The following is a 56,440-nucleotide window of genomic DNA, read 5'->3' on the forward strand; positions in this document are numbered from 1 at the left end:
CTCTACAACCAGTACCTGCCACAGAAGGCGCTTGGGCATGAGACGCCCGTGCAGGCGCTCAAACGATGGCGGATCTCACACCCGCACTTGTTCCTCAAAATGATCAGGAATCATCCGGGACCTGACACTTAGCCACCAATGCGGCAGGAGCCAACTTGGCCAGCAGCGCGTCCGCCCGAGTCAATGCATGTCGAGTTCCTTTGCCATCCGTGTAGTCCAGCACGGCGTGGACTTGGGGAGCCACTTGTGCAAGCAGTCGCCGTGCATCCTTCGGCGCGACTTCCACCAAAAAACCGATCGCGTCGAGGGTATTGTTCAACGTCGGGTCTTTGCGATGAGAGAAGCCCGTCGCCAACTCCCAAGCTTGCCGGCAGAGTTCACGCGCTGGTGTTTCCAAGCCATGAGCAACCGAAATCCCACATAACTGCAACGGCGTTTGCAGATGGACGCTGGTCTCTTGCCGCACCTCCGCATCGCACAGCTCGCGCTGGGAACGCACGAACATGGCAGCGGCCTCATCTGACATCCTCGTCAGCAGCCCCGCAACGTACTGCTCGCGAAACGATGTGGCATCGAACCACTTGAACGATGTGGCTGCGGCAAGCGTTACCTCTGTCAAGTCGGCTTCAACAGCATGGCCCAACAGGATGCTGCCGTGACGGATATCGCAGGCCACATGGTGCAGCGCAGCCCGAAAGTCCTCTGCCACCGACTGCCGGTCGTAGCTCTGTCGGAAATGCCTGAACTCCGCCGGTTCCAGCAGTGCAAAGAGATCGTGGAAGTCCACGAACTGGCCATGCCACCAGCGATTTGCCACCTCTGCTGCGATTCCCGAGAGTTCGTTGAGGAAATCCGTGACGTTCTCTCGGTCTGTATAGACCGGCGCGGGTACAAAGTTGAACGTAGCCTGCCCTTCAGCCAACATGCACAGGCTCAAATGCACGGTGCTGAAAAACCAGTGATGCACCAGCCTTGCAAGATCCCGCTTGCGCTCGCTGTAGTCGGCTCCCAGCCAGTCTATTGGGATCGGAGCATTTAAGGTCACCCCAGCCCGCGTGTAAGCCACCTGCACGGCGGCAACAAAGGGGGTTCTGGCAAGTGCATTGAAATCGGGACGCTCGACGACGCTCACATTGACCTGCGCCGCAGCCCGCAGGCAAGCATCGCTAACCGCATGCTTGCGTCGTCCGTCGCTCATCGAAGCCACGAGCGACATCAACTCGTCAAGTTGACCTTCTGCGGCCATCAGCCGTACCAACGGCAACCAAGCTTCAGAATGAGCCTCTGTCACGAGCCGTTTGAGCTCTTCAGGCGCAGCCCCCACCGTGCCCAAGCGTGCAAAAGCACTCACCAGAAACTTGAAGGCATCTAAACCGTTGCCTGTAGCGTACTCACCTGAGAACCGACTTGCCCCTCGAAAACGCCGCAGCGCCTCTTCACCGCATGACTCGGCCACGATATGGTCACCGCGCGCCCGCAAAGCCAGACCCAGTGCTGCCACGAGCTTGATATCCGTCTCGTGCCTGGAGGCCACTGCCTCCTGAATCACCCCATCGTCTGGCGCCAGCGTCCACGTATATGAGGCCAGCCGGGCCATGTCTTCGTCCGGCATCTGAACTTGACTGCCCTCGACCATGCGGGCTTTGAGATGCTGGAGGCGATAGGCCTGCGCGAAGTCAGCCCGGTCTAGCGCGGCAGCCACGGCATCGCTGATCAACGTATCAAATAACGCCTGCGGATATCCCTCCTCCAGGCGCAGCAGAACCCAGTCTCGGGTCAGACCCGCAATCAGATGGCTTGGATTGCCAAGCTGAGCTTGAACCGTCCACAGCCAGTTCACCCTCAAGGCATTGGGTGCCTGTGTCTCCAGCCACCGTGCAACCGCCGGCCTCAGCGTGGCAATGCGGTCAGCGTAGCCATCGGTAGAACGTACATAAACAGCCAAGCTCTCGTGAAAGACTTTCAACCCAGCGGCCGACGAATGAAGCAGATGCTCAATCTTCTCGATTTCGGGCACTGCCAGTTTCATCGCGGTCGCGATCTCGCCAAACGCTGTTCGGGGCCAGAAAAACGGGAAAGCACAAACCAGCCGCAACGCATCCTTTTGGCTGGGTGAAAGCTGCCCCCACAACGTCCCGTAATAAAACTTTGCGTCTTGGCTCAGATCGCCCGTCAGTTGCTCAACGTCCCACCGAGTGACCCTGCCACCAGCCAGCACCAGCGCGGAGGTCGCGTAGATGACGTGCAGTGGATGACCATTAGTTCTTGCGCGCAGGACCGATGCAGCCCTTTGCAACTCTCCCTCTGCGAAAGCCACGTGCGCGGCGCCCGGTTGCTCAGTTTCTGCGGGCTCGCGTCCAGTGCTTAGACGACCGGACTGCACCGTCTGACGTAAGTACGAGAGAACGGCGTCGCCAGACATGGCTGGAAGCGTTTTCCAAGTCGCCTTTGGTGCCGCGATCAACAAATCCGTCGGCAGTTGGGCGTCATCTACCGGCTGCGTGCCCACAAGCAGAACCATGTTTTCAGGGCACGGTACCAACTGTGCAAATACGTCCTCCAGCGGTTTCTTGTCTCCTGCGTTGATACGCCAGACGTGGTCGAGCCCATCCAAGATCAGCACGAAGGGCTTGTTGAGTTTCTTGTAGTGCGCAGCGGCAGCCTCCAACAACGCCCGCAGATTGCCGCCCGGATCTGAAACGTCAGGATGAAGTCGCCGGATCTGTGATCGGATCGACTCCTCAACGATGTAGCTATGCACACGATCCCGGCCACGCTCTGTTGTGGACAGAAAGTAGTGGTGGCGAGCCGTTGGGATGTCTTTGTCGGCGAGTGTGTCGCACAGCGCGCTGAGGTAGGTACTCTTGCCGCGACCAGGCGGGCCGGTCAGAACGATGGCCTTGCCGACGGAATGCAGTGTGTCCTCGACGAAGGTGTCGTGGAAGTCAACATCGGGCACCTCATAGCCCTTGGGGACGGCAAAGTCCTCCGGCAGCGGTGCAGGCGGCGTCGCTTGAAGAATCGCACGGAGGTCTGGCAACGTGATCCAGCCTGATGGTGGGGGCGAGTTCTTCTGTGTTGCCCAGTTCAGGGCGTTGTCCTGTAAGACGGCGATTCCCTCCGGCGTGCCATGAGCACGTAGCCGCGCGTTGACTTCGTCCTTAAGCGTCTCGTAGCCCTTGTCGCTGTGCATGACTTGCAGCCGCCCGAAGAAGTCTGAACAATTGTTCTCGCCACCGAGCTCGGCAATGAGCGCTGTGCGCATCGGGTCGGGAACCTTGGCGAAATCAATCTTGTCCCCGGTCAGGCAGGCTTCGATGTCGGCATCCGGTCGCCGGTTGGTCAGGAGAGAAAGCTGGCCGACGCGTGCTGGATCCAGCGATCTGTAGGCGTCAAACCACTTCTTCAGCATCGACCGAGATCGCGCCGTTTTGCCCGACCTCTCAAGCAGCCAATCCCAGGACAGCAGGTGTGCATCAGGGTTGGGCGTGAACTTGACCTGCTTGAGGTCTTGCAGGCCGTCCGTGCGCTCGACCACGATGTCGTCCAGACCTGTCGGCGCATCCGTCTCAACATCGCACTCGAACTTCACCTTCACGTAGCGGCTCGGTGCATCCAGCCAGTCACACAACACCCGCAGCCCTTGCCGGTTCTGGTAGATGTAGCCAGCAGCAGTGATCGCGGTGTGCTTGATGTTCTCAGTCATAGTGGGCCGCCCCTTCCGCTAAAGAACCTCTGAATCGCCCTGGCAATCACGGAAGTCAGACCGACGCCAGCAAGTCACCGCGAACGCGATCAGCCATCAGCCCGCCCCAACTGCCTGATGCTCCCGGCAATACTGAAACCCACCAAACCGGCCTTCTTGGTTCCAGCAGAACTTGCCTTCGCCAAAGCTGATCTTTTGCCCGCAGGTCACGCACACCAGCTTGCGTTTGAGTGATTCGTCGGGGGCTGCCGCCACAAGAGCCACGGCGGGCGCAGCGTGCGGTGCCGGGGCGGGCGCAACCGGCGCGGGTCGTGCGCCGGCCGGTTGGGGCGCGGCGGCACGGGCAGCGGCGGGTGTCGCGGCCGGCGTTGGTTTCGGCGTTGGAGTCAGTGCCGAAGCCTTGGGCTTCATCCACTCTGGCAGGTCCAGCGGGTTGGTGGGGCGATGCTGGCGCATCAGCTTTTCGGCCATGGCCCGCACGCTGTCCATGCTGTTCAGGTTGACCAGGGCATTCAGCAGGGTCATGCCGGTCATGTTCTTGTCGACATAGGCATTGCGCCAGGTGCCGATTTGGTCGGCTTTGATCACGTTGCGGGTGTCGAAGGCTTTGGCATCCGGGCGGTGGATCAGGGCCTTGGGGTGCAGCAGCACGGCGTGATGAAAGGTGGGCTTGAAGCCGGCGCGGCTGTTGATGGCCAGTTGCGCCAGCAGGCGGGAAAAGATCCGCTCGTGCCGGCGGCTTTTGTCGTTGGCAGCCTTCAGCAAGGGTGAGGCGATGGTGCTTGCCATGTGGGGCCCAGGGGTGACACCAGGGGCAGGAAACAGTTAGATGCTGAGTTTAGTGGTTTGGCTGGTGTGCCAGCCCATGGGGTCGGAGTGCGCGGGCTGGCAGGACAATGCGGTCCACGATGACGACCCCTTCAGACCAAGCTGGTGCACCCCAGCCCAGCCGATCCAAAGACCCCCTGCACGGCGTCACCCTGCAGCAGATCGTGGAGCACCTGTCAGCCCACTACGGCTGGGCCGAGTTGGGCCAGCGCATTCCCATCCGCTGTTTCACGCATGAGCCCAGCGTCAATTCCAGCCTGAAGTTCTTGCGGCGCACGCCCTGGGCGCGCGAGAAGGTGGAGATGCTGTACGTGGCCACGCTGCGCTGGCAGCGGCAGGCGGGTGAGCGCGGGGGCTGAGGCCTGGCGGTGGCGGGTGTGAGCTTTGTGGGCCCGCGGCGCTGCGTAGTCCGGTAAGCCCGGTCCACCCTCCTGCGCCCCTGCCTATACCCATGAACACGCCGAAACACCTGCTGGCCCTGTCGTTTGCCGTGGCCGTCCTGACCGCCTGTGGCGGTGGGGGCGGCGATTCCACACCCACGCCGCCGGCGACAGGGGCCGATGAGAACCCGGTGGCCGACTACGCGGGCACGCCGTTCTCGGTGCTCAGCCGGGTGGTTTTGGGCACCTCGTCCTACGGGCCGGAGACGCGGCTGGTGGCACTGACGCTGCGCGATGGCACCTGGTGGGGGGAGACGCGCTTCAAGGCGGGCAACATCTCCAACGGCTCCCACTGCTTCCAGGCCCTGGGCGCACCCCGCTTGTCCACCTGTGCCGGTTGGCAGGAGGGGGATGCCCCGGTGGCCGGCGCGGTCAACCGCTTTCTGCTGGACCCGCAGACCAATGGCGCGCTGTTCCACACGGTCACCACGCCGCCCACGCTGGGGGGCGCGGACACGCAGTACCGCATGACGCTCAAGCCGATGGTGGCGGGGTGGTCGTCGGCCAGCTATGCGGGCCTGCAAAAGCCGCGCATGGCGCTGGTGGCCAGCAAGTACTTTGTGGTGATGGACCTGCAGGCGGGCAGCCTGGGCAGCACGCCGTATGCCTCGGTGCTGGACTACGGGGCGCGCTATCTCAGCCCGGGCCTGAGCTTTCCCACCCCCCAGCCGATCTATGTGGAGTTGTTTGGCCTGACCCACCTGCACACGCCGAGCTACCCGTCGGTGATGGACTTTGACTTTGCGGTGCATGACGGGCGCCTGGGCCTGTACGCCTTTGCCTCGCGCCCGGACACCAAGAGTCCCTTGGCCGGTGGGGCGCCAGCCGGTCTGCTGCAGCTCTGGCAGCACGACGGCACGGCGCTCAGCCCCTTGGCCACCCTGGCTGTGCCGGCGGTGGCCAAGCCGGTGGTGGACGGCGGCAGCAGCTACTGGGCGGCCCACGGCGTGCGCCTGGTGCGCAACGCCGCCCAGCCCAACCGGCCCTGGCTGGTGGTGGCCAATGAGACCACCGGCGCGCTGGACGTGTACCGCCACGATGGCAGCGCCACCTTGCAGGGGGTGGCCACCGGCGTGGCCAAGCCGGCGGGCTTTGTCTTTGCCCAAGCCCCCCTGGTGGCGGTGGGGGATACGCTGTACCTGGCGGCCGGCCGCTCGGTCTACCGCCTGTCGGGCGATGGCTTGGCGGTGATGGCGGGCGACTGGTTCAACCAGGGCGACAACGCCAGCCGCTTCACCGAGGTGGATGTGTTGGCGTCCGATGGCAGTGCCCTCTACATCGGCATTGGGCGGTACTTCACCGACTACCTGCACACCGTGGCCGACGTGCTGCGCCTGGCACTGCCGTAACGCGCCCCAGGGTCTTTCAGGCTCGGCCCCCCAGGCATCCCCCAGCCCCACGCCCCCGGCGGGCTGGGTATCTTCCGTGGCGTGTTCACCTGATGGAGACAACGCCATGATCGGGCCGCGCAAGCTTTTGCTGGATCACCTCTACGCCCATGAAAAGGCGCAGGCCGGGCGGGTGTTCCTGACCCAGCCGCTGGCCGGCGGCACGGTGGTGAACCACACCTGGGGCCAGGTGATGGACCAGGCGCGGCGCATGGCCACGCACCTGCGGGGCGAGTTTGCCGCCCGCGGGTTGGCGCCCGGGGCGCGGGTGGCCATCCTGTCCAAGAACTGCGCGCAGTTCATCATGGCCGAGATCGCCATTTGGATGGCCGGTGGCACCACGGTGGCGATCTTTCCCACCGAGACGGCGGAGACGGTGAATTACGTGCTCACGCACAGCGAGGCCAGCCTGCTGTTTGTGGGCAAGCTGGACGGCTGGGCGCAGCAGCGCCCAGGGGTGCCGGCGGGGCTGCCCTGCGTGGCCTTTGACTTGGCGCCCGCCGGGCACGGCCTGCCCACCTGGTCGTCCATCACCCAGGGCACGGCGCCGCTGGCCGGGGAGCCGGCGCGGGCGCCGCAGGACCTGGCGGTGCTGATGTACACCTCGGGCTCCACCGGCACGCCCAAGGGGGTGATGCACAGCTTTGAGCGCTTCAGCGCCGCGGCCGAGGGCATCCAGGCCTATCTGCGCAGCCAGATTGGGCAGGACGCCGACTGCCGCGTGCTGTCCTACCTGCCGCTGTCGCACATCTTCGAGCGGGCGTGGATCGAGTCGGCCGCGCTGGTGGACGGCCGCACCCACATCTTCTTTGCCGAGGCGCTGGACACCTTCCTGGCCGATCTGCAGCGCGCCCGGCCCACGCTGTTCATCAGCGTGCCGCGGCTGTGGCTGAAGTTCCAGCAGGGTGTGTTTGCCAAGATGCCGGCGGCCAAGCTGGACCGGCTGCTGAAGATCCCGTTGTTGGGCAGGCTGGTGGCGCGCAAGGTGCGCGCGGGCCTGGGGCTGGACCAGGTGCTGATGGCGGGCAGTGGCTCGGCGCCCATCCCGCCTGACCTGATCGCCTGGTACCGGCGCATCGGCCTGCCGCTGTACGAGGGCTACGGCATGACGGAGGACTGCGCCTACTCCTTCACCTCCAAGGAAGGGCATAACGCGCCGGGTTATGTCGGCGTGGCGCTGGCCGGGGTGCAGGCCAAGCTGAGCCCGGAAGGCGAGATCCTCATCAAGAGCCCGGGCCAGCTGGTGGGCTACTACAAGCGCCCGGACCTGGACGCCGAGAGCTTCACCGCCGACGGCTTCTTCCGCACCGGCGACCTGGGCGCGTTCAACGCCCAGGGCCTGCTCCAGCTCACCGGCCGGGCCAAGGAGCTGTTCAAGACCGCCAAGGGCAAGTACGTGGCGCCGGCGCCCATTGAGAACCGGCTCAACGCCCACCCCATGGTGGAGCTGTCGCTGGTCAGCGGCGTGGGCCAGTCCATGGCCTTTGGCGTGGTGCTGCTGCATGAGACCCTGCGCCCGCGCCAGCACGAGCCGGCGCTGCGCGCCGAGGTGGGCGCCCAGCTGGCCCAGCTGCTGGACCGGGTCAACGCCAGCCTGGCCGAGCACGAGCGCTTGCAGATGCTGGTGGTGGCGCGCGAGCCCTGGAGCATTGAGAACGGCTGCCTCACGCCCACCATGAAGATCCGCCGCAACCGCATTGAGAAGCTGCTGCAGCCGGAGCTGGAGCGCTGGTATGCCGACCGGCAGAAGGTGCTGTGGCAGTAGGGCCGCGGGCGGCGGGGGCAGGGGGGAGGCCGCCTTGCACCCCGTGGCCGGTGTGGCCCCGGCCCTTGAGGTACGCTGCGGCCCCGCCGTCCGGCGGCCCCTGGGGCCGCCCGTTCCTGAGAAAGCCGCCGCCTTGACCCCAGCCTCCGACGCCGTCGCCCGGCGCTTCCTGTCCTACATCGCCCCGCAGAAGTGGGGGCTGCTGCTGGGGGTGGCCTGTTTCATGGCGGCGGCGGCCATGGAGCCGCTGGTGCCGGCCCTGCTTTCCCGCCTGCTTGACGACGGCTTCAAGGCCGACATGGGCTTCTCGGTGTGGTGGGTGCCGCCCATCCTCATCGGCATGTTCGCCGCGCGCGGCCTGCTGCTGTTCTGCGGGGCCTACCTGTTTGCCTGGTCCAACACCCGGGTGGTCCTGCAGCTGCGCGAGGAGATGGTGGCCGCGGTGATGCGCGCCGATGCCGCCCTCTACGGCCGGGTGGCCCCGGGGGTGCTGGCCTCACAGGTCATCACCGACCCGCAGAACGCGGTCAACAACATCTCCGGGGCGGTGGTCACCTTGCTGCGCGACGGCACCACCCTGCTGGCCCTGCTGGGCTATCTGTTCTACCTGAACTGGAAGCTCACCCTGATCTCGCTGATCACGCTGCCGCTGCTGGGGCTGGTGGTGCGTTTCGTCAAGCGCCGGGTGATGAGCGCCAGCCGCCGCACCCATGACTCGCACATGCGGCTGATCGGCATCACCGACGACATCGCCCGGGCCTGGCGGGTGGTGCGCACCTTTGATGCGGTGGGCTTTGAGTCCCGCCGCTTCTCGCAAGAGGCGCAGCAAATGCGCCGCATGGCCATCAAAAGTGCGGCGGCCGGCGCGTCCATGACGCCGCTGACGCAGACGGTGGCCAGCCTGGGCGTGGCCACCATCCTGACCATGGCCCTGGTGCAGGCCCAGCAGGGCAGCGCCACGGTGGGTGAGTTCGTGGGCTTCATCACCGCGCTGCTGATGACCATCTCGCCCATGCGGCACCTGACCGATGTGACCCAGCCCATCGCCAACGGCCTGATCGGGGCGGGCCGCTGCTTTGAGCTGCTGGACACCCCCAAGGAGCCTGACCGCGGCACGCGCGAGCTGGACCCGGCGCACTGCCAGGGCGAGATCCGTTTTGCCGGGGTGGGCCTGACCTATCCGGACAGCGAGCGCCCGGCCCTCCAGGGCCTGGACCTGCATGTGCCGGCCGGCACCACGGTGGCCCTGGTGGGCGCCTCGGGCGCGGGCAAGACCACCATCGTCAGCACGCTGCTGGGGTTTGCCGAGCCCACGCAGGGTGAGGTGACGCTGGATGGCGTGCCGCTGTCGGCGCTGCGCAAGGCCAACCTGCGCCGGCAGTTCGCGGTGGTGTCGCAGGACATCGTGCTGTTTGACGGCAGCATCGCCGACAACGTGACCTACGCCCTGCCGTTTGACGCGGCCAGGGTGGAGTCGTGCCTGCGCGCGGCCAACCTCTGGGACTTTGTGCAATCCCAGCCCGAGGGCCTGCGGGCGTCCATCGGCACCAACGGCAACCGGCTCTCGGGTGGGCAGCGCCAGCGGCTGGCCATTGCCCGGGCGTTGTACAAGGACGCGCGCATCTGGATTTTTGACGAGGCGACCTCGGCGCTGGACACCGAGTCCGAGCGCATCGTGCAGCAGTCCATCGAGCAGTGGCAGGGCCGCAAGACGCTGATCCTGATCGCCCACCGCCTGAGCACGGTGCGCAACGCCGACTGCATCCACGTGCTGGCCGACGGGCGGGTGGTGGAGGCAGGCCGGCATGCCGAGCTGATGGCCCGCCAGGGCCTGTACGCCGGCATGGTGGGCGCGCAGGCCCTGGGCTGAAGGCCGTGCTGGCCGCGTCGGCCAGGGCCTTCAGCGGCTGGCCACCAGCAGCGGCTCGCTGGGGTGCAGCGCGGTCTGGCAGGGGCTGTCCTGGGCGTCACGCGCCTGGGGCGGGATGCTGATGACGTGCGGGTAGTAGTGGGCCCCGGGCAGCAGGCGCAGGCGCAGGGTCTCGGTCACGGCCCGGTGCTCGCCCGGGTTGGGGCTCAGCTGGGCCAGGCGGGTGGCCCCGCCGGGCGGGATGCTGCAGCGCACGGTGATCTGGTGGTCGCCGGCTGGCAGGGCCAGGGTGCCGGCATCGGGGTCCACACGGCGGCCGTTGACTTCCACCACCGTGGCCATCCAGCGCAGCCGGGCGTTGGGGCCTTCACCGGCCCATTGGCGGGCCTGGCGCTCCAGCAGCACGGGCTCGCCGGCCGGCGCCGCCGTGGCCTGGGCCTCGCCCTGGTAGGTCTGCCACTGGGTGGCGCAGCCCACGGTGCCCAGCAGCAGGATCACGGACAGGCTGCCGGCCAGGCGCTGGCGGCGGATCTGCGAGACGGTGGGGGGACGGCTGGAGGTCATGGCGGGCTCCCGGGGACGATGGGGCAAGGGCGATGGCCTGAAGATCGGCCCCTTCGGTCCTGCGCTTGAGCCGGAACAACTCAGCCTTTGGCGCCCAGTTCCTCGGGCAGGCGGCCACCCCCGGCTGACGGGGGCGGCCCGGGCAGGGCGGCCGGGGCCACGGGGGGGCTCATGGGCGCTGGCGGCGGCGCGGGTGCGGGTTCGGCGCCCGCCACCCGGTTGCGGCCGGTGCGCTTGGCCCGGTACATGGCGGCATCGGCCACCGACAGCAGGTGCTGCAGCTCCAGCCCATGCTGCCCGGTGCTGGCCACGCCCAGGCTGGCCGTGAGGGCGAAGGCGCCGCCCAGCGGATCGGCCACCCGCAGCTGCGAGACGGCCTCGCGCAGGCGCTCGGCGCTCTTGAAGGCCTGGGCTGCGTCGCAGTGGCCCAGCAGCAGCACGAATTCCTCACCCCCATAGCGCGCGGCCAGGTCGCCGGTGCGGATCTGGGCGGCCAAGGTGCTGGCCACGGCACGCAGCGCCTCGTCGCCCACCCCGTGGCCGTAGCTGTCGTTGATGGCCTTGAAGTGGTCCACGTCCAGCAGCACCACCGACAGGTGGAAGCCATGGCGCTGGGCGGTGGCCAGTTCGCGCTCGGCCTGCTCGAAGAAGGCGCGGCGGTTGAGCAGGCCGGTCAGCCCGTCGGTGTTGGAGAGCTGGCTGAGCTGGGTGATGAGCTGGGCGCGCTCTTCCTCCATGGTCTGCTGCAGGATCTGCACCTTCTGCATGGCCCGCACCGCGCCCAGCACCGCGCCGATCTCGTCGTCGGCTCTGGCTTCGGGCACGGTCAGGTCGTGCCGGCCCTCGGCCAGGCCGTGGATGACCCGGGCGGTCTGCGACAGCGGCACCACCACCCGCCGGTGCACCAGCCACAGGCCCAGCGCCAGGGCGGACAGGGCCACCAGCGACAGGGTGGCCATGACCTGCAGGTCCAGCCGGGCCGCGTTGCGTCGGGCCAGGGCTTGGCGCTCGGCGTCGTCCAGCAGGGCGTTGCGCAGGTCGAAGGCGCGCGCCAGGTCGGGCACGATCAGCTCGCCAAAGCGCAGGGCATCCACCGGGTAGGGGCCACCGTGGTGGCCGGCCTCCACGATCTGGTCGATGAGCGCGGCGCCCCGGCCAAACAGGCCGTGCCGCAGTTGCTGGCGCGCCGAGGCCACGGCGTCGGTGCCGCGGTAGCCGTCCAGGTAGCTGTCGAGCAGTTCGCGCAGCTGGTCCAGGCGGCCCAGCTGCAGGTGGGTGGCGTCGTCCTCCTCTGGCGTGAAGGGCGTGCCTCGCACCACCGCCGGGCGCAGGCCGGCGGCCAGCAGGCCACCCACCTCGCGCAGGCGGGCCGCCAGCACGGCGCCCTGCAGCGGGGGGGTCAGGTCGGGGTAGGCGCGTTGGGCGCGGCCGGCCAGGTCGGCCACCGCGGGCTCCAGCAGGGCATGGGCCTCGCGCAGGCGGGCGATGTCGCGGGCCACGTGGGCGCTGCGGCTGCTGTCCTGGCGGGAGACTTCGCTATCCACCGACAGGCGCACCTCGTCCAGCAGCAGCCGGGCGCGGTCCACCGCGGTGACCACGCGGCGGTAACTGGGGTCTTCCTCTCCCAGGGCAGCCAGGTCGGCCGTGGCGGCGGCAAAGGCGCGGTCGGTGTCCAGCCGCGCGGCCATGAGCTCCTCGCGGGCACGCAGCGGCGACTCGTGGCCCACGTCGCGCAGCACGGCAAAGGAGGGGGCGCGCTCGCGCGACAGCATCTCACCGGCGCTGAGCACGCGGCGCAGGCGCTGCAGGGCTTGCAGGCCGTCCTCGGCCTGCTTCAGGACGTGCCGTTCGTGCAGGGCGGCGTGCACCACCAGGGCCAGCACCACCATGGCCAGGCCGGCGGCCAGCCAGCGGAAGAGCGCGTTCAGGCCCACGGCGCCTCCGCAGGGCAGGTGTCGCGCGGCAACGCGGTCAAGGGGAAACCCGGCACAGCTGGCTCCGGCCATGGACAAGACCGGCGGCGGCGCGGTGCGCGGACCCCGGAACGCAGGGGCCGGCGCGCGCAGGCGGGCCACCCCAGCGCTCATATCGACCGGCGCGGGCGAGACTGAAGGCGCGCCCGTGGGCGGCCGGGGTCAGCCGCTCAGGCGCGCTCGAACTTGAAGACCGCCACGCTGGCCAGCAGGTTGGGCCAGCGGCGCACCACCTGGCCGTCCTGCAGGCCGAAGCTGTCCAGGATGGCCAGGCCGTTCTTGCGCGCCAGGATCTCGAAGTCGGCGTAGGTGCCCACGCGGATGTTGGGCGTGTCGTACCACTCGTAGGGCAGGGCCTTGGTGACCGGCATGCGCCCGCGCAGCACGCTCAGGCGGTTGGCCCAGTGCGCGAAGTTGGGAAAGCTCACGATGCCCTGGCGGCCCACGCGCGCGGTCTCGCGCAGCATGTGCTCGGCGTTGCGCAGGTGCTGCAGGGTCTCCAGCTGCAGCACCACGTCAAAGGTCTGGTCGTCAAACAGCTGCAGGCCTTCCTCCAGGTTGAGCTGGATGACGTTGACGCCCTTGCGGGCGCACTGCAGCAGCTTGGCGTCGTCCAGCTCAATGCCGTAGCCGCTGCAGCCGCGGTGTTCGCGCAGATGGGCCAGCAGGGTGCCGTCGCCACAGCCCAGGTCGAGCACGCGCGCGCCCTCGGGCACCAGCGCGGCGATGGCCTGCAGATCCTGGTGGGGGGTGGTCATGCGCGGGCTCCCTGCGGGGTGATGTTCTGGTCAATACGCTCAAAGTAGGCGCGCATCACGCCGTGGTAGCGCGGGTCCTCCAGCAAGAAGGCGTCGTGGCCGTGGGGGGCGTCGATCTCGGCATAGCTCACCTCCACCTGGTTGTCCACCAGGGCCTTGACGATCTCGCGCGAGCGCGCCGGCGAGAAGCGCCAGTCGGTGGTGAAGCTCACCAGCAAAAACTTCTTGTCGCGCGCCACCTTGAAGGCGGCCGAGAGGTCGCCGCCATGCGCCCGTGCCGGGTCAAAGTAGTCCAGCGCCCGGGTGATGAGCAGGTAGGTGTTGGCGTCAAAGTACTCGCTGAACTTCTCGCCCTGGTGGCGCAGGTAGCTCTCGATCTGGAACTCGATCTCCTGCGTGGAGTAGCCCACCGCATCGCTGCGCCGCTCGCGGCCGAACTTGGCCTCCATCGAGTCGTCGCTCAGGTAGGTGATGTGGCCGATCATGCGCGCCACCCGCAGGCCGCGCGCCGGCACCACGCCGTGGGCGTAGAAGTGGCCGCCGTGGAAGTCGGGGTCGGTGACGATGGCGCGCCGCGCCACCTCGTTGAAGGCGATGTTTTGCGCGCTCAGGTTGGGCGCGGTGGCCACGGCCACGCAGTGGCGCAGGCGCTCGGGGTAACGCAGCGTCCAGGCCAGGGCCTGCATGCCGCCCAAGCTGCCGCCCAGCACGGCGGCCAGCTGGGTGATGCCCAGGCGCTCGACCAGGCGGGCTTGTGCGTCCACCCAGTCTTCCACCGTCACCACCGGGAAGTCGGCGCCGTAGGGCCGGCCGCCCTTGGCCGGATCGGGATGGGGGTGCATCGGCCCCGTCGAGCCAAAGCAACTGCCCGGGTTGTTGATGCCGATGACAAAGAAGCGGTTGGTGTCCAGCGGCTTGCCCGGGCCCACCAGGTTGTCCCACCAGCCATCGCTCTTGGGCTGGCCCGCGTAGTGGCCGGCGATGTGGTGCGAGGCGTTGAGCGCGTGGCACACCAGCACCGCGTTGCTCTTGTCGGCGTTCAGGGTGCCGTAGGTCTCGTAGACCAGCGTGTAGTCGGCCAGTTGCGCACCGCTCTGCAGCGGCAGCGGCTCGGCAAAGTGCATCTGCTGCGGGGTGACCGCGCCGACGGAGGCCATGTGCATGGACATTTCCGATCCAGAAATGAAAAAACCCGGTTCCGCGTTTCAGAGATGCGGACACCGGGCGTCGAGTCTGGCGTCCCTCTTTAGCTGTATTTGTAGGGCGCCCGCAATCCGGAACAAATCGGCGCCTGAGGGCGCGCAGTTTAGCAGGGGGGCGGCGCCGGCTGCCGCCTGCCACGCTCAGGGCGCGGGCCAGCTCAAGCGTACCCGGCAGCCCCGGGGGGCCAGGGCCTCCAGGCTGACCGTGCCGCCCTGGCGGTGCATCACCTGCGCCACAACCGCCAGGCCCAGGCCGCTGCCCGGGGTGTGGCGGCTGGCGTCGCCGCGGGCAAAGGCCTGCAACAGGTGCGCGGGGTCCTGGGGGCCCAGGCCGGGGCCGTGGTCGTCCACCTCCAGCCACAGGCCGCCGTCGGCCTGCGGGCGCAGGCGCACGCACACCGGCGGGGCGCCGTGGCGCAGGGCGTTATCCACCAGATTGCCCAGGGCGCGCTCCATCAGCAAGGCGTTGCAGTTCCGGCGCAGGCAGGGCGCCGGGCCTTGCAGCTGCAGACGTGCGACCTCGGCGCCGGGGTCGAGGGGCAGCGCTTCGCCCGGGGCCAGGCGGGCGGTCAGCACCTGGCGGGCCACTTCGTGCAGGTCTACGGTTTCGTCCAGCGGCAGGGTGCCGGCGCGGACTTGGTCCAGAAAGCTGCCGATCAGCCGGTCGGCCACCTCGACGTTGCGCACGATGGTCTCGCGCCGGGCGGTGAGGTCGGGCGCCTCGGGCAGCAGCTCGGCGGCCATGCGGATGCGTGCCAGCGGGCTGCGCAGGTCATGGGAGATGCCGGCCAGCATCAGCTCGCGTTCGCGCAGCTGCCGGGCGTGGTGGCTGTGCAGCTGGTGCCAGTCGGCGGCGATGGCCTGCACCTCGGCGGTGGCGCCGCGCAGCGTGGGGGCCGGGGCAGGCTGCCCCGGGGGGTGGGCATGCAGGTGCTGGCGCAGCGCCTCCAGGGGGCGGCTCAGGCGGCGGGCGGCCCAGGCCGAGAGGCCGGCGGTGACGGCCAGGCTCAGGCCCAGGGTGAGCAGCAGGCGCAGGGGCAGGCGGGTTTCGACCAGCGCGTCGTCCAGGCCCAGCCAGCGTGGCCCCTCCGGGGTGTCCAGGCGCAGCCAGAGCAGGGGGCGGCCGGCCTCCTGGGGGTGGGCGGTGAAGCGCAGGTCCTGCACCTGCAGGCCCGCCCCCAGCAGCGCGGCCCGCAGCGCTTGGGTGCGCGGTCCGCCCAGGTCGCCGGGCAGGCTGGGCCCGGGGCCCTCGGCCTGGAGGCGGGGGCGTGGCACGCCGGCGGGCCAGTCCTGTGCGGCCTGGGCGGCCGGCAGCTGGCTCAGGCGCAGCAAGGCCGGGGCCCAGCGCTCCCCCACCAACTGGCCGATGGTGCGGTTTCGCTCCACATAAAAGCCCAGGCCGAACACCAGCAGCAGCGCCAGCGCGCCCAGGGTCTGCACCAGCACCAGGCGGGTGAAGAGGGTGTTCCAGCGGGCCATGGGCGGGCGGAGGGCTCAGGCGCCGCGGGGCACGAAGACGTAGCCTTCGCCGCGCACCGTGTCCACCCATTCGGCGCCGGGGGCGGCCTCGCGCAGCTTGCGCCGCAGGCGACCCACCTGCACGTCCACGGTGCGGTCCTGGGGGCGGTATTGGCCGGGTTGCACCGCCTCGCTCAGGCGCTCGCGGCTCAGCGGCTGGCCCGGTTGCCGGGCCAGGGCCACCAGCAGCTTGAATTCCACCGTGGTCAGGGTCAGCGGCAGGCCCTGCGGGCCGGCGCGGACTTCGCGCCGCAGCAGGTCCACTTCCAGGCCGGCAAAGCGCAGCAGGGGTTGGACCTCGGCCCGTGCGGGGGCCGCGCGGCGCAGCAGGGCGCGCACCCGGGCCACCAGTTCCCGGGCCTCGAAGGGCTTGGGCAGGTAGTCGTCGGCGCCCAGCTCCAGGCCCAGCACCCGGTCCATGGGGTCGCCGCGGGCGGTCAGCATCAGCAGGGGCAGGGCGGGGTGGGCGGCGCGCCAGCGGCGGCAGGCGTCCAGGCCGTTGCCGTCGGGCAGCATCACGTCCAGCAGCACCAGGTCAGGCTGCAGGGTCTGCAGGGCCCGCTCGGCATCCCCCAGGGTCAGCACGGCATGGGTGTCCCAGGTTTCACGGTGCAGCAGCTCGCAGACCATGCCCGAGAGCTCGGCGTCGTCGTCCACGACCAGGATGAGTTGGCGCAGGCTCATGCGGAGGGCGGGTGGCGCGGTGATGGAAAGGGCCGAAGGGCGCGGGCCCGACGGGGCCGGGTCAGTGTAGGGGCCGCCGCGGGGCCGCGGTGCGACAAGGCTGTCATGCGGTGTCATGCGTTGCCGCCGCCGTGGCGGGCCCGGCGGCGTGCAATGGAGCTCCCGATGCTGGAGCTTTCACCATGGACCTGGACACCCTCAGACGCGCCCTGGACCCTACCTGGCTGCCCTGGCTGCTGGCCCTGGGGGTGTCCCTGCCGGCCCTGGCCGTGCTGGAGGGACTGGCCCTGCAGCACCTGGCCCGCCAGCCCTATGACTGGACCCACCTGGGCCTGTCCCTGGCCGATGCGCTGGGCCGGCGGGCGGTGGATGCCCTGGGCCTGTCGCTGGCCGCACCGGTGCTGGTCTGGGCCTACACCCACCGGCTGGGCACCTGGCGCCTGGACGGGCCCGGCCCGTGGCTGGCCGTCTTTCTGCTGCATGAGGCGTGTTACTACGCCTACCACCGCGCCGCGCACCGGGTGGGCTGGTTCTGGGCCACGCACAGCGTGCACCACTCGCCGCCGGCCCTGAACCTGGCCTGTGCGCTGCGTCTGGGCTGGACCGGCAAGCTCAGTGGCACGGCCCTGTTCTTCTCCCCCCTGGTGCTGCTGGGCGTGCCGCCGACGGTGGTGCTGGGCGCCACCGCCTTCAACCTGGTCTACCAGTTCTGGCTGCACACCACCTGGATCCCGCGGCTGGGGCCCTTGGAGTGGGTGTTCAACACCCCGTCGCACCACCGGGTGCACCACGGCAGCAACCCCGAATACCTGGACTGCAACTATGGCGGGGTGCTCATCGTGTACGACCGGCTGCTGGGCACCTGGGTGGGCGAGCGCGACGGCTTGCCTCCGCGCTACGGGCTGGTGCAGCCCCTGGACAGCCGCAACCCCTTGGTCATTGCGTTTCACGGATGGATCAGGCTGTTGCGGGATGTAAGGCAAGCGGGCACCATGCGAGGGGTGCTGGCGGTGCTGCTGGGGCCGCCTGGCGGTGCCCGCTCAAGTGCCCTGCCGGACAGCCGATCCTGCGAGCAGGCGGCCAACGCCCCGGCCCGCCGTCTGCCCGCCCCCGGGTCGTCACCAAGGAGATCCGCATGAACGCCCCCCAACGCCCAAGCGTCCCGGCTGCCACAGCGGCGCGGCCGGCCACGGCGGCCGATCCCGCCACGGTCGCCCCGGCCTCTCCCTTGGCGCCCACGGCACCCGGTGCGCCGCAACCGAAGTTCAACGAGACGGTGGTGACCACCGGGTTCTGGTCCAGCAGCGCCGCGCTGCAGCGCGGGGCGGATGTGCAGGAGGTGGACCCCGCGCGCCTGCCTGAGGATTGGCGCGAGCGCTTCTTCGGCATCAAGAAGTGAAGGCCGTGGCGCGCCGGGCTTGAAGACCCCGGGGGCCGCCCCCAGCGCGCACGCCCGCACGCCCGGCCTACCGCGTTCGGCATTGACAGGGGTGACATGGGGCTGCTCCCAGGCGCGCTAACCTGCTGGGCATGAGCACCTCCCTCTTTTCCCCCCTGCAGCTGGGCGACATCGCCCTGGACAACCGTGTCGTCATGGCGCCGCTGACGCGCAACCGCGCCAGCAACCCCGGCCGCGTGCCGGTGCCGTTGATGGCCGACTACTACCGCCAGCGCGCCAATCCCGCGACCGGCGCCGGCCTCCTCATCACCGAGGCCAGCCAGATCAGCCCCATGGCCCAGGGCTACCTGGACACCCCGGGCATCCACAGCCAGGAGCAGATCGCCGGCTGGCGGCAGGTGACCGAGGCGGTGCACGCCGAAGGCGGCAAGATCGTCATCCAGCTCTGGCATGTGGGCCGCATCTCGCACAGCAGCCTGCTGCCCGGGGGCGCGGCGCCGGTGTCGGCCAGTGCCAAGCCGGCCCAGAGCAAGACCTACATCAGCGGCGGCTTTGCCGACGTGTCGGCCCCGCGCGCCCTGGCCACGGAGGAGATCGCCGGCGTGGTGGCCGACTACGCCCAGGCCGCCCGTAACGCGGTGGCCGCCGGCTTTGACGGGGTGGAAATCCACGCCGCCAATGGCTACCTGATCGAGCAGTTCCTGCGCGACAGCGTCAACGACCGCACCGATGCCTACGGCGGCACCATCGCCAACCGGGTGCGCCTGCTGCACGAGGTGGTGCAGGCGGTGACCGGCGCCATTGGCGCCGGCCGCACCGGCATCCGCCTCTCGCCCATCAGCCCGGCCAACGACATCGGCCAGGACAGCGACGCCCAGGCGCTGTTCAACCACGTGGCCCAGGTGCTGGCGCCGTTCAAGCTGGCCTATGTGCATGTGGTGGAAGGCGCCACCGGCGGCCCGCGCGACCTGACGGCCCAAGGGGTGGCCCCGTTTGATTACGCCGCCATGCGTGCCGCCCTGGGCGGCACGCCCTGGATGCTGAACAACGGCTACGACCGGGCGCTGGCGCTGGAGACGGTGGCCTCGGGTGCGGCCGACGCCGTGGCCTTTGGCAAGCCCTTCATCGCCAACCCGGACCTGGGCCGCCGCCTGCGCGAAGGCGCCGCCTGGAACGCGCTGGACGTCAAGACCCTCTACGGCGGCGGCGCAGCGGGCTACACCGACTACCCCACGCTGGCGTGAGGCCGGGGGGACCGGTCGGCGCTGCGCATCCCTTGCAGCGCCTGAAGGCGGCCTTGGCCACCGCGCCCTGGCCGGGGCGGCTGGCCTTCACCCTGGTCATGGCCGCCCTGGCGGGCGAGGCCGCGGCCTTGGCCCATGTGCCGCTGCCCTGGATGATCGGGCCGCTGCTGGTCAGCGCGGCGCTGAGCCTGCGGCAGTGGCCGCTGCAGGCCTCGCCGCGGCTGCGCGATGTGGGCCAGTGGGCCATTGGCACCACGCTGGGCCTGTACTTCACCCCGGCGGTACTGGCGGCCATGCTGGGTTTTGCCTGGGCGATCGGTGTGGGCGTGGTCTGGGCCCTCGCCCTGGGCTATGCCTTCTACCGCTTCCTGGCCTGGCGCCATCGGGACGAGCCGGGGCTGCACCCGGGCGCCGCCTTCTTTGCGGCGGCCATTGGCGGGGCCTCGGAGATGGCGCTGCTGGCTGAGCGCCACGGTGCGCAGGTGGACCGCGTGGCGGCCGCGCACTCGCTGCGCGTGCTGATGGTGGTGAGCCTGATCCCGCTGGCCTTCCAGTTCTCCGGCCTGCATGGCCTGGACCCGTCACCGCCGGCGGTGCGCGAAGTGCATGGCGATGGCCTGGCGGTGCTGGTGGGCTTGACGGTGGCCGCAGGCCTGCTGATGCGCCGGCTGGACCTGCCCAGTCCCTTTGTGCTGGGGGCGCTGGCGGTGTCCATGGGGCTGACCGGCAGCGGCATCGTGCTCTCGGCCCTGCCGCTGCAGCTGGTCAACGCCGGGCAGTTGTTCATCGGTGTGGCGCTGGGCACGCGCTTCACGCCGGCGTTCTGGCACCGGGCGCCGCGCTGGCTGGCCAGCGTGGCCCTGGGCACGCTGGGCATGATCATGCTGTCCGCGGGCTTTGCCTGCGCACTGGCCTGGGCCACCGGCTTGCACCCGGCCACGCTGATCCTGGGCACCTCGCCCGGCGGCATCGCCGAGATGAGCATCACCGCCAAGGTGCTGCAACTGGGCGTGCCCACGGTGACGGCCTTCCATGTGCTGCGTTACCTGGCGGTGCTGCTGGCCACCGGCCGGCTGTGGCGCTGGGAGGCGCGGCGGCTGCAGGCCCGCGCGGGCTGAGCCGGACCGCGGCGGCCGGCTCAGGGCGAGAGGCTGGCGACCCCCACCCAGGCCCTGCGCCGGGTGCTGCCCAAGGGCCGGCAGCCCTCATCCGGTGTGGCCACGTGGCCGCGGCCGCAAGCCTTGCGTGCGGGCGCGCCGCGGCGGCACCTCTCCGCAGGCCATGAACACGCTGCCCTGCCACTTCGGCTCGACCTGCAGGCCGGGCAGGCAGCGGTCCAGCAGCCGCCAGGGCTGGTCCAGGCCGGCCATGCTGCCCACCGAGTACCAGGCGGCGCTCCACACCCACAGGTTCAGCGGCCAAGCCCACCACGGGGCCCATTGCAGGCCGGTGGCCACCACCCGGGCACCGGGCCGCAGGTGGCGGAACACCTGGGCCAGCGCGGTCGGGCTCAGCAGGATGTCGTGGGTGAAGTGGAAGAGCGCGGCATCGGCCAGGGGCAGCTCGGCCGCCTCGACCGGACAGGTCTGGAGCTGCACCTGCGACCAGGCGCGGTCCTGGCAGCGCTGGCGGGCGCGGCCCAGCATGTCGGGGCATTGCTCCACGCCCACCACCTGACCCTGCGGGCCCACGGCGGCCTGCAGGGCGTCCAGGCTCAGGCCGGTGCCACAGCCCAGGTCCAGCACCGTCTGGCCGGGCTGCAGGGCCAGGCTGGCGATGGCTTCCTGGCGCAGGGGCTCGAACGGGGCCAGCTCCCAGTCGTACTGCGGGGCGCGCTGGCGGTACAGGGCCCGGGCTGCCTGTCGCAGCGCCGCGGCGTCAGGCGACTCCGGGAGGGGGGCGGCGGGCGCCGGGGGACGGTCGGGCGTGGTCAGGGACGTCGTCATGGCCTGGTCTCCTCCTGTGGCGCTCCGAGGGTCGGCGGGTGGGCGCCCGCGCGCAGCATCCCGTGCCCGATGCGGCTTGTCCAGTCCTGCTTGCCCGCGGTCTGACCCAGGGCAAGCCCGGCCCCGCTGAACGGGGACAGCCGCTGGCCGTAGGGCCTCAGCCGGCGGCCGGCTGGCGCATGGCGCGCTGGCGCTGCTCCATCTCCGTGCGCAGCTGGCGGCGGATCTTGGCGTTCTCCCAACGCCGCCGCTCGTCGTCGGTGCCGGGCTGCAGCGGTGGCACCGGCGCGGGTTTGCCCTGGTCGTCCACCGCCACCATCGTGAAGAAGCAGGAGTTGGCATGGCGCACCACCTGGGTGCGGATGTTCTCGGCAATCACCTTGATGCCCACTTCCATGGACGAGGTGCCGGTGTGGTTGACCGAGGCCAGGAAGGTGACCAGCTCGCCCACATGGATGGGTTGGCGGAACATCACCTGGTCCACGCTGAGCGTGACCACGTAACGGCCGGCGTAGCGGCTGGCGCAGGCGTAGGCCACCTGGTCCAGGAACTTCAGCACGGTGCCGCCGTGGACGTTGCCGGAGAAGTTGGCCATGTCCGGCGTCATGAGCACGGTCATCGAAAGCTGGTGCGAAGGCAGGTCCATGGGGGCAGCAGAGGAGGGGGGCTAGGGGCCCCCAGCTTAGCGGGATGCGTGCCAGCCGGCGTTGTGGACGACCGCAGTCCCGGCGCGCCGCGCATCGGCTGCAAGGCCCCGGCCCGGCGCCGGTGGGGGGACGATCCCTAAAATCCGCGGCTTCGCCTCCCCGTCTCTGCCGCCGCCTGCCGGCCCGTCTGCCATGACCACCTACCGCATCGCCCCCAGCATCCTCTCCGCCGATTTCGCCCGCCTGGGTGACGAGGTGCGCAACGTGCTGGCCGCCGGCGCCGACTGGATCCACTTCGACGTGATGGACAACCATTACGTGCCCAACCTGACCTTCGGCCCGATGGTCTGCCAGGCCCTGAAGAAGCACGCGGTCAAGCCCGACGGCACCCCGGCCCCCATCGACGTGCACCTGATGGTGCAGCCGGTGGACGCGTTGGCGCTGGAGTTTGCCAAGGCCGGTGCGGACATCATCACCTTCCACCCCGACGCCTCCACCCACGTGGACCGCACGCTGCAGCTGATCCAGGGCGCGGGCTGCCAGGCCGGCCTGGTGTTCAACCCGGCCATGCCCATCGATGTGCTCGAGTGGACGATCGACAAGCTCGACGTGATCCTGCTGATGAGCGTGAACCCTGGCTTCGGCGGCCAGAGCTTCATCGACAGCACCCTGCGCAAGGCCGAGCAGGTGCGCAAGCTGATCGACCAGTCCGGCCGCGACATCCGCCTGGAGATCGACGGCGGCGTGAAGGCCGACAACATTCGGCGCATTGCCGACGCGGGGGCCGACACCTTTGTGGCAGGCAGCGCCATCTTTGGCAAGCCCGACTACCAGGCCGTGATCGACGCCATGCGCGCCGAACTGGCCCGATGAGCGCCGCCATGCACAACGCCGCCGTGACCTTGCCCGACTGGCTGCACCGCGGGCGCTTTGATGTCCTGATGGTGGATCTGGACGGCACCCTGGTCGACACCTTGGGTGACTTTGACGCCGCGCTCAACCGCATGCTGGCCGGCCTGGGCCTGCCCGGGGTGGACCGCGCCTTCATCGAGCGCACCGTGGGCAAGGGCTCCGAGCATCTGGTGCGCCGCACCCTGGCCGAGGTGGGTGCCCAAGAGTCGCGCTACGAGGCCGCCTGGACGCTCTACCAGGACAGCTATGCGGCCATCAACGGCGAATGCTCGAGCGTCTACCCCGGCGCCCGTGAGGCCTTGGCCGCCTGGCAGGCGGCCGGTTTCCGGCTGGCCTGCCTGACCAACAAGCCCGGTGAGGCCGCACGCACCCTGCTGCAGCGCAAGGGCCTGGACGTCTTTTTCGAGGTGACTTTTGGCGGTGACGCCTTTGCCCGCAAGAAGCCCGACCCGCTGCCCCTGCTGAGCACCTGTGCCCACCTGGGCGTGGACCCGTCGCGGGCCTTGATGGTGGGCGACTCGGAGAACGACGTGCTGGCCGCGCGCGCTGCCGGCTGCGCCGTGGCCGTGGTGCCCTACGGCTACAACCACGGGCAGCCGATTGCCAGCGCCGGCGCCGACTGGCTGATGCGGCAGCTGGACCGGCCCTGAGCCGGCACGCCTTCAGGCATCCAGGTCAAAGCTCAGCGTGAGCACCGCCGAGACGCTGCGCGCCGGCGGCAGGAAGCGCCACTCCATCACCCGGCCCAGCACATGGCGGCGCAGCCGCGCGTCACTGGCCTTGAGCACCAGGGCTTCGGTCACGCGCCCGCGCTCGTTCACGCTCAGCTGCACCTCCACCTGACCCTGGCGCAGCTGCTGCATGAGGGAAGGGGGAAAGCTCAGGTCGGCCTCCGGGTCCAGCGCCAGGCCGGTCGCCGGTGAGGGGGGCGCCTCGACCGGGGCGGCGGGTGCCGGCAGGTCGGCCGGGGCGGCGATCGTGGCTGCGGGCGCCTGCGGGGTCGAGGCCGGCACGGGGCTGGCGCTGGCCGAATCCTCCGTCTGCGGTGCCGAAAGGGGCGCTTGGGCCGTCTGGGCCGTCTGGGCGGCCTGCGGGTTGGGCGCAGGGGCGGCCAAGGCGGCGGCGGCCGGCAGGGGCATCGCCGGCACGGGCAGAGGGGTGGGCAGGGGCGCGGCGGAGGCCGGCCCGGCCAGCGGCGAGCGCCCTGCCGGGGCACCGGACGGTGCCGGCACGGTCACGGCGGTCTTGGCCGCCCCGGCGCGGCCCTCCGGCTTGGGATCGGCTTTGGGGTCGGGCCGCTGCTCGGCTTTCTGGGCCTGCAGGCGTATCCAGATCAGCGGCCGCTCCGCCTCCCGCTTGACGCGTTCGCTGATGGTGGTGGCGGTGTCCTGGGCCTGCGCGTGGGGCGCTGCCGTGCCCACCAAGGCCAGGGTGCTGGCCACCAGTGCGGCGCGTGTGAAGCGGCGCGGCCAGTGCCGCGGCACGGCGCAAAGAGGTGCGTTCATTGTCGGATCCCAACGGAGATGGTCTTGGGGAGGTCGCACGCGCGCTTGTGGCGCGCGGCGAGCCTTAGCAAGCGCCGCGCCCGATGCCTGTGACATCGGGTGGGCCGTTTGGGCGGCACTGCGGGCAGGGCCGCACCATGGCAAGAGCCGCCGCGCACCGACCCGGGCCCCCGTGCCCAGGGGCGGTGCGGTGTGTCAGTCCGGTGGCGGCCGGTCCGGATCAGCTTGGGGGGGCAGCCGGGCTTTCCTGCCCCAGCAAGGCCCGCTTGAGCGGGCCGTCGGCCGGATCCTTGCCCAGCCAGATGCCCAGCAGGGCCTGAAAGAACGCTGGCTCGGGGATGGGCTCGAGCTCGGGCTTGCCGTTGATCACCACCGTCGTGCCTTGGCCGGGCACCCAGTCCACGCTGAAGGCGTCGCCACTGGCCAGCTTCTTCTTGCGGGCGAAGAGTTCCGCCAGCTTCAAGGTGCCGGGGATGGACTTCATGAAGACGTCCTTGCTGGCGTTCTTCTCCATGCCCTGGGTGAAGAGCTTGCCCAGCTCGTTGGCGTCGATGTCGCGCAGCATGACGATGTGCACCCGCTTGGGGCCGGGGGCGGCCACCGCCGCCTCCAGGCTGGCGGCCCGGGCACTGAGGTAAAGACCTGCTGCATAGACCTTGAAGATGGCCTTGTAGCGGATGCCCGCGCCGTTGAGCAGCAGCGCGCCGCCCCCCACGCTGGCGCCCGGTTCAAACCGCACCCCGGCCAGGGTGACCGGGGCGGAGGCCTGTGGCCAGGCGGGGGCGCAGGCCAGGGCCAGCGGGGCAAGGATCAGTTTCCGGCGCAGTGGCATGCGGCCTTCCTTGTGGGGCGTTGAAAACTCGCTAGGGTATGGCTGCGCTTGTGACGCGGCTGTCGCACCAGTGTCCGGGCCGCGCAGGCGGGCGTCCATCGTGCTGACCCTGAATTCAGGGTTGCCCCCGAGCCGCCGCCGGGGGCGCGGGGCGGCGGGGCCGCTGCTACACTCCGTCGCATGTTCATCTCTCGCAAACGGATCGCGTCGTCCCAGCACGACCGGGGAGCCTGGCCCTGGCGGGCCTGAGCACTCTGCGCCCATCCGTTTGCCGTTGGCCTGCCGGGCCCTGGTGACCCACCAGACGAGTCTTCCCGCAGTGCTTCGGTGTGCGCGGCCCTACGCCGCCTTCCCTCTCCCTGATTTCCAGGCCTGACGTGGCCAGCCCCTTTCTTGCGCGGGCTGCGCTGCGTCCGGGCCCCTGAAGGACCCGAACCGTGATCACCGAACTCGAATTCAAGAGCCTGGCCGCTGAGGGCTACAACCGCATCCCGCTCATCTCCGAGGCCTTTGCCGACCTGGAGACGCCGCTGTCGCTCTACCTGAAGCTGGCCGGCGGGCAGAAGAACAGCTTCCTGCTGGAGTCCGTGGTGGGCGGCGAGCGCTTCGGCCGCTACAGCTTCATCGGCCTGCCGGCCCGCACCCTGGTGCGCGCCACTGGCGAGCGCAGCGAGGTCGTCACCGACGGCCGCGTGGTGGAGACCCACGAAGGCAACCCACTGGACTTCATCGCCGCCTACCAGGCGCGCTTCAAGCCGGCGCTGCGCCCGGGCCTGCCGCGCTTCTGTGGCGGGCTGGCCGGCTACTTCGGCTACGAGACGGTGCGCTTCATCGAGAAGAAGCTGGCCGGCGTGACCAAGCCCGGCGGCATCGGCACGCCTGACATCCAGCTGCTGCAGACCGAGGAGCTGGCGGTCATCGACAACCTGTCGGGCCGCCTCTACCTCATCGTCTGGGCCGACCCCAAGGTGCCCGAGGCCTACTTCAACGGCAAGAAGCGCCTGTCGGAGTTGGCCGACAAGCTGCGCTACAGCGTCACCGCGCCGCAGGTCAAGCGCGGCCCGAGCTATCCCGTGGAGCGCGAGTTCGCCCAGGCCGACTTCGAGGCCGCCGTGCTCAAGGCCAAGGAATACATCGCGGCCGGCGACTGCATGCAGATCGTCATCGGCCAGCGCCTGAAGAAGCGCTACACCGAGAACCCGCTGAGCCTGTACCGCGCGTTGCGCTCGCTCAACCCCAGCCCCTACATGTACTACTACGACATGGGGGACTTCCAGATCGTCGGCGCCAGCCCGGAGATCCTGGTGCGCCAGGAAAGCCGCCCCGAGGGCGAGGTGGTCACCATCCGCCCCATCGCCGGCACCCGCCCGCGTGGCGCCACCCCCGAGACCGACAAGGCGCTGGAGGTTGACCTGCTGGCCGACACCAAGGAGCGCGCCGAGCACGTGATGCTGATCGACCTGGCGCGCAACGACGTGGGCCGCATCGCCGAGACGGGCAGCGTCAAGGTGACCGAGGCCTTCGGCATCGAGCGCTACTCACACGTGATGCACATCGTCAGCAACGTCGAGGGCGTGCTCAAGCCGGGCTTGAGCAGCCTGGACGTGCTCAAGGCCAGCTTCCCGGCCGGCACCCTGAGCGGTGCGCCCAAGATCCACGCCATGGAGATCATCGACGAGCTGGAGATCAGCCAGCGTGGCATCTACGGCGGTGCCGTGGGCTACCTGAGCTTCGCCGGTGACATGGATGTGGCCATCGCCATCCGCACCGGCATCATCAAAGACAGCACCCTCTACGTGCAGGCCGGCGCCGGCGTGGTGGCCGACTCCGTGCCCGAGCTGGAGTGGAAGGAGACCGAACAGAAGGCGCGCGCCGTGATCCGCGCCGCCGAGCTGGTGGAGGAGGGGTTCTGAACCCCGCCCGCCCCACCCCGTTCTGATTCGAGGAGATTCCCATGCTGCTGATGATCGACAACTACGATTCCTTCACCTACAACCTGGTGCAGTACTTCGCCGAGCTGGGCGAGGACGTGAAGGTGGTGCGCAACGACGAGATCACCGTGGAGGAGATCGGGGCCCTGCGCCCTGACCGCCTGGTGTTCTCGCCCGGCCCCTGCTCGCCGGCCGAGGCCGGCGTGTGCGTGCCGGCCATCCAGGCCTATGTGGGCAAGCTGCCCATCCTGGGCGTGTGCCTGGGCCATCAGAGCATCGGCGCCGCGCTGGGCGGCCGCATCGTGCGGGCCAAGACCCAGATGCACGGCAAGACCAGCGTGCTGCGCACCGACCGCCAGGGCGTCTACGCCGACCTGCCCGAGCAGTTCACCGTGATCCGCTACCACTCGCTGGTCATCGAGGAAGCCACCCTGCCGGCGGAACTGGTCGTGACCTCCCGCTCCGAGGATGGCGAGATCATGGGCGTGCGTCACCGCGACCTGGCCGGCGGCCCGGCCCCGCTGGAAGGCGTGCAGTTCCACCCCGAGTCCATCCTGAGTGAGCACGGCCACGCCATGCTGCGCAACTTCCTGCAGATGGGCCGGGCCGCATGAGCACCGTCGCCTACGGCAGCGGCGCGGTGGCGCCCGGGCCCGACGCCCAGGGTTTGGTGGACCTGCGCAGCGACACCGTCACCCGGCCCACGCCGGCCATGGCCGCAGCCATGGCGGCCGCAGCGCTGGGCGACGACGTCTTTGGCGACGACCCCACCGTCAACCGTCTGCAGGCGCGGCTGGCCGAGGTGCTGGGCTTCGAGGACGCGCTGTTCATGCCCAGCGGCACGGCCAGCAACCTCTGTGCGCTGCTGACCCACTGCGGCCGGGGCGACGAGTACCTGGTGGGCCAGATGGCCCACACCTACCGCTACGAGGGCGGGGGTGCGGCCGTGCTGGGCGGTATCCAGCCGCAGCCCCTGCCGCAACAGGCCGATGGCTCGCTGGCGCTGGCCGACATCGCCGGCGCCATCAAGCCCGACGACATGCACTTCGCGCGCAGCCGCCTGCTGTGCCTGGAGAACACTTGGAACGGCAATGTGTTGCCGCTGGACTACCTGCGCGAGGCCACGGCGCTGGCGCGCAGCCGCGGCCTGGCCTGCCACCTGGACGGCGCGCGGCTGTTCAACGCCGCCGTGGCCACGGCCGGGCCGGGCGGCGACCCTTACGCCACCGCACGCGCCATCGCGGGCCACTTCGACAGCGTCTCGGTCTGCTTCAGCAAGGGCCTGGGCGCGCCGGTGGGCTCGGTGCTGTGCGGCTCGCGGGCCTTCATCGCGCAGGCGCGCCGCGCCCGCAAGATGACCGGCGGCGGCATGCGCCAGGTCGGTAGCTTGGCGGCAGCGGCGCTGCACGCGCTGGAGCACCATGTGCACCGTTTGGCCGATGACCACGCGCTGGCCCGGCGCCTGGCCGAGGGCCTGGCCGGCCTGGACGGTCTGGCCGTGACCGCGCCGCAGACCAACATCGTCTTCGCCCAGCTGCAGGGGGCGGCCGCCGGCCGGGGCGCCGAGCTGCTGGCCCACCTGCAGCGGCAGGGCGTGCTGGCCACCGGCCTCATCGGCCTGCGCTTCGTGACCCATCTGGATGTGGACACCGCCGGCATCGACCGCGCGGTGGCCGCCGTCCGCGAGTTCCTGGCGGCCTGAGCGCCGCCCACCCCATTCCTGGAGACCCGCATGAGCATCAGCAACACCGAGGCCCTGACCCGCGTCATCGAGCACCGCGAGATCTTCCACGACGAGATGCTCACGCTGATGCGCCGCATCATGAGCGGCGAAATGTCGCCGGTGATGATCGCCGCGCTGTCCATCGGCCTGCGCGTGAAGAAGGAGACCATCGGCGAGATCGCCGCGGCCGCGCAGGTGATGCGCGAGTTCGCCACCCCCGTGCCCGTGGCCGACCGCAGCGGCCTGGTGGACATCGTAGGCACGGGCGGCGACAACTCGCACACCTTCAACATCTCCACCGCTTCCACGTTTGTGGCGGCGGCGGCTGGCGCGCGGGTGGCCAAGCACGGCGGGCGCAGCGTGTCCTCCACCAGCGGCTCGGCCGACGTGATGGAGGCGCTGGGCGCCTACATCAACCTGCAGCCCGAGCAGGTGGCCGAATGCCTGGCCGAGTGCGGCATCGCCTTCATGTTCGCGCCCAACCACCACGCCTCCATGAAGCACGCCGCCCCGGTGCGCCGCGAGCTGGGCGTGCGCACGATCTTCAACATCCTCGGCCCGCTGACCAACCCGGCCGGCGCCCCCAACCAGCTGCTGGGCGTGTTCCACCCCGACCTGGTGGGCATCCAGGTGCGCGTGCTGCAGCGCCTGGGCTCCGAGCATGTGCTGGTGGTGCACGGCATGAACGGCATGGACGAGATCTCGCTGTCCGGCGAGACCGCCGTGGGCGAACTCAAGGACGGCGAGGTCACCGAGTACCGCGTGCACCCCAGCGACTTCGGTCTGCCGGTCTACGATACCCGCGTGCTGCGCGTGGCCAACCAGCAGGAGTCGGTGCAGTGCATCCAGCGTGCCCTGGCCAACGAGGACGGCCCCGTGCGCGACATCGTGCTGCTCAACGCCGGCGCCGCCCTCTATTGCGCCGGCGTGGCCGCCAGCATCACCGACGGCGTGCGCCGCGCCCGCGAGGCGGTGGCCTCTGGTGCCGCCATGGCCAAGCTGAGCCAGTTTGTGGCCATCACCAACCGCTTTCGGCCGGCCGCCTGAGCCCGCCGTCCGCCCCCGAACCTTGCCCGCCTGCGAGCGCCCCCATGAGCACCCAGACCCCTGACATCCTCCAGCGCATCGTCGCCGTCAAGCACGAGGAAATCGCCGCCGGCCGCCAGCAGCGGCCCATGGCCACCCTGTTGGCCCAGGCACAGGCCAACGCCCAGGGTGATCAGGCGCCGCGGGGCTTTGAGCGCGCCTTGCGCGCCAAGGTGGCGGCGGGACAGGCCGCGGTCATCGCCGAGGTCAAGAAGGCCAGCCCCAGCAAGGGCGTGCTGCGTGAGCACTTCGTGCCGGCCGAGATCGCGGCCAGCTATGAGCGCCATGGGGCCGCCTGCCTGAGCGTGCTGACCGATGAGCGCTTCTTCCAGGGGGCCGAGGCCTACCTGCGCCAGGCTCGCGCCGCCTGCGCCCTGCCGGTGCTGCGCAAGGACTTCATGGTCGACGACTACCAGGTGGTCGAGGCCCGGGCCATGGGCGCGGACTGCATCCTGCTGATCGCCGCCTGCCTGGACGACGCCCAGATGGCTGGGCTGGAGGCCTGTGCCCTGGACCTGGGCATGGACGTGCTGGTGGAGGTGCACGATAGCGCCGAACTGGACCGCGCCCTGCGCCTGAAGACCCCGCTGCTGGGCATCAACAACCGCGATCTGCGCAACTTCCACGTCACGCTGGACACCACGCTGGGCCTGCTGGACCGCGTGCCGGCCGACCGCCTGCTGGTGACCGAGAGCGGCATCCTCGGCCCGCAGGACGTGCGGCGCATGCGGCAGGCCCAGGTGCATGCCTTCCTCGTGGGCGAGGCGTTCATGCGGGCCGGGGAGCCGGGCGAGGCGCTGGCCACCCTGTTTGCCTGACGCCGGTCATGCCCACCCGACGTCAAGCGCCCCCCGCTGGGCAGGCCTCCCTCTTTGCCGCGCCGGACGAAGTGCCCGTCGACCCGTCCCCGGGGCTGTTGGTGGCCGCGCCGGCGCCCGGCACGCTGATGCGCCCGCTCGATGAACTGATCGAGGGCCTGCCGCCGGACTGGCGGCCGGAGGTGGCCACCTGGCGCCAATCACCCGCCGGGCAGTCGCTGGCCCGCTTTCTGGCCGCCCGGCAGGCCGCGGGCGCCACGATCTATCCCGCCGACCCGTTCCGAGCCCTGCGTCACACCCCCTTGGCTGCCGTGCGGGCCGTCATCCTCGGCCAGGACCCCTATCACGGCCCGGGACAGGCCGAAGGGCTGGCGTTCTCTGTGCCGCCGGGTTTGGCGCTTCCCCCCAGCTTGCGCAACCTCTACACCGAACTCGAACGCGACCTGCCGGGCACGCTGCCCGCGCCGCCGAGCCGGTGTCCGGGGCACCTGGGGGCCTGGGCGGCACGGGGCGTGCTGTTGCTCAACACCAGCCTGACGGTCGAGGCCGGGCAGCCTGCCAGCCACGCGCGCCAAGGGTGGGAGGCACTCACCGACGCGCTCATCCAGGCCGTTTCGTCGCAGCCGCAACGAATTGCCTTTCTTTTGTGGGGCGCACACGCCCAATCCAGGCGACAATACGTGTCTCACCCGGATCGCCATCTGGTGTTGGAGGCTAACCATCCTTCACCCCTCTCGGCGCGCCGGGGGCCAACGCCCTTCATGGGCTGCGGACACTTCGGACAAGTGCAGCGCGAGCTGGGCCTGTCCTGGCGGCTGCAGGAGCACTGAGTGCCCCAGGCCTTTCAAAGCCAAGTAAATTTCTCAAGAAATTGCTTGGAGCATCGAAAGGTCGCTGCTATAGTGAGAGGCTCTCCTGCGGAGGGGTGCCCGAGTGGCTAAAGGGGGCAGACTGTAAATCTGTTGGCTTACGCCTACGCTGGTTCGAATCCAGCCTCCTCCACCAGCAGGAACAACCGGTCAGAACAATTCCCGGGCGGGAGTAGTTCAATGGTAGAACCTTAGCCTTCCAAGCTAATGACGCGGGTTCGATTCCCGTCTCCCGCTCCAGCGAAGGTCGTCGGTTGCAAAAGATGAGTTTGTCGACACGGGCTTGATTTGCCTGTGGTGATTGCAGAAATCAATCCCGTGTCGATGCCCATGTGGCTCAGTGGTAGAGCACTCCCTTGGTAAGGGAGAGGTCGCGCGTTCGATCCGCGCCATGGGCACCACCCTCATCGTCTCAACGTCTCGTTTTGAAATCGCACGCTTCGGGAGCGCAAGATGGCAAAGGAAAAGTTCGAGCGGACCAAGCCGCACGTGAACGTGGGCACCATTGGTCACGTGGACCACGGCAAGACCACGCTGACGGCCGCGATCACCACGATCCTGGCGCAGAAGTTTGGCGGTGAAGCCAAGGCCTACGACCAGATCGACGCTGCGCCGGAAGAAAAGGCCCGCGGCATCACGATCAACACCGCGCACGTCGAGTACGAGACCGCCAACCGTCACTACGCGCACGTGGACTGCCCGGGTCACGCCGACTATGTGAAGAACATGATCACCGGCGCGGCCCAGATGGACGGCGCGATCCTGGTGTGCTCGGCCGCTGACGGCCCGATGCCCCAGACCCGCGAGCACATCCTGCTGGCCCGTCAGGTGGGCGTGCCCTACATCATCGTGTTCCTGAACAAGTGCGACATGGTGGATGACGCCGAGCTGCTGGAACTGGTCGAGATGGAAGTGCGCGAGCTGCTGTCCAAGTACGACTTCCCCGGCGACGACACCCCGATCGTCAAGGGCTCTGCCAAGCTGGCCATCGAAGGCGACAAGGGCGAGCTGGGCGAAGGCGCCATCATGGCCCTGGCCGACGCGCTGGACAGCTACATCCCGACGCCTGAGCGCGCCGTGGACGGCACCTTCCTGATGCCTGTGGAAGACGTGTTCTCGATCTCCGGTCGTGGCACCGTGGTGACCGGTCGCGTGGAGCGCGGCATCGTCAAGGTCGGCGAGGAAATCGAAATCGTGGGCATCAAGCCGACGGTCAAGACCACCTGCACCGGCGTGGAAATGTTCCGCAAGCTGCTGGACCAAGGTCAAGCCGGCGACAACGTGGGCATCCTGCTGCGCGGCACCAAGCGTGAAGAAGTTGAGCGCGGCCAAGTGCTGTGCAAGCCGGGCTCCATCAAGCCGCACACCCACTTCACGGCTGAGGTGTACGTGCTGAGCAAGGACGAAGGCGGCCGTCACACCCCGTTCTTCAACAACTACCGTCCGCAGTTCTACTTCCGCACCACCGACGTCACTGGCGCCATCGAGCTGCCCAAGGACAAGGAAATGGTGATGCCGGGCGACAACGTGTCGATCACCGTCAAGCTGATCGCCCCGATCGCCATGGAAGAGGGTCTGCGCTTCGCCATCCGTGAAGGTGGTCGTACCGTCGGCGCCGGCGTCGTGGCCAAGATCATCGAGTAAGCCAGTCGGCATCGACTGTCTGCAGGGGTATAGCTCAATTGGCAGAGCGTCGGTCTCCAAAACCGAAGGTTGGGGGTTCGATTCCCTCTGCCCCTGCCACCCGACAGTCCGCCGAAGTCAGCCGTTGATCTCCTCCTGCTGGCTTGCCAAGGTCGGCTGAATATCGCGGCTTCCAGTCAAGCCCGCAGGTGTCTGCACCGGCGGGCTTTGCTGCTGTTTGTCTCCAGCCCATTTGGGCTCCGGCGCCTCTCGGGTTTGCCGGTCGCATCTCAGATCCCATGTCCAACCAAGCTCCGATCGAGACAGTTTCCTCTGGCGCGGACAAGGCCAAGCTGGCCGGCGCCGCGGTGCTCCTGGTGGCGGCTGTGGTGGCCTACTACCTGCTGGGCCAGCAGTCGCTTTGGATCCGTGTGCTGGCCCTGTTGCTGGGCGTGGCGGCTGCGGTGTTCGTGTTCTTCCAGTCGGAAGCCGGGCGTCAGCTGGTGGCCTACGGGCATGAGTCTTGGCGCGAGGTGCGCAAGGTGGTCTGGCCGACTCGCAAGGAGTCGACCCAGATGACGGCCTATGTCTTCGCTTTCGTCGTGGTCATGGCCTTGTTCCTCTGGGTGACGGATAAGACCCTGGAATGGGTGCTGTACGACCTGATCCTGGGTTGGAAGCGCTGAGCGCTGCGGCAAGACTCAAGAAAGGTCCCGAAGATGAGCGAATCATCAACGACGTCCGCGCTGCCGATGCGCTGGTATGTGGTCCATGCCTATTCCGGCATGGAAAAGGCAGTCGAGCGCAACATCCGCGAACGCATTGAGCGCGCGGGCATGCAGGCCAAGTTTGGTCGCATCTTGGTGCCCACCGAAGAGGTGGTCGAGCTCAAGAACGGCAAGAAGTCGGTCACCGAGCGCCGGTTCTTCCCTGGCTACGTGCTGGTGGAAATGGCCATGGATGACGAGTCCTGGCACCTGGTGAAGCACACCAGCAAGGTGACGGGCTTCGTGGGTGGAGCCAAGAACCGCCCGGCGCCGATCTCGGAGGCCGAGGTCATGAAGATCGTCAACCAGATGCAGGAAGGCGTCGAGAAGCCGCGTCCCAAGGTGGAGTGGCAGGTCGGTGAGCTGGTCCGCGTCAAGGAAGGCCCCTTCACCGACTTCAACGGCGCTGTCGAAGAAGTCAACTACGAGAAATCCAAGGTGCGGGTGTCCGTCACCATCTTCGGTCGGGCAACGCCCGTGGAGCTGGACTTCTCGCAGGTTGAGAAGGTCTGAACCTGATTCGGCCGCAGGTGGGTCAAGCCCGGCGCCTGCGGCTTTGATGTTTCCGGGCTGAACACGAACGAGGAGCCTGTTCGCCCCTGGGGTGGGCAGGCGCTGGAACTCGACAGGAGCCATCATGGCAAAGAAGATCGTCGGCTTCATCAAGCTGCAAGTCCCGGCCGGCAAGGCCAATCCTTCTCCCCCCATCGGTCCGGCGCTGGGTCAGCGCGGTCTGAACATCATGGAGTTCTGCAAGGCGTTCAACGCGCAGACCCAGGGGATTGAGCCCGGCCTGAAGCTGCCGGTGGTGATCACTGCCTACGCGGACAAGTCTTTCACCTTTGTGCTGAAGTCGCCGCCGGCGACCGTGCTGATCAAGAAGGCAGTGGGTCTGACCAAGGGCTCTTCTAAGGCCAACGCTCAGAAGGTCGGCAAGATCACCCGCGCTCAGCTGGAAGAGATTGCCAAGACCAAGCAGAAGGACCTCACCGCAGCCAGCCTGGACGCTGCCGTGAAGACCATCGCGGGTTCGGCCCGTTCGATGGGCGTGATCGTGGAGGGCGTGTGACATGGCAAAGCTGACCAAGAAGCAGAAGGCGCTGCAAGGCAAGGTCGAGACGACCAAGCTGTATCCCATCGGTGAAGCTCTGTCCCTGATCAAGGGTCTGGCCACCGCCAAGTTTGACGAGTCCATCGATGTGGCTGTTCAACTGGGTGTGGATGCCAAGAAGTCGGACCAAGTGGTGCGTGGCGCCGTCGTGATGCCTAACGGCACCGGCAAGACCAAGCGCGTGGCCGTGTTCGCCCAGGGCGCCAAGGCTGAGGAAGCCAAGGCTGCTGGCGCCGACGTGGTCGGTCTGGACGACCTGGCCGCCGACATCAAGGCGGGCAAGATGGACTTCGACGTGGTGATCGCCTCGCCGGACACCATGCGCGTTGTCGGTACCCTGGGTCAGATCCTGGGCCCGCGCGGCCTGATGCCGAACCCGAAGGTTGGCACTGTGACCCCGGACGTCGCCACGGCTGTGAAGAACGCCAAGGCAGGTCAGGTGCAGTTCCGCGTCGACAAGGCCGGCATCATCCACGGCACGATCGGCCGTCGTTCCTTCGACGACGACAAGCTGGTGGGCAACCTGGCTGCGCTGCTGGATGCGCTGACCAAGGCCAAGCCGGCTTCGAGCAAGGGTGTTTACCTGCGCAAGCTGGCGGTGTCTTCCACCATGGGCGTTGGCGCCCGTGTGGACATCGCCTCCGTGGCTGCCAGCCAGGCCGCTCCGGCCGCCTGATAGGCGTCGCAAATCCGGTGTTGCGCTGGCCCGTGGGGTGAGCGCAGCACCAGATGGTGGGCTGTCCGGTCCTGTCCCCTTGCGGGGCATTGACCAGGCAGGCCATCCAAGACCGCTGGTGGATTTGGGCGCTTGGCGCCGGAGTCCTTAAAGCGGTGGCAGGGTGTGCGCACCCATGCCGCCTGCCAGCGCAGATGGCGTCCCCGCCGAACAGGATGAGGTTTCCATGATCCATGGTTCTGCCGATGGATGGATGGGAGAGTCGTTCGGTTTCGGCCAGGTCGCTGCAATCCGTGGTGTCCGGTGTCCCGCAAGGGGCCTGGACATGTTGATGTGAGGAGTAGACCTTGAGTCTCAACCGCAACGAGAAGGCGGCCGTGATCGAGGAAGTGGCAGCTCAGGTTGCCAAGTCCCAGACCCTGGCCCTGGCCGAGTACCGTGGCCTCACCGTTGAAGCCCTGAACAAGCTGCGCGTCGATGCGCGTGCCAAGGGTGTGTATCTTCATGTGCTGAAGAACACCCTGGCCCGCCGTGCCGTCGCCGGCTCGCAGTTCGAGGTGGCAGCGGAGTCCATGGCCGGTCCGCTGATCTACGGCTTCTCCGAAGATGCCGTGGCCGCTGCGAAGGTCATCGCTGACTTCGCCAAGACCAATGACAAGCTGGTCATCAAGGGTGGTGCTTACGCTGGCAAGGCGCTCGACGCCAATGCCGTGAAGGCCCTGGCTTCCGTGCCGAGCAAGGAAGTGCTGCTGTCGCAACTGGCTGGCTTGCTCAAGTCGCCGGTCCAGCGCGTGGCTGCTGTCCTGGCTGCCCTGTCCGAACAGCGTGGTGCTGGCGCCGAAGCGCCCGCCGCCTGATCGGTCACCGCTCTCATTCATTCACTGAATCCCTGATTTCGAGGAACACAAAATGGCATTCGACAAAGACGCCTTCCTGACCGCCCTGGACAGCATGTCCGTGATGGAACTCAACGACCTGGTCAAGGCCATCGAAGAGAAGTTCGGCGTGTCCGCCGCTTCCATGGCCGTGGCTGGCGGCGGTGCCGCCGGCGGCGCTGCCGCTCCGGCCGCTGAAGAGAAGACCGAGTTCAACGTCGTCCTGCTGGAAGCCGGCGCCAACAAGGTGTCCGTCATCAAGGCCGTGCGCGAACTGACTGGTCTGGGCCTGAAGGAAGCCAAGGACCTGGTCGACGGCGCTCCGAAGAACGTGAAGGAAGCCATCGCCAAGGCCGACGCCGAAGCCGCCGTGAAGAAGCTGGTGGAAGCCGGCGCCAAGGCCGAGCTGAAGTAATCCGCTTCGGTGGATGCAAGGCTGGGGGCTCGCGAGGGCTCCCGGCCTTTTGTCCTTGGAGCGTCGCCTTGAGCGAGGCTCCAAATCCATGCAGAGAACAGCTGGAAGTCTCTTGAGCGATACTCAAGGGTTTTCCAAGTGTTCCCTGATCCGACTGCAGGGAACGGGTTTGGTCGGACTCCGGTGCAACGCCGGGGTTGTCCGCCAGCGGTTGGTAGTGGCCAACCACCAAGCTGCCAGGTCTGGCACACCGCCCGTGTGTGCAGCCGTCGACCTGACAAAGCCAGTCGCCTTGCGAAGCGTGCGCCTGGGCCCGGCCACGCTGTCGCTACGGAGTGTTCCATGGCGCAAGCAACCCCTTACAGCTTCACCGAGCGCAAGCGCATCCGCAAGAGCTTCGGCAAGCGCGAGAGCGTTCTCAACGTCCCCTACCTGCTGACGATGCAGCGGGACTCCTACATTGCATTCCTTCAGAAGGAAATCCCGCCGCAGCAGCGCAAGGCGGAAGGTTTGCAGGCCGCTTTCGTCTCCACGTTCCCCATCGTGTCGCACAACGGGTTCGTGGAGATGAAGTTCATCGAGTACAACATCGCGCGCCCGACCTTTGACGTGCGCGAGTGCCAGCAGCGTGGCCTGACCTACGCTGCCGCGGTGCGTGCCAAGCTCCAGATGATCATCTATGACCGCGAGTCGCATCCCGCGCGCGTGGTCAAGGAGATCAAGGAGCAGGAGGTCTACATGGGCGAGGTGCCCCTGATGACCGACTACGGCTCGTTCATCGTCAACGGCACCGAGCGTGTCATCGTCTCGCAGCTGCATCGCTCACCGGGCGTGTTCTTCGAACACGACAAGGGCAAGACCCACAGCTCGGGCAAGCTGCTGTTCAGCGCCCGCATCATCCCTTACCGTGGTTCTTGGCTGGACTTCGAATTCGATCCGAAGGACGTCCTGTACTTCCGTGTGGACCGTCGCCGCAAGATGCCGGTCACGATCCTGCTCAAGGCCATCGGCCTGAACCCCGAGCAGATCCTGGCGCACTTCTTCAAGAACGACAGCTTCCGTCTGATGGATGCTGGCGCGCAGCTCGAGTTCGTGCCCGAGCGTCTGAAGGGTGAGGTCGCCCGCTTTGACATCGTCGACAAGTCCGGTGCGGTCATCGTCGAGAAGGACAAGCGCATCACCGCCAAGCACGTGCGCCAGCTCGAGCAGTCCGGCACCAACTTCATCTCGGTGCCCGAGGACTTCCTGGTGGGCCGTGTCATCGCCCGCAACATGGTCGACCCGGACACGGGCGAGATCATCGCCAAGGCCAACGATGAGCTGACCGAGACCCTGCTCAAGAAGCTGCGTGCCGCGGGTATCCGCGACATCCAGTGCATCTTCACCAACGAGCTGGATCAAGGGGCTTACATCAGCCAGACCTTGGGTCTGGACGAGACCGCCGATCAGCTGGCCGCCCGCGTCGCCATCTACCGCATGATGCGCCCTGGCGAGCCGCCGACCGAGGACGCCGTCGAGGCCCTGTTCAACCGCCTGTTCTACAGCGCCGAGACCTATGACCTCTCGCGCGTGGGCCGGATGAAGTTCAACGCCCGCGTGGGCCGCGACGTGCCGGAAGGCGCGATGACGCTGTCCAACGAGGACATCCTGGACGTCGTCAAGATCCTGGTCGAGCTGCGCAATGGTCGCGGCGAGGTCGATGACATCGACCACCTGGGCAACCGTCGCGTGCGCTGCGTGGGCGAACTGGCTGAGAACCAGTACCGCTCGGGCCTGGCCCGCATCGAGAAGGCCGTGAAGGAGCGTCTGGGCCAGGCCGAGACCGAAGCCCTGATGCCGCACGACCTGATCAACTCCAAGCCGATTTCCGCGGCCCTCAAGGAGTTCTTCGGTGCGTCGCAGCTGTCGCAGTTCATGGACCAGACCAACCCCCTGTCCGAGATCACGCACAAGCGTCGCGTCTCGGCCCTGGGCCCGGGCGGTCTGACCCGTGAGCGCGCTGGCTTCGAAGTCCGCGACGTGCACCCGACCCACTACGGCCGCGTCTGCCCGATTGAAACGCCTGAAGGCCCGAACATCGGTCTGATCAACTCGTTGGCCCTGTATGCCCGCCTGAACGAGTACGGTTTCCTGGAGACGCCGTACCGCCGTGTAGTGGATGGCATGACCACCGACCAGATCGACTACCTGTCGGCCATCGAGGAAGGCAAGTACGTCATCGCGCAGGCCAATGCCTCGCTGGATGCGAGCGGCAAGCTGACCGATGAGCTGGTTTCCGCCCGTGAGAATGGTGAGTCCGTGCTCACCTCGCCGGAGCGCATCCAGTACATGGACGTCGCGCCGACCCAGATCGTCTCGGTGGCCGCCTCCCTGGTGCCGTTCCTGGAGCACGACGACGCGAACCGCGCGCTGATGGGCGCCAACATGTCGCGTCAGGCTGTGCCTGTGCTGCGTCCGGAAAAGCCCATGGTGGGCACCGGCATCGAGCGCGTGGCGGCCGTGGACTCGGGCACCGTGGTGGTTGCCCGCCGTGGTGGCGTGGTGGACTACGTCGACACCAACCGCATCGTGATTCGCGTGAATGACGCGGAGACGGTTGCGGGCGAGGTGGGCGTGGACATCTACAACCTGATCAAGTACCAGCGTTCCAACCAGAACACCAACATCCACCAGCGTCCGATCGTGCGTCGTGGCGAACGGGTGGGTGCTGGTGATGTGGTGGCCGATGGTGCCTCGACGGACCTGGGTGAGATCGCGATCGGCCAGAACATGCTGATCGCCTTCATGCCCTGGAACGGCTACAACTTCGAAGATTCGATCCTGATCTCCGAACGCGTGGTGGCCGAAGACCGCTACACCTCGATCCACATCGAGGAGCTGGTGGTCATGGCCCGCGACACTAAGCTGGGTTCCGAGGAAATCACTCGCGACATCCCGAACCTGTCCGAGCAGCAACTGGCCCGCCTGGACGAGTCGGGCATCGTTTACATCGGTGCCGAGGTCAACCCCGGCGACGTGCTGGTGGGCAAGGTCACGCCCAAGGGCGAGACCACGCTGACGCCGGAAGAGAAGCTGCTGCGCGCCATCTTCGGTGAGAAGGCGTCCGACGTGAAGGACACCTCGCTGCGCGTGGACCAGGGCACGCAGGGCACCGTCATCGACGTGCAGGTCTTCACCCGTGAAGGCATTCCCCGCGACAAGCGCGCCCAGCAGATCATCGACGATGAACTCAAGCGCTTCCGCCTGGACCTGAACGACCAGCTGCGCATCGTGGAGGCCGACGCCTTCGACCGGATCGAGAAGCTGCTGGTGGGCCGCGTGGCCAACGGTGGCCCGCAGAAGCTGGCCAAGGGCACGACGCTGACCAAGGAATACCTGGCCGGCGTCGACAAGTACCACTGGTTCGATGTGCGTCCGTCGGAAGACGACGTGGCCAACCAGCTCGAGTCCATCAAGAACTCGCTGGAGCAGACCCGCCACGGCTTCGATCTGGCCTTCGAAGAGAAGCGCAAGAAACTCACCCAGGGCGACGAGCTGCCCGCGGGCGTGCTGAAGATGGTCAAGGTCTACCTGGCCGTCAAGCGGCGCCTGCAGCCTGGCGACAAGATGGCCGGCCGTCACGGCAACAAGGGCGTTGTGTCCAAGATCACCCCGATCGAAGACATGCCCTACATGGCTGACGGCACGCCGGTGGACATCGTGCTGAACCCGCTGGGCGTGCCCTCGCGGATGAACATCGGTCAGGTGCTGGAAGTGCACCTGGGCTGGGCCGGCAAGGGCATTGGTCAGCGCATCGGCGACATGCTGCAGCAACAGGCCGCCGTGGCCGAGCTGCGCAAGTTCTTCGACGAGCTCTACAACCAGTCCGGTGGCAAGCCCGAGCGCCTGGAGGAGTTCTCCGACGAGGAGATCCTGTCCATGGCCCAGGAGCTGACCAAGGGCGTGCCCTTTGCCTCTCCGGTGTTTGATGGTGCCAAGGAGGCTGAGATCAGCGCCATGCTGAAGCTGGCCTACCCGGACGACATCAAGGAGCGCAAGGGTCTGACTGAGTCGCGTACCCAGGCCTTCTTGTCGGATGGCCGCACGGGTGAGCGCTTCGAGCGTCCGACCACCATCGGCTACATGCACTACCTGAAGCTGCACCACCTGGTGGACGACAAGATGCACGCCCGCTCCACCGGCCCGTACTCGCTCGTCACCCAGCAGCCGCTGGGCGGCAAGGCGCAGTTCGGTGGCCAGCGCTTCGGTGAGATGGAAGTGTGGGCGCTGGAAGCCTACGGCGCCGCCTACGTGCTGCAGGAAATGCTGACCGTGAAGTCCGATGACGTGAACGGCCGTACCAAGGTGTACGAGAACATCGTCAAGGGCGAGCACGCCATCGACGCCGGCATGCCGGAGTCGTTCAACGTGCTGGTCAAGGAAATCCGCTCGCTGGGCATCGACATCGAGCTGGAACGCAACTGATGGCGCTGCGGCCGCCCTTCGTTGGGGTGGCCGCGCGTGATCGACGACGTTCCCTCCCGTTAAGCACCGAATAGATAGGAGAAGCTCATGAAAGGCTTGCTCGACCTCTTCAAGCAATTCACCCCCGATGAGCATTTCGATGCCATCAAGATCGGCCTGGCCTCCCCGGAAAAGATCCGGTCCTGGTCCTTCGGCGAGGTGAAGAAGCCTGAGACCATCAACTACCGCACGTTCAAGCCTGAGCGTGACGGCCTGTTCTGCGCCAAGATCTTCGGCCCGATCAAGGACTACGAGTGCCTGTGCGGCAAGTACAAGCGCCTGAAGCACCGTGGCGTGATCTGCGAGAAGTGCGGCGTTGAAGTCACCCAGACCAAGGTGCGCCGTGACCGCATGGGTCACATCGACCTGGCGGCGCCGTGCGCCCACATTTGGTTCCTGAAGTCGCTGCCGTCGCGTCTGGGCCTGGTGCTCGACATGACGCTGCGCGACATCGAGCGCGTGCTGTACTTCGAAGCGTATGTCGTGGTCGACTCCGGCATGACGCCTCTCAAGAAGTTCTCGATCATGAGCGAGGACGACTACGAGGCCAAGCGTGCGGAGTTCGGTGACGAGTTCATCGCCATGATGGGGGCTGAGGGCATCCAGAAGCTGCTGGCCGACATGGACCTCGATGTGGAGATCGACAAGCTCCGCAACGACATGACCGGCAGCGAGCTGAAGGTCAAGAAGAACTCCAAGCGCCTGAAGGTCATGGAGGCCTTCAAGAAGTCCGGCATCAAGCCGCACTGGATGATCATGGACGTGCTGCCGGTGCTGCCGCCGGACCTGCGTCCGCTGGTGCCGCTGGACGGCGGCCGCTTCGCGACCTCGGACCTGAACGACCTCTACCGTCGCGTCATCAACCGGAACAACCGTCTGGCCCGCCTGCTGGAGCTGAAGGCGCCGGAAATCATCGTGCGCAACGAAAAGCGCATGCTGCAGGAAGCCGTCGACTCGCTGCTGGACAACGGCCGCCGTGGCAAGGCCATGACGGGCGCGAACAAGCGCGCGCTGAAGTCCCTGGCCGACATGATCAAGGGCAAGAGCGGCCGCTTCCGCCAGAACCTGCTGGGCAAGCGCGTCGACTACTCCGGCCGTTCCGTCATCACCGTGGGCCCGACCCTCAAGCTGCACCAGTGCGGCCTGCCCAAGCTGATGGCCCTGGAGCTGTTCAAGCCCTTCATCTTCTCGCGCCTGGAGGCGATGGGCATCGCCACCACCATCAAGGCGGCGAAGAAGGAAGTGGAATCGGGCACGCCGGTGGTCTGGGACATCCTTGAAGAAGTCATCAAGGAACACCCGGTCATGCTGAACCGTGCGCCGACGCTGCACCGTCTGGGCATCCAGGCCTTCGAGCCGGTGCTGATCGAAGGCAAGGCCATCCAGCTGCACCCGCTGGTTTGCGCGGCGTTCAACGCCGACTTCGACGGTGACCAGATGGCCGTCCACGTGCCGCTGTCGATCGAAGCGCAGATGGAAGCCCGCGCGCTGATGCTGGCCTCCAACAACGTGCTCTTCCCGGCCTCGGGCGAGCCGTCGATCGTGCCGTCTCAGGACGTGGTGCTGGGCCTGTACTACGCCACCCGTGAGCGCACCAACGGCAAGGGCGAAGGCATGGTGTTCTCGGACACCGACGAACTGCTGCGTGCCCTGGACAACGGTGTGGTGGAGTTGACCGCCAAGGTCAGCGTGCGCCTGCCGGAGTGGAACAAGGATGAGTCTGGCCAGTTCCGGGCCACCATGAAGCTGGTGGACACGACCGTCGGCCGTGCCCTGCTGTCGGAGATCCTGCCCAAGGGCCTGCCCTTCGCGCACATCAACAAGGCGCTCAAGAAGAAGGAGATCAGCAAGCTGATCAACGCCTCCTTCCGCAAGTGCGGCCTGAAGGAGACCGTGGTCTTCGCCGACAAGCTGCTGCAGAACGGCTTCCGGCTGGCTACGCGCGCCGGCATCTCCATCGCAGTGGATGACATGCTCGTGCCGCCCAAGAAGCACGACCTGATCGCCGCTGCCGAAGCCGAGGTCAAGGAGATCGAGCAGCAGTACGTCTCCGGTCTGGTGACCGCTGGCGAGCGCTACAACAAGGTGGTGGACATCTGGGGCAAGACCGGTGACGAGGTGGGCAAGGTCATGATGACCCAGCTCTCCAAGCAGAAGGTCATCGACCGCCACGGCAAGGAAGTGGACCAGGAGTCCTTCAACTCCATCTACATGATGGCCGACTCCGGTGCGCGGGGTTCCGCCGCCCAGATCCGCCAGCTCGCCGGCATGCGGGGCCTGATGGCCAAGCCGGACGGCTCGATCATTGAGACCCCCATCACGGCGAACTTCCGTGAGGGTCTGAACGTGCTGCAGTACTTCATCTCCACCCACGGTGCCCGTAAGGGTCTGGCGGATACGGCGCTGAAGACGGCTAACTCCGGCTACCTGACCCGTCGACTGGTCGACGTGACCCAGGATCTGGTGGTGACCGAGGACGACTGCGGCACCGAGCACGGCTTCCCGATGCGGGCCCTGGTGGAGGGTGGTGAGGTGATCGAGTCGCTGCGCGACCGTATCCTGGGCCGCGTGTCGGCCGTGGAGATCGTCAACCCCGAGACGCAGGAAGTCATCATTGCCGCCGGCACCATGCTGGATGAGGACAAGCTGGACCTGATCGAAGCCGCTGGCGTCGACGAGGTCAAGGTCCGCACCCCGCTGACCTGCGAGACCCGCTTCGGCCTGTGCGCCAAGTGCTATGGGCGCGACCTCGGCCGCGGTGGTCTGGTGAACACCGGTGAGGCCGTGGGCGTGATCGCCGCGCAGTCCATCGGTGAGCCGGGCACGCAGCTGACCATGCGTACCTTCCACATCGGTGGTGCCGCCTCGCGTGCTGCCGTGGCCTCCAGCGTGGACGCCAAGTCCGATGGTTTCATCGGCTTCAACGCCACGATGCGTTACGTGACCAACGGCAAGGGCGAACTGGTGGTGATTTCCCGTTCCGGTGAGATCATCATCTCCGACCAGCACGGCCGTGAGCGTGAGCGCCACAAGGTGCCGTATGGCGCGACCCTGAACGTCAAGGCCGATCAGCAGATCAAGGCTGGCTTGGTGCTGGGTACCTGGGATCCGCTGACCCGCCCGATCATCACGGAATTCGCCGGTAAGGTGAAGTTCGAGAACATCGAGGAAGGTGTCACCGTGGCCAAGCAGGTGGACGAGGTCACCGGCCTGTCCACCTTGGTCGTGATCGATCCCAAGCGCCGCGGCGCGGCCAAGGTCGTGCGTCCGCAGGTCAAGCTGCTTGACTCGCTGGGCCAGGAAGTCAAGATTCCGGGCACCGACCACTCGGTGACCATCGGCTTCCAGGTCGGCGCGCTGATCCAGGTGCGTGACGGCATGGACGTGATGCCGGGTGAAGTGCTCGCCCGCATCCCGGTCGAAGGCCAGAAGACCCGAGACATTACCGGCGGTCTGCCGCGGGTGGCCGAGCTGTTCGAAGCCCGTTCGCCCAAGGACAAGGGGGCGCTGGCCGAGATCACCGGCACGGTGTCGTTCGGCAAGGAGACCAAGGGCAAGGTCCGCCTGCAGATCACCGATCCGGACGGCAAGGTCTGGGAAGAGCTGGTGCCCAAGGAAAAGAACATCCTGGTGCACGAAGGCCAGGTGGTCAACCGGGGCGAACTGATCGTCGACGGCGCAGCCGATCCGCAGGACATCCTGCGCCTGCTGGGCATCGAGGAGCTGGCCCGCTACATCGTCGACGAGGTCCAGGACGTCTATCGTCTGCAGGGCGTGAAGATCAACGACAAGCACATCGAGGTGATCGTTCGCCAGATGCTGCGCCGCGTGCAGATCGTCAACCCGGGCGAGTCCACCTACATCGCTGGCGAGCAGGTCGAGCGCTCCGAGCTGTTCAACACCAACGAGAAGCTGCGCGCGGACGGCAAGATCCCCGCCACCTACTCCGACGTGCTGCTGGGCATCACCAAGGCCTCGCTGTCCACCGACTCGTTCATCTCGGCGGCCTCCTTCCAGGAGACCACCCGCGTGCTGACCGAAGCGGCCATCATGGGCAAGCGCGACGAGCTCCGTGGTCTGAAGGAGAACGTGATCGTGGGCCGGCTGATTCCGGCCGGCACCGGCATGGCCTTCCACCAGGCCCGCAAGGCCAAGGAGGAGCTGGACGAGGGCGAGCGCCGCGCCATTGCGCTGGCCGAGGCCGAAGAGCGTGCCCGCGTGGAGTTCGCGGCGCTGGACGCGGCCTCCGAGGCGACGCCGCCGCAAGCCGAGTGAGCGCCTGACGCGCCAGTCCGTTCTGTCTGAGCCTGCAGGCTCAGGCCCGGGTGGGCTGTCATGACATCGGAGGGGCCGCTTGCGGCCCCTCTTCTTTTTCGGGGCGAGGCGCTTAAACTCCGACGCCGCCCTGGCGTCGCGCTGGGGGGCCCGTTCCTGTCCCTTGACCATGACGCCCCTCCATCGCCCGCTGACCGTGCTGCTGGTCAGCTACAACACCCGGGACCTGCTCACCCCGTGCCTTGATGCGCTGAAGCAGGCCCTGCAGCCCTTCCCAGACGCCAGGGTCGTGGTGGTGGACAACGCCTCCCGCGATGGCTCTGCGGCGTATCTGCGTCAGCACCACCCTGAGGTGCGCTTGCTGGAGAGCGGGACTAACGTCGGCTTTGGTCGGGCCAATAACCTGGCGCTGCCCGAGGTCGCCGACGGCGACCTGCTGCTGCTCAATACCGATGCCTTTGTGCCCGCCGAGGCGGTTTCTCGGGCCCTGTCCTGCCTGCAGCGCGAGGCCGATGTGGGTATCGTCGGTGTGCGGCTGGTGGGGCGTGACGGGAGCCAGCAGCCCAGCTGCCGCGGATTTCCTTCGCCGCTGGGTGAGTTCCTGGCGCGCACCGGTTTGGCCACCTGGTTCCCGACCGTCCGGCAGGTCGATGACCGTCATTGGCGGCCCGAACGCAGTGCGGACTGCGACTGGGTGCCCGGCTGCTTTTACCTGATCCGGCGGGAGGTTCTGCGCCAGGTGGGGCTGTTCGATCCGCGCTTCTTTTTATATTACGAAGAGGTCGACCATTGCCGGCGCGTCCGGCAAGCAGGATGGCGGGTTCACTACCTGGCGGAGGTGGCGGTGGTTCATCTGGGCGGCGAGAGCGCGAAGTCCGACGGAGAAATCACCTCCGCTGGGCGGCAGTCCCGGCGCCTGCAACTCGAGAGTGCTCTGCTTTATTACCGCAAGCATGGTGGGCTGACCACCGTCCTGGGCTGGTCTCTGCTCCAGGTGCTCTGGCTGGTGCTGGTGGGGGCGGGGGCGCTGATCCGGGGGCGCTGGTCCCGGGCAAGCGCCGCCGGTGCGGAGTGGCGACTGGCCATGGCCATTCTGTGGGCCACGCGGGCGGGTGGGCGGGCGCTGCACTGAGCCGAAGGGGAGGCACTGGAAATGTTCGAAAACCTCCGCGCCGATTTCAAGGCCCATGGGCGCCGCTGGGGGGCGCAGGGCTTTTGGGTGATGGTTGTCTACCGTTTCGGACGCTGGCGCTACGGCCTGCGCCCGGTTTGGTTGCGCAAGCCCTTTTCGCTGGCGTATCACGTGGCCTACAAAGGGGTGCAGGTGCTCACCGGCATTGAGTTGCCCTGCGAAGCCGAGGTGGGGGAGGGCTTTGTCATCGACCACTTTGGCGGCATCGTCGTCAGCGGCTACGCCCGTTTCGGTCGTCATTGCCGCATCCGCAATGGCGTGGTGGTCGGCCTGGCTCGCGTCGAGGATCCGGTCGCTCCGCACATCGGGGACCATGTCGACATCGGGGCTGGGGCCAAGGTGCTGGGCCGCATTCGCATTGGGGACCATGTGATCATCGGTGCCAACGCGGTGGTGGTCCGCGATGTGCCTGCCCGCCACATTGCGGTGGGCGTTCCTGCCCGTGTGCGCCCGCGCACCGACTTGCCCCAGGTGCCATAGCCGTGGCGCGCGGTCAGGGCGTGGCGCCAAGGCGCCACCAGGAGGCGCCGGGTCGCACGATATGCACGCCGGCGAGCAGGGCGCGCCGGCGAAGCTTCAGCACAGCCTTGTCCCGGCTCACCAGCCAGCGCGCTCCCCGGTGCTGTGCCAGGTCCAGGAACTTCTGGTCGTCGGGATCGCTGCACCGCCAGCGCATGGGCAGGGCCGGGCAAGGGGCGTCCCCGACCTCTCGAGCCCGGCTGGCCAGCAGGGCCAGCAGGTCTTGCGGGGGGCGGCAGCCCGGAGGCAGGTGACCGTGCTGCAGCACATGGCACAGCTCGTCGCGCAGGGCGGGCGAGATCACCCAGACCCAATCACCCGCCAGCCGCGAAGCTTCCCAGCCTGCGGTGATGGGGTCGGCAAAGTGCAGCCAGTCCAGGATGGCCTGGGTGTCCAGGATGGCCTCGCCCGGCGGCGGGCAGGGGGAGATGAGGTCCGACTTGGCAGTGTTCATGCCCTTGCACTATACTGGCGGGCTTTTCGGCACCCGAAGGTGGGCTTTGCTGCGCACTGCTTTTGACCGCTGACGGGTCCGGGTCCGGCGTAGGCCGGGCCTGGGTGTCCGATCCTGACGGGCCGCAGTCCCCTGGGGAGTTCGCTCCGTGCAGGGGCCTCGCGTCAGGCGGGGGCCGAAGGAATTCATGTAACTTCAAACGGGAACAAGTTACCCATGCCGACCATCAACCAGCTCGTGCGCCAAGGCCGTCAGGCCGAAGTCACGAAGTCCAAGTCGCCTGCGATGCAGAACTGCCCGCAGCGCCGCGGTGTCTGCACCCGCGTCTACACCACCACCCCCAAGAAGCCGAACTCCGCGCTTCGTAAGGTGGCCAAGGTGCGTCTGACCAACGGTTTCGAGGTGATCTCGTACATCGGCGGTGAAGGCCACAACCTGCAGGAGCACAGTGTGGTGCTCGTGCGCGGCGGCCGGGTCAAGGATCTGCCGGGTGTGCGTTATCACATCGTGCGCGGTTCTCTGGACCTGCAGGGCGTCAAGGATCGCAAGCAGTCGCGCTCCAAGTACGGCGCCAAGCGCCCCAAGAAGTAATCCGGCACGCCGGATTGCTGTCTCTGAGTTGTCACGCCCGGCTGTCAGGCTGAGGTGGTGGATGTTGCGGTCGACCTGTGGGTCGGACCGAGTAAGTGAAAGCCCCGTCATGCCAGCGCCTCTTGGCCGGCTGAAGTGGACTTTCAGGGCATGCGGCACAGGCCGCAGCCAGCTGAAGATGAAGGAAGAGTGAAATGCCTCGTCGTCGCGAAGTACCTAAGCGCGAGATCCTGCCCGATCCCAAGTTCGGTTCGGTAGATCTGTCGAAGTTCATGAACGTGGTGATGGAGTCCGGCAAGAAGGCCGTGGCTGAGCGCATCATCTACGGCGCGCTGGATCAAGTGGAAGCCAAGGCCAAGCGCGATCCGCTGGAGGTCTTCATGACCGCGCTGAACAACGTCAAGCCGATGGTGGAAGTGAAGTCCCGCCGCGTCGGCGGTGCGAACTACCAAGTTCCCGTGGAAGTTCGTCCCGTCCGCCGCATGGCTCTGGCGATGCGCTGGCTGAAGGAATCGGCCCGCAAGCGCGGTGAGAAGTCCATGGCCGCCCGTCTGGCCAACGAACTGCTCGAGGCCTCTGAAGGTCGCGGCGGCGCGATGAAGAAGCGTGACGAAGTGCACCGCATGGCCGAGGCCAACAAGGCCTTCTCGCACTTCCGCTTCTAATCCAAGCTACTTTGGCCGCTCAGGGTTAACGCTGACCCGAGCGGCTTTCGCCGTTTATGGCAAAAGGAGTGACACATGGCTCGTCAGACCCCCATTGAGCGCTACCGCAACATCGGTATCTCCGCTCACATCGACGCCGGCAAGACCACGACCACCGAGCGCATCCTGTACTACACCGGTGTGAACCACAAGATCGGTGAAGTGCACGACGGCGCCGCCACCATGGACTGGATGGAGCAGGAGCAGGAGCGTGGCATCACGATCACCTCCGCCGCGACCACCTGCTTCTGGAAGGGCATGGACCTGAACTTCCCGGAGCACCGCTTCAACATCATCGACACCCCGGGGCACGTGGACTTCACCATTGAGGTGGAGCGTTCCATGCGCGTGCTGGACGGTGCCTGCATGGTGTACTGCGCTGTGGGTGGCGTGCAGCCGCAGTCCGAGACCGTTTGGCGTCAGGCCAACAAGTACAAGGTGCCCCGCCTGGCCTTCGTGAACAAGATGGACCGCACCGGTGCCAACTTCTTCAAGGTCGTGGACCAGATGAAGGTTCGCCTGAAGGCCAATCCGGTGCCCATCGTGATCCCCATCGGCGCTGAAGACAACTTCAAGGGCGTGGTGGACCTGATCAAGATGAAGGCCATCTTCTGGGACGAGTCGTCCCAGGGCATGAAGTTCGCCTACGAGGACATCCCCGCTGACCTGGCCGACGTGGCCCAGGAATGGCGCGAGAAGATGGTCGAGGCCGCCGCCGAGGCGACCGAGGACCTGATGAACAAGTACCTCGAGACCGGTGAGCTGTCCGAGGACGAGATCAAGGCGGCCCTGCGTCAGCGCACCATCGCCACCGAGATCCAGCCGATGCTGTGCGGCACCGCCTTCAAGAACAAGGGCGTGCAGCGCATGCTCGACGCGGTGATCGAATTCCTGCCGTCGCCGGTGGACATCCCCCCGGTGCAGGGCACCGACGAGGACGACCAGCCGATCAGCCGCAAGGCCGACGACGCCGAGAAGTTCTCCGCCCTGGCCTTCAAGCTGATGACCGACCCGTTCGTCGGTCAGCTGACCTTCGTTCGCGTGTATTCCGGCGTGCTGACTTCCGGCGCCTCGGTCTTCAACCCGATCAAGAGCAAGAAGGAGCGTATCGGCCGGATCCTGCAGATGCACGCCAACCAGCGTGAAGAAATCAAGGAAATTCTGGCCGGTGACATCGCCGCCTGCGTGGGCCTGAAGGACGTGACCACGGGTGAAACCCTGTGCGATCCGGATGCCATCATCACCCTGGAAAAGATGGTCTTCCCCGAGCCGGTGATTTCGCAGGCCGTGGAGCCCAAGACCAAGGCCGACCAGGAGAAGATGGGTATCGCCCTGGGGCGCCTGGCTGCCGAAGACCCGTCGTTCCGCGTGCGGACCGATGAGGAATCGGGTCAGACCATCATCTCGGGCATGGGCGAGCTGCACTTGGAAATCATCGTCGACCGCATGAAGCGGGAATTCGGTGTGGAAGCCAACGTCGGCAAGCCGCAGGTGGCCTATCGCGAAACCATCCGCGCCAAGGTCGAGGGTGTGGACGGCAAGTTCGTGCGTCAGTCCGGCGGCAAGGGCCAGTACGGTCACGTCGTGCTGACCGTCGAGCCGCAAGAAGCCGGCAAGGGCTTCGAGTTCGTCGACGCCATCAAGGGCGGTGTGGTGCCGCGCGAATTCATCCCCGCGGTGGAGAAGGGCCTGATCGACACGCTGCCCAATGGCGTGCTGGCCGGCTTCCCGGTGGTGGACGTCAAGGTCACCCTGACTTTCGGTTCGTACCACGAAGTGGACTCGAACGAAAACGCGTTCAAGATGGCCGCCTCGATGGGCTTCAAGGACGCCTGCCGCAAGGCTCAGCCGGTGATCCTCGAGCCGATGATGGCCGTGGAAGTCGAGACCCCGGAAGACTATGCCGGTACCGTGATGGGCGACCTGTCCTCGCGTCGCGGCATGGTGCAGGGCATGGACGACATGGTGGGCGGTGGCAAGATCATCAAGGCAGAGGTTCCGCTGTCTGAGATGTTCGGCTACTCGACCTCCCTGCGTTCGGCCACCCAGGGCCGTGCCACCTACACCATGGAATTCAAGCACTACGCTGAAGCTCCGCGGAACGTGGCCGACGCCATCATCACCGCCCGCTCCAAGTGAGTTCGGGCCGCGTGGCCTGACGAATCGTCCTGATTCATGGTCTTCGCGCTCCTGCCCCCCGCTGCCAGTGGTGGGGGCCTGAGTTCAGCGAGGCGGAGACCCTAAACCCTGCACTGGCAACTGTTCTTTCTACGGAGAATTTGCAATGGCAAAGGAAAAGTTCGAGCGGACCAAGCCGCACGTGAACGTGGGCACCATTGGTCACGTGGACCACGGCAAGACCACGCTGACGGCCGCGATCACCACGATCCTGGCGCAGAAGTTTGGCGGTGAAGCCAAGGCCTACGACCAGATCGACGCTGCGCCGGAAGAAAAGGCCCGCGGCATCACGATCAACACCGCGCACGTCGAGTACGAGACCGCCAACCGTCACTACGCGCACGTGGACTGCCCGGGTCACGCCGACTATGTGAAGAACATGATCACCGGCGCGGCCCAGATGGACGGCGCGATCCTGGTGTGCTCGGCCGCTGACGGCCCGATGCCCCAGACCCGCGAGCACATCCTGCTGGCCCGTCAGGTGGGCGTGCCCTACATCATCGTGTTCCTGAACAAGTGCGACATGGTGGATGACGCCGAGCTGCTGGAACTGGTCGAGATGGAAGTGCGCGAGCTGCTGTCCAAGTACGACTTCCCCGGCGACGACACCCCGATCGTCAAGGGCTCTGCCAAGCTGGCCATCGAAGGCGACAAGGGCGAGCTGGGCGAAGGCGCCATCATGGCCCTGGCCGACGCGCTGGACAGCTACATCCCGACGCCTGAGCGCGCCGTGGACGGCACCTTCCTGATGCCTGTGGAAGACGTGTTCTCGATCTCCGGTCGTGGCACCGTGGTGACCGGTCGCGTGGAGCGCGGCATCGTCAAGGTCGGCGAGGAAATCGAAATCGTGGGCATCAAGCCGACGGTCAAGACCACCTGCACCGGCGTGGAAATGTTCCGCAAGCTGCTGGACCAAGGTCAAGCCGGCGACAACGTGGGCATCCTGCTGCGCGGCACCAAGCGTGAAGAAGTTGAGCGCGGCCAAGTGCTGTGCAAGCCGGGCTCCATCAAGCCGCACACCCACTTCACGGCTGAGGTGTACGTGCTGAGCAAGGACGAAGGCGGCCGTCACACCCCGTTCTTCAACAACTACCGTCCGCAGTTCTACTTCCGCACCACCGACGTCACTGGCGCCATCGAGCTGCCCAAGGACAAGGAAATGGTGATGCCGGGCGACAACGTGTCGATCACCGTCAAGCTGATCGCCCCGATCGCCATGGAAGAGGGTCTGCGCTTCGCCATCCGTGAAGGCGGTCGTACCGTCGGCGCCGGCGTCGTGGCCAAGATCATCGAGTAATTGCATGACCGGACCGGGCAGGCGAGACACCTGCCCGGTCTTCATCGCTCTTTTGAAGGAAACGTCATGCAAAAGCAGAAGATCCGCATTCGCCTGAAGGCTTTCGACTACAAGCTGATCGATCAGTCGGCTCTGGAGATCGTGGACACCGCCAAGCGCACCGGCGCCATCGTCAAGGGCCCTGTGCCCCTGCCGACGCGCATGCAGCGCTTCGACATCCTGCGTTCGCCGCACGTCAACAAGACCAGCCGCGACCAGTTCGAGATCCGCACCCATCAGCGCCTGATGGACATCGTCGACCCGACCGACAAGACCGTGGACGCGCTGATGAAGCTCGACCTGCCGGCCGGCGTGGACGTCGAGATCAAGCTGCAGTGATCTGCATCGCGCCTTCCTGAGAGGGCGGCGCGTTGAGGCGACTCTCTTGCGGGAGTCGCCTTTTTCGCTTTATACTCACAGGCTTTTCCGGCGGAGGGTGGCGAGAGCCGCCCTTTTGTCGTGCGCGCTTGTGCGTGGTGGTTCGGGTAGCCGGGCTGCGGCGTCAAGTGCATCAGTCGGTTCGACCAATCGCTGTCGAACTTGTGAAACCCAGCCCCCTGAAGCTTTGTGGATGGGGGGCGGAGAAGAAACCATGAGTCTTAGCAATCGCCTCGGATTGCTGGGCCGCAAGGTGGGCATGATGCGTGTGTTCACGGACGATGGCGATGCCATCCCCGTGACCGTGCTGGACGTGTCCAACAACCGCGTGTCCCAGGTCAAGACCGTTGAGACCGACGGCTACACCGCACTGCAAGTGGTGTTTGGTCAGCGTCGGGCCTCCCGCGTGACCAAGCCTGCTGCTGGCCACCTCGCCAAGGCGGGTGTGGAAGCGGGTACCCTGATCAAGGAATTCCGCGTCACGCCGGAAATCGCTGCCGAATACAAGGCTGGCGCTTCCGTGCCGGTCACGCTGTTCGCCGCTGGCCAGAAGGTCGACGTGCAGGGCACCTCGATCGGTAAGGGCTTTGCCGGCACCATCAAGCGCCACAACTTCGGTTCGCAGCGCGCTTCGCACGGTAACAGCCGCTCGCACAACGTCCCGGGCTCCATTTCCATGGCGCAGGATCCGGGTCGCGTGTTCCCGGGCAAGAAGATGACCGGGCACATGGGCGACGAGACCGTCACCACCCAGAACCTCGACATCGTCCGCGTCGACGAGGCCCGTCAGCTGCTGCTGGTCAAGGGTGCCGTCCCCGGCGCCAAGAACGGCCACGTCGTGGTCCGTCCCGCAGTCAAGGCCAAGAAGGGAGCCAACTGATGCAGCTCGAGCTCCTGAACGAGCAGGGCCAGGCCACCGCCAAGGTGGACGCGCCTGACGCCGTCTTCGCCCGTGACTACAACGAAGCCCTGGTTCACCAGGTGGTCGTGGCCTTCCAGGCCAATGCCCGCCAAGGCACCCGTGCCCAGCTGACCCGCGCCGAGGTTCGTCACTCGACCAAGAAGCCTTTCCGCCAGAAGGGCACCGGCAACGCCCGTGCCGGTATGACTTCCTCCCCGCTGTGGCGTGGGGGCGGTCGCATCTTCCCGAACAAGCCTGACGAGAACTTCTCGCACAAGCTGAACAAGAAGATGTATCGCGCCGGCATGGCCACCATCCTGTCCCAGCTGGCCCGCGACGGCCGCCTGGCAGTGGTGGATTCGCTGTCCGTCGATGCGCCTAAGACCAAGCTGCTGGCTGCCAAGTTCAAGGCCATGGGTCTGCAGTCCGTGCTGGTCATCACCGACGCGCTGGACGAGAACCTGGCGCTGGCCGCCCGCAACCTGCCGAACGTGCTGGTGGTGGAGCCGCGCTACGCCGATCCCCTGTCGCTGATCCACTTCAAGAAGGTGCTGGTCACCAAGGCGGCGGTGGAGCAACTCAAGGAGATGTTCGCATGAGCGCCAAGTTCAACGAAGGCCGTCTGGCCCAGGTGCTGCTCTCGCCGGTGATCTCCGAGAAGGCCACCCAGGTCGCAGAGAAGGCCAACCAAGTGGTGTTCCGCGTTCAGCGCGATGCCACCAAGCCCGAGATCAAGGCGGCGGTCGAACTGCTGTTCAAGGTCGAGGTCGAGGCCGTGTCCGTGGTCAACGTCAAGGGCAAGGTCAAGCGTTTTGGCCGTTCCATCGGTCGCCGCGACCACGTCAAGAAGGCGTACGTGTCGATCAAGGCTGGCCAGGAGCTCAACTTCTCCGGGGAGGCTGCGTAAGTCATGCCAGTCGTCAAAGTCAAGCCCACGTCGCCGGGTCGTCGCGCCGTCACCAAGGTGGTGCATCCGCACCTGCACAAGGGTGCTCCGGAAGCGTCGCTGCTCGAGCCGCAGAAGCAGAAGTCTGGCCGCAACAACAACGGCCACATCACGATGCGTCACAAGGGTGGTGGCCACAAGCACCACTACCGCGTCGTTGACTTCAAGCGCAACAAGGACGGTATCCCGGCCAAGGTCGAGCGTATCGAGTACGACCCGAACCGCACCGCCCACATTGCCCTGGTCTGCTACGCCGATGGCGAGCGCCGTTACATCATCGCCCCGCGCGGTCTGGAAGTCGGCGCCACCGTGGTGAGCGGCTCCGAGGCCCCCATCAAGGCTGGTAACACCCTGCCCATCCGCAACATCCCCGTGGGTTCCACCATCCACTGCGTGGAACTGCTGCCGGGCAAGGGCGCCCAGATCTGCCGTTCGGCGGGCACCTCCGTGACGCTGATGGCTCGCGAAGGCACCTACGCTCAGGTTCGCCTGCGCTCGGGTGAAGTGCGCAAGATCCACATCGAATGCCGCGCCACCATCGGCGAGGTGTCGAACGAAGAACACAACCTGCGTCAGTACGGCAAGGCCGGTGCGATCCGCTGGAAGGGCATCCGTCCGACCGTGCGTGGTACCGCCATGAACCCGATCGACCACCCGCACGGTGGTGGTGAAGGCCGGACGGGCGAGGCCCAGGTTCCGGTGTCGCCGTGGAACACCCCGACCAAGGGTTACCGCACTCGCAGCAACAAGCGCACGCAGACCTTCATCGTCTCGCGTCGCAAGAAGTAAGGGTTGGACCATGGCACGTTCACTCAAGAAGGGTCCCTTCGTGGACCATCACCTTCTGGCCAAGGCTGAAAAGGCCGTCGCCACGAAGGACAAGAAGCCGATCAAGACCTGGTCCCGTCGTTCGACGATCCTCCCGGACTTCATCGGTCTGACGATTGCCGTGCACAACGGCAAGCAGCATGTGCCCGTGTATGTGACCGACCAGATGGTCGGTCACAAGCTGGGCGAGTTCGCGCTGACCCGGACGTTCAAGGGCCACCCCGCGGACAAGAAGGCCAAGAAGTAAGGAAGCACGACGATGGAAACGAAAGCAATCGTTCGCGGCGTGCGCCTGTCGGTTGACAAGGGCCGCCTGGTGGCGGACCTGATCCGCGGCAAGAAGGTGGACCAGGCCCGCAACATTCTGCAATTCACGCAGAAGAAGGCAGCCGGCATCGTGCTGAAGGCGCTGGACAGCGCCATCGCCAATGCCGAGCACAACGACGGCGCCGACATCGACGAACTGAAGGTCACGTCGATCTACGTGGAGCAAGGCACCACCCTGAAGCGTTTCGCCGCCCGCGCCAAGGGCCGCGGCAACCGCATCAGCAAGCCGACCT

The 56,440-nt window shown here is 67.2% G+C and carries 51 protein-coding genes, 4 tRNA genes and 1 pseudogene (1 of these 56 cut by a window edge); 43 read left to right on the forward strand and 13 right to left on the reverse strand.

Annotated elements, in window-relative coordinates; all coding sequences use genetic code 11:
* Positions 1–132 (forward strand): annotated as a pseudogene (locus tag G3A44_RS23420) (IS481 family transposase); the annotation flags it as partial.
* Here the strand turns inward: G3A44_RS23420 and G3A44_RS07580 are convergent.
* A complete protein-coding gene (locus G3A44_RS07580; RefSeq protein WP_203561332.1) occupies positions 104–3,706 on the reverse strand; it encodes an NACHT domain-containing protein in 3,603 nt (1,200 codons plus the stop codon). The pseudogene G3A44_RS23420 and the gene G3A44_RS07580 sit on opposite strands and share 29 nt — an antisense overlap.
* Before the next feature lie 96 nt (positions 3,707–3,802).
* Positions 3,803–4,495, reverse strand: coding sequence for a hypothetical protein (locus G3A44_RS07585; RefSeq protein WP_163456918.1), 693 nt, complete (start codon positions 4,493–4,495; stop codon positions 3,803–3,805).
* 119 nt (positions 4,496–4,614) lie between these two features.
* On the opposite strand from G3A44_RS07585, the gene G3A44_RS07590 reads away from it, so the two are divergent.
* The 4 genes from G3A44_RS07590 (at position 4,615) to G3A44_RS07605 (ending at position 9,997) form a co-directional block, all read left to right on the forward strand.
* Entirely contained in the window at positions 4,615–4,893 is a 279-nt protein-coding gene (locus tag G3A44_RS07590; protein WP_163456920.1) for a VF530 family protein, read from the forward strand.
* A 92-nt stretch (positions 4,894–4,985) separates the two neighbouring features.
* Complete coding sequence (locus G3A44_RS07595) at positions 4,986–6,323, forward strand: hypothetical protein (RefSeq protein WP_163456919.1); 1,338 nt, start codon at positions 4,986–4,988, stop codon at positions 6,321–6,323.
* Positions 6,324–6,429: 106 nt separating this feature from the next.
* Complete coding sequence (locus G3A44_RS07600; protein WP_163456921.1) at positions 6,430–8,127, forward strand: AMP-binding protein; 1,698 nt, start codon at positions 6,430–6,432, stop codon at positions 8,125–8,127.
* Between the two features lie 133 nt (positions 8,128–8,260).
* The gene (locus tag G3A44_RS07605) at positions 8,261–9,997 is read left to right on the forward strand and encodes an ABC transporter transmembrane domain-containing protein (RefSeq protein WP_239061752.1); all 1,737 of its coding nucleotides are present in this window, start codon (positions 8,261–8,263) and stop codon (positions 9,995–9,997) included.
* A 30-nt stretch (positions 9,998–10,027) separates the two neighbouring features.
* Here G3A44_RS07605 and G3A44_RS07610 read toward each other — a convergent pair whose 3' ends face one another.
* The 6 genes from G3A44_RS07610 to G3A44_RS07635 all read right to left on the reverse strand — a co-directional run bounded on the left by G3A44_RS07610 (position 10,028) and on the right by G3A44_RS07635 (position 16,696).
* Entirely contained in the window at positions 10,028–10,561 is a 534-nt protein-coding gene (locus G3A44_RS07610) for a hypothetical protein (RefSeq protein ID WP_163456923.1), read from the reverse strand.
* 80 nt (positions 10,562–10,641) lie between these two features.
* The gene (locus tag G3A44_RS07615) at positions 10,642–12,495 is read right to left on the reverse strand and encodes a GGDEF domain-containing protein (RefSeq protein ID WP_163456924.1); all 1,854 of its coding nucleotides are present in this window, start codon (positions 12,493–12,495) and stop codon (positions 10,642–10,644) included.
* Between the two features lie 209 nt (positions 12,496–12,704).
* Positions 12,705–13,292, reverse strand: a complete 588-nt coding sequence (gene metW / locus G3A44_RS07620; RefSeq protein ID WP_163456925.1) for a methionine biosynthesis protein MetW — start codon at positions 13,290–13,292, stop codon at positions 12,705–12,707.
* On the reverse strand, positions 13,289–14,449 hold the full coding sequence (metX, locus tag G3A44_RS07625; RefSeq protein WP_163457062.1) for a homoserine O-succinyltransferase MetX: 1,161 nt from the start codon (positions 14,447–14,449) through the stop codon (positions 13,289–13,291). The genes metW and metX overlap by 4 nt, the downstream gene beginning before the upstream one ends.
* A 186-nt stretch (positions 14,450–14,635) precedes the next feature.
* Positions 14,636–15,973 (reverse strand): sensor histidine kinase, encoded by a 1,338-nt coding sequence (locus G3A44_RS07630; protein WP_163456926.1) that lies wholly within the window; start codon positions 15,971–15,973, stop codon positions 14,636–14,638.
* A 15-nt stretch (positions 15,974–15,988) separates the two neighbouring features.
* Positions 15,989–16,696, reverse strand: a complete 708-nt coding sequence (locus G3A44_RS07635; RefSeq protein ID WP_163456927.1) for a response regulator transcription factor — start codon at positions 16,694–16,696, stop codon at positions 15,989–15,991.
* A gap of 182 nt (positions 16,697–16,878) precedes the next feature.
* On the opposite strand from G3A44_RS07635, the gene G3A44_RS07640 reads away from it, so the two are divergent.
* From G3A44_RS07640 to G3A44_RS07655, 4 genes are all read left to right on the forward strand, one after another.
* Entirely contained in the window at positions 16,879–17,835 is a 957-nt protein-coding gene (locus G3A44_RS07640) for a sterol desaturase family protein (RefSeq protein WP_163456928.1), read from the forward strand.
* Positions 17,832–18,095, forward strand: a complete 264-nt coding sequence (locus tag G3A44_RS07645) for a hypothetical protein (protein ID WP_163456929.1) — start codon at positions 17,832–17,834, stop codon at positions 18,093–18,095. The genes G3A44_RS07640 and G3A44_RS07645 overlap by 4 nt, the downstream gene beginning before the upstream one ends.
* A gap of 131 nt (positions 18,096–18,226) precedes the next feature.
* Positions 18,227–19,339 carry an alkene reductase gene (locus G3A44_RS07650; protein WP_203561333.1) on the forward strand — a complete coding sequence of 371 codons (1,113 nt, stop codon included), beginning with the start codon at positions 18,227–18,229 and terminating at the stop codon, positions 19,337–19,339.
* A gap of 32 nt (positions 19,340–19,371) precedes the next feature.
* On the forward strand, positions 19,372–20,457 hold the full coding sequence (locus G3A44_RS07655) for an AbrB family protein (protein ID WP_239061753.1): 1,086 nt from the start codon (positions 19,372–19,374) through the stop codon (positions 20,455–20,457).
* An 87-nt stretch (positions 20,458–20,544) separates the two neighbouring features.
* On the opposite strand, the gene G3A44_RS07660 is transcribed toward G3A44_RS07655, so the two are convergent.
* The gene (locus G3A44_RS07660) at positions 20,545–21,285 is read right to left on the reverse strand and encodes a class I SAM-dependent methyltransferase (RefSeq protein WP_163456930.1); all 741 of its coding nucleotides are present in this window, start codon (positions 21,283–21,285) and stop codon (positions 20,545–20,547) included.
* A 157-nt stretch (positions 21,286–21,442) separates the two neighbouring features.
* Positions 21,443–21,931, reverse strand: a complete 489-nt coding sequence (locus G3A44_RS07665; protein WP_163456931.1) for an acyl-CoA thioesterase — start codon at positions 21,929–21,931, stop codon at positions 21,443–21,445.
* Positions 21,932–22,124: 193 nt separating this feature from the next.
* On the opposite strand from G3A44_RS07665, the gene rpe reads away from it, so the two are divergent.
* Together rpe and gph are read left to right on the forward strand one after the other, a co-directional pair.
* Complete coding sequence (gene rpe, locus G3A44_RS07670) at positions 22,125–22,805, forward strand: ribulose-phosphate 3-epimerase (RefSeq protein ID WP_163456932.1); 681 nt, start codon at positions 22,125–22,127, stop codon at positions 22,803–22,805.
* A gap of 8 nt (positions 22,806–22,813) precedes the next feature.
* Positions 22,814–23,494: a phosphoglycolate phosphatase gene (gene gph / locus G3A44_RS07675; RefSeq protein ID WP_163456933.1), complete on the forward strand. Its 681-nt coding sequence runs from the start codon at positions 22,814–22,816 to the stop codon at positions 23,492–23,494.
* A gap of 12 nt (positions 23,495–23,506) precedes the next feature.
* On the opposite strand, the gene G3A44_RS07680 is transcribed toward gph, so the two are convergent.
* Positions 23,507–24,349 carry a TonB family protein gene (locus G3A44_RS07680; protein WP_163456934.1) on the reverse strand — a complete coding sequence of 281 codons (843 nt, stop codon included), beginning with the start codon at positions 24,347–24,349 and terminating at the stop codon, positions 23,507–23,509.
* A 220-nt stretch (positions 24,350–24,569) separates the two neighbouring features.
* Complete coding sequence (locus G3A44_RS07685) at positions 24,570–25,181, reverse strand: chalcone isomerase family protein (RefSeq protein ID WP_163456935.1); 612 nt, start codon at positions 25,179–25,181, stop codon at positions 24,570–24,572.
* Positions 25,182–25,618: 437 nt separating this feature from the next.
* Between G3A44_RS07685 and trpE the strand changes: the two genes are divergently transcribed.
* The 21 genes from trpE to G3A44_RS07790 all read left to right on the forward strand — a co-directional run bounded on the left by trpE (position 25,619) and on the right by G3A44_RS07790 (position 47,525).
* Positions 25,619–27,094, forward strand: a complete 1,476-nt coding sequence (gene trpE, locus G3A44_RS07690) for an anthranilate synthase component I (protein ID WP_163456936.1) — start codon at positions 25,619–25,621, stop codon at positions 27,092–27,094.
* A gap of 41 nt (positions 27,095–27,135) precedes the next feature.
* Complete coding sequence (locus G3A44_RS07695; RefSeq protein WP_163456937.1) at positions 27,136–27,726, forward strand: aminodeoxychorismate/anthranilate synthase component II; 591 nt, start codon at positions 27,136–27,138, stop codon at positions 27,724–27,726.
* On the forward strand, positions 27,723–28,814 hold the full coding sequence (ltaE, locus tag G3A44_RS07700; RefSeq protein WP_163456938.1) for a low-specificity L-threonine aldolase: 1,092 nt from the start codon (positions 27,723–27,725) through the stop codon (positions 28,812–28,814). The genes G3A44_RS07695 and ltaE overlap by 4 nt, the downstream gene beginning before the upstream one ends.
* Positions 28,815–28,844: 30 nt before the next feature.
* The gene (gene trpD / locus G3A44_RS07705; protein WP_163456939.1) at positions 28,845–29,882 is read left to right on the forward strand and encodes an anthranilate phosphoribosyltransferase; all 1,038 of its coding nucleotides are present in this window, start codon (positions 28,845–28,847) and stop codon (positions 29,880–29,882) included.
* Between the two features lie 44 nt (positions 29,883–29,926).
* Positions 29,927–30,739 carry an indole-3-glycerol phosphate synthase TrpC gene (trpC, locus tag G3A44_RS07710; RefSeq protein ID WP_163456940.1) on the forward strand — a complete coding sequence of 271 codons (813 nt, stop codon included), beginning with the start codon at positions 29,927–29,929 and terminating at the stop codon, positions 30,737–30,739.
* Between the two features lie 128 nt (positions 30,740–30,867).
* A complete protein-coding gene (locus G3A44_RS07715) occupies positions 30,868–31,569 on the forward strand; it encodes a uracil-DNA glycosylase (RefSeq protein ID WP_163457065.1) in 702 nt (233 codons plus the stop codon).
* Positions 31,570–31,658: 89 nt separating this feature from the next.
* Positions 31,659–31,744, forward strand: a tRNA-Tyr gene (locus tag G3A44_RS07720).
* 30 nt (positions 31,745–31,774) lie between these two features.
* A tRNA-Gly gene (locus G3A44_RS07725) sits at positions 31,775–31,848 on the forward strand.
* Between the two features lie 86 nt (positions 31,849–31,934).
* Positions 31,935–32,009 (forward strand) — tRNA-Thr (locus G3A44_RS07730).
* A 52-nt stretch (positions 32,010–32,061) separates the two neighbouring features.
* Entirely contained in the window at positions 32,062–33,252 is a 1,191-nt protein-coding gene (tuf, locus tag G3A44_RS07735; RefSeq protein ID WP_163456941.1) for an elongation factor Tu, read from the forward strand.
* A gap of 23 nt (positions 33,253–33,275) precedes the next feature.
* Positions 33,276–33,351 (forward strand) — tRNA-Trp (locus G3A44_RS07740).
* 179 nt (positions 33,352–33,530) lie between these two features.
* Positions 33,531–33,917, forward strand: a complete 387-nt coding sequence (gene secE, locus G3A44_RS07745; RefSeq protein WP_163456942.1) for a preprotein translocase subunit SecE — start codon at positions 33,531–33,533, stop codon at positions 33,915–33,917.
* A gap of 33 nt (positions 33,918–33,950) precedes the next feature.
* Positions 33,951–34,511, forward strand: a complete 561-nt coding sequence (nusG, locus tag G3A44_RS07750) for a transcription termination/antitermination protein NusG (protein WP_163456943.1) — start codon at positions 33,951–33,953, stop codon at positions 34,509–34,511.
* Positions 34,512–34,635: 124 nt separating this feature from the next.
* Complete coding sequence (gene rplK / locus G3A44_RS07755) at positions 34,636–35,067, forward strand: 50S ribosomal protein L11 (protein WP_163456944.1); 432 nt, start codon at positions 34,636–34,638, stop codon at positions 35,065–35,067.
* A gap of 1 nt (position 35,068) precedes the next feature.
* The gene (rplA, locus tag G3A44_RS07760; protein WP_163456945.1) at positions 35,069–35,785 is read left to right on the forward strand and encodes a 50S ribosomal protein L1; all 717 of its coding nucleotides are present in this window, start codon (positions 35,069–35,071) and stop codon (positions 35,783–35,785) included.
* A gap of 347 nt (positions 35,786–36,132) precedes the next feature.
* Complete coding sequence (gene rplJ / locus G3A44_RS07765; RefSeq protein WP_163456946.1) at positions 36,133–36,642, forward strand: 50S ribosomal protein L10; 510 nt, start codon at positions 36,133–36,135, stop codon at positions 36,640–36,642.
* A gap of 52 nt (positions 36,643–36,694) precedes the next feature.
* The gene (gene rplL / locus G3A44_RS07770) at positions 36,695–37,075 is read left to right on the forward strand and encodes a 50S ribosomal protein L7/L12 (RefSeq protein WP_163456947.1); all 381 of its coding nucleotides are present in this window, start codon (positions 36,695–36,697) and stop codon (positions 37,073–37,075) included.
* Positions 37,076–37,417: 342 nt separating this feature from the next.
* Positions 37,418–41,539, forward strand: coding sequence for a DNA-directed RNA polymerase subunit beta (gene rpoB, locus G3A44_RS07775; protein WP_163456948.1), 4,122 nt, complete (start codon positions 37,418–37,420; stop codon positions 41,537–41,539).
* An 87-nt stretch (positions 41,540–41,626) separates the two neighbouring features.
* Positions 41,627–45,853, forward strand: coding sequence for a DNA-directed RNA polymerase subunit beta' (gene rpoC / locus G3A44_RS07780; RefSeq protein WP_163456949.1), 4,227 nt, complete (start codon positions 41,627–41,629; stop codon positions 45,851–45,853).
* Positions 45,854–46,022: 169 nt separating this feature from the next.
* Complete coding sequence (locus tag G3A44_RS07785; RefSeq protein WP_163457066.1) at positions 46,023–46,985, forward strand: glycosyltransferase family 2 protein; 963 nt, start codon at positions 46,023–46,025, stop codon at positions 46,983–46,985.
* A 21-nt stretch (positions 46,986–47,006) separates the two neighbouring features.
* Entirely contained in the window at positions 47,007–47,525 is a 519-nt protein-coding gene (locus tag G3A44_RS07790) for a serine O-acetyltransferase (RefSeq protein ID WP_163456950.1), read from the forward strand.
* 13 nt (positions 47,526–47,538) lie between these two features.
* Here G3A44_RS07790 and G3A44_RS07795 read toward each other — a convergent pair whose 3' ends face one another.
* A complete protein-coding gene (locus G3A44_RS07795; protein WP_163456951.1) occupies positions 47,539–48,018 on the reverse strand; it encodes a PIN domain-containing protein in 480 nt (159 codons plus the stop codon).
* 216 nt (positions 48,019–48,234) lie between these two features.
* Between G3A44_RS07795 and rpsL the strand changes: the two genes are divergently transcribed.
* From rpsL to rplV, 11 genes are all read left to right on the forward strand, one after another.
* On the forward strand, positions 48,235–48,609 hold the full coding sequence (gene rpsL, locus G3A44_RS07800) for a 30S ribosomal protein S12 (RefSeq protein WP_163456952.1): 375 nt from the start codon (positions 48,235–48,237) through the stop codon (positions 48,607–48,609).
* Positions 48,610–48,803: 194 nt separating this feature from the next.
* Positions 48,804–49,274 (forward strand): 30S ribosomal protein S7, encoded by a 471-nt coding sequence (rpsG, locus tag G3A44_RS07805; RefSeq protein WP_163456953.1) that lies wholly within the window; start codon positions 48,804–48,806, stop codon positions 49,272–49,274.
* A gap of 75 nt (positions 49,275–49,349) precedes the next feature.
* Positions 49,350–51,452, forward strand: coding sequence for an elongation factor G (fusA, locus tag G3A44_RS07810; protein ID WP_163456954.1), 2,103 nt, complete (start codon positions 49,350–49,352; stop codon positions 51,450–51,452).
* Between the two features lie 145 nt (positions 51,453–51,597).
* Complete coding sequence (gene tuf, locus G3A44_RS07815) at positions 51,598–52,788, forward strand: elongation factor Tu (RefSeq protein WP_163456941.1); 1,191 nt, start codon at positions 51,598–51,600, stop codon at positions 52,786–52,788.
* Positions 52,789–52,854: 66 nt separating this feature from the next.
* Entirely contained in the window at positions 52,855–53,166 is a 312-nt protein-coding gene (gene rpsJ, locus G3A44_RS07820; RefSeq protein ID WP_019561663.1) for a 30S ribosomal protein S10, read from the forward strand.
* 253 nt (positions 53,167–53,419) lie between these two features.
* A complete protein-coding gene (gene rplC / locus G3A44_RS07825) occupies positions 53,420–54,085 on the forward strand; it encodes a 50S ribosomal protein L3 (protein ID WP_163456955.1) in 666 nt (221 codons plus the stop codon).
* Positions 54,085–54,705 (forward strand): 50S ribosomal protein L4, encoded by a 621-nt coding sequence (rplD, locus tag G3A44_RS07830; RefSeq protein WP_163456956.1) that lies wholly within the window; start codon positions 54,085–54,087, stop codon positions 54,703–54,705. The genes rplC and rplD overlap by 1 nt, the downstream gene beginning before the upstream one ends.
* Positions 54,702–55,013, forward strand: a complete 312-nt coding sequence (rplW, locus tag G3A44_RS07835; protein WP_163456957.1) for a 50S ribosomal protein L23 — start codon at positions 54,702–54,704, stop codon at positions 55,011–55,013. The genes rplD and rplW overlap by 4 nt, the downstream gene beginning before the upstream one ends.
* 3 nt (positions 55,014–55,016) lie before the next feature.
* The gene (gene rplB, locus G3A44_RS07840; RefSeq protein WP_163456958.1) at positions 55,017–55,841 is read left to right on the forward strand and encodes a 50S ribosomal protein L2; all 825 of its coding nucleotides are present in this window, start codon (positions 55,017–55,019) and stop codon (positions 55,839–55,841) included.
* 10 nt (positions 55,842–55,851) lie between these two features.
* Positions 55,852–56,127 carry a 30S ribosomal protein S19 gene (gene rpsS / locus G3A44_RS07845; RefSeq protein WP_163456959.1) on the forward strand — a complete coding sequence of 92 codons (276 nt, stop codon included), beginning with the start codon at positions 55,852–55,854 and terminating at the stop codon, positions 56,125–56,127.
* 12 nt (positions 56,128–56,139) lie between these two features.
* Positions 56,140–56,440 carry the 5' portion of a 50S ribosomal protein L22 gene (gene rplV / locus G3A44_RS07850; RefSeq protein WP_163456960.1) on the forward strand. 29 nt of this gene lie beyond the right edge of the window, so 301 of the gene's 330 nt are visible here — the first part of the coding sequence; it begins with the start codon at positions 56,140–56,142; the stop codon falls past the right edge of the window.

This window comes from Ideonella livida, from assembly GCF_010499455.1.
Classification (GTDB): domain Bacteria; phylum Pseudomonadota; class Gammaproteobacteria; order Burkholderiales; family Burkholderiaceae_C; genus Ideonella; species Ideonella livida.

What these genes read in the sequence shown, in the direction of transcription:
- G3A44_RS07595 (WP_163456919.1), top strand. Translation starts at nt 4,986, where the DNA reads ATGAACACGCCGAAACACCTGCTGGCCCTGTCGTTTGCCGTGGCCGTC.
- rpoB (WP_163456948.1), top strand. Translation starts at nt 37,418, where the DNA reads ATGGCGCAAGCAACCCCTTACAGCTTCACCGAGCGCAAGCGCATCCGC.
- tuf (WP_163456941.1), top strand. Translation starts at nt 51,598, where the DNA reads ATGGCAAAGGAAAAGTTCGAGCGGACCAAGCCGCACGTGAACGTGGGC.
- G3A44_RS07785 (WP_163457066.1), top strand. Translation starts at nt 46,023, where the DNA reads ATGACGCCCCTCCATCGCCCGCTGACCGTGCTGCTGGTCAGCTACAAC.
- nusG (WP_163456943.1), top strand. Translation starts at nt 33,951, where the DNA reads ATGAGCGAATCATCAACGACGTCCGCGCTGCCGATGCGCTGGTATGTG.
- G3A44_RS07600 (WP_163456921.1), top strand. Translation starts at nt 6,430, where the DNA reads ATGATCGGGCCGCGCAAGCTTTTGCTGGATCACCTCTACGCCCATGAA.
- G3A44_RS07640 (WP_163456928.1), top strand. Translation starts at nt 16,879, where the DNA reads ATGGACCTGGACACCCTCAGACGCGCCCTGGACCCTACCTGGCTGCCC.
- G3A44_RS07650 (WP_203561333.1), top strand. Translation starts at nt 18,227, where the DNA reads ATGAGCACCTCCCTCTTTTCCCCCCTGCAGCTGGGCGACATCGCCCTG.
- trpC (WP_163456940.1), top strand. Translation starts at nt 29,927, where the DNA reads ATGAGCACCCAGACCCCTGACATCCTCCAGCGCATCGTCGCCGTCAAG.
- tuf (WP_163456941.1), top strand. Translation starts at nt 32,062, where the DNA reads ATGGCAAAGGAAAAGTTCGAGCGGACCAAGCCGCACGTGAACGTGGGC.
- metX (WP_163457062.1), bottom strand. Translation starts at nt 14,449, where the DNA reads ATGGCCTCCGTCGGCGCGGTCACCCCGCAGCAGATGCACTTTGCCGAG.
- rplW (WP_163456957.1), top strand. Translation starts at nt 54,702, where the DNA reads ATGAGCGCCAAGTTCAACGAAGGCCGTCTGGCCCAGGTGCTGCTCTCG.
- secE (WP_163456942.1), top strand. Translation starts at nt 33,531, where the DNA reads ATGTCCAACCAAGCTCCGATCGAGACAGTTTCCTCTGGCGCGGACAAG.
- rplK (WP_163456944.1), top strand. Translation starts at nt 34,636, where the DNA reads ATGGCAAAGAAGATCGTCGGCTTCATCAAGCTGCAAGTCCCGGCCGGC.
- metW (WP_163456925.1), bottom strand. Translation starts at nt 13,292, where the DNA reads ATGACCACCCCCCACCAGGATCTGCAGGCCATCGCCGCGCTGGTGCCC.
- G3A44_RS07695 (WP_163456937.1), top strand. Translation starts at nt 27,136, where the DNA reads ATGCTGCTGATGATCGACAACTACGATTCCTTCACCTACAACCTGGTG.
- G3A44_RS07580 (WP_203561332.1), bottom strand. Translation starts at nt 3,706, where the DNA reads ATGACTGAGAACATCAAGCACACCGCGATCACTGCTGCTGGCTACATC.
- trpD (WP_163456939.1), top strand. Translation starts at nt 28,845, where the DNA reads ATGAGCATCAGCAACACCGAGGCCCTGACCCGCGTCATCGAGCACCGC.
- rpsS (WP_163456959.1), top strand. Translation starts at nt 55,852, where the DNA reads ATGGCACGTTCACTCAAGAAGGGTCCCTTCGTGGACCATCACCTTCTG.
- G3A44_RS07665 (WP_163456931.1), bottom strand. Translation starts at nt 21,931, where the DNA reads ATGGACCTGCCTTCGCACCAGCTTTCGATGACCGTGCTCATGACGCCG.
- G3A44_RS07590 (WP_163456920.1), top strand. Translation starts at nt 4,615, where the DNA reads ATGACGACCCCTTCAGACCAAGCTGGTGCACCCCAGCCCAGCCGATCC.
- rplL (WP_163456947.1), top strand. Translation starts at nt 36,695, where the DNA reads ATGGCATTCGACAAAGACGCCTTCCTGACCGCCCTGGACAGCATGTCC.
- G3A44_RS07685 (WP_163456935.1), bottom strand. Translation starts at nt 25,181, where the DNA reads ATGCCACTGCGCCGGAAACTGATCCTTGCCCCGCTGGCCCTGGCCTGC.
- ltaE (WP_163456938.1), top strand. Translation starts at nt 27,723, where the DNA reads ATGAGCACCGTCGCCTACGGCAGCGGCGCGGTGGCGCCCGGGCCCGAC.
- rplD (WP_163456956.1), top strand. Translation starts at nt 54,085, where the DNA reads ATGCAGCTCGAGCTCCTGAACGAGCAGGGCCAGGCCACCGCCAAGGTG.
- rplC (WP_163456955.1), top strand. Translation starts at nt 53,420, where the DNA reads ATGAGTCTTAGCAATCGCCTCGGATTGCTGGGCCGCAAGGTGGGCATG.
- rpe (WP_163456932.1), top strand. Translation starts at nt 22,125, where the DNA reads ATGACCACCTACCGCATCGCCCCCAGCATCCTCTCCGCCGATTTCGCC.
- rplB (WP_163456958.1), top strand. Translation starts at nt 55,017, where the DNA reads ATGCCAGTCGTCAAAGTCAAGCCCACGTCGCCGGGTCGTCGCGCCGTC.
- fusA (WP_163456954.1), top strand. Translation starts at nt 49,350, where the DNA reads ATGGCTCGTCAGACCCCCATTGAGCGCTACCGCAACATCGGTATCTCC.
- G3A44_RS07790 (WP_163456950.1), top strand. Translation starts at nt 47,007, where the DNA reads ATGTTCGAAAACCTCCGCGCCGATTTCAAGGCCCATGGGCGCCGCTGG.
- G3A44_RS07680 (WP_163456934.1), bottom strand. Translation starts at nt 24,349, where the DNA reads ATGAACGCACCTCTTTGCGCCGTGCCGCGGCACTGGCCGCGCCGCTTC.
- gph (WP_163456933.1), top strand. Translation starts at nt 22,814, where the DNA reads ATGCACAACGCCGCCGTGACCTTGCCCGACTGGCTGCACCGCGGGCGC.
- rplA (WP_163456945.1), top strand. Translation starts at nt 35,069, where the DNA reads ATGGCAAAGCTGACCAAGAAGCAGAAGGCGCTGCAAGGCAAGGTCGAG.
- rpsG (WP_163456953.1), top strand. Translation starts at nt 48,804, where the DNA reads ATGCCTCGTCGTCGCGAAGTACCTAAGCGCGAGATCCTGCCCGATCCC.
- G3A44_RS07660 (WP_163456930.1), bottom strand. Translation starts at nt 21,285, where the DNA reads ATGACGACGTCCCTGACCACGCCCGACCGTCCCCCGGCGCCCGCCGCC.
- rpoC (WP_163456949.1), top strand. Translation starts at nt 41,627, where the DNA reads ATGAAAGGCTTGCTCGACCTCTTCAAGCAATTCACCCCCGATGAGCAT.
- rpsL (WP_163456952.1), top strand. Translation starts at nt 48,235, where the DNA reads ATGCCGACCATCAACCAGCTCGTGCGCCAAGGCCGTCAGGCCGAAGTC.
- G3A44_RS07610 (WP_163456923.1), bottom strand. Translation starts at nt 10,561, where the DNA reads ATGACCTCCAGCCGTCCCCCCACCGTCTCGCAGATCCGCCGCCAGCGC.
- rpsJ (WP_019561663.1), top strand. Translation starts at nt 52,855, where the DNA reads ATGCAAAAGCAGAAGATCCGCATTCGCCTGAAGGCTTTCGACTACAAG.
- G3A44_RS07630 (WP_163456926.1), bottom strand. Translation starts at nt 15,973, where the DNA reads ATGGCCCGCTGGAACACCCTCTTCACCCGCCTGGTGCTGGTGCAGACC.
- G3A44_RS07715 (WP_163457065.1), top strand. Translation starts at nt 30,868, where the DNA reads ATGCGCCCGCTCGATGAACTGATCGAGGGCCTGCCGCCGGACTGGCGG.
- G3A44_RS07635 (WP_163456927.1), bottom strand. Translation starts at nt 16,696, where the DNA reads ATGAGCCTGCGCCAACTCATCCTGGTCGTGGACGACGACGCCGAGCTC.
- G3A44_RS07645 (WP_163456929.1), top strand. Translation starts at nt 17,832, where the DNA reads ATGAACGCCCCCCAACGCCCAAGCGTCCCGGCTGCCACAGCGGCGCGG.
- G3A44_RS07795 (WP_163456951.1), bottom strand. Translation starts at nt 48,018, where the DNA reads ATGAACACTGCCAAGTCGGACCTCATCTCCCCCTGCCCGCCGCCGGGC.
- G3A44_RS07585 (WP_163456918.1), bottom strand. Translation starts at nt 4,495, where the DNA reads ATGGCAAGCACCATCGCCTCACCCTTGCTGAAGGCTGCCAACGACAAA.